We start from the raw sequence: 57,671 nt of genomic DNA on the forward strand, positions 1-57,671 counted from the left end.
AACAAAAAGAAGCAAAAAAATCAAGGCGAAAAAAAGCTTCCGCCCACAGGCCCACGCACCCCCCGCTTTTTCGCCGGACCCGCGCACCTGCGTGCTTATGTAAGACAATCAAGAAAAGGTCTGATAGTTGATATGTTTCCCTATCCGCCAATTTATAGTGGCGTGCGTGGGGTTGACAAAAAAGCGGGGTGCGGGAAGGTTTCGCGTGTGGAAGCATTTTTTTGTCTTGATTTTTTTGTTACTTTTTGTATCAAGACAAAAGTAAGAGGACTGGATAGCACCAGCAACACGTCACAATACAAGTGTAAAAGTGAACAAGTTGTCAACTAGTAACTTTCATTCATTATATTAGCTAAACGCCAAATCTAAATCCATTTCACTCCGTTCCTATGCAACACCTTTTGAAAAGAACACTACTCCAAATCACCCTTACTAGCCTCGTGATAACTCCTTCGCTGGCGCAGCAACAACCGCCACTCCTTGGTTTCGGCGCCGAGGCGGCAAAGAAGGAGCTGGATCTCGAAGCGGCATTTGACAAACAACTACAAGCCAACAACCTGCGCGACTGGATGAAGCGCATGACGGCCTTTCCGCACCAGCTGGGTTCGCCGTACGGCCTCAATAACGCGCTTTTCCTGCGCGACAAGCTCGCTTCGTGGGGTTTCGACGCACGTCTCGATACCGTGCATGTGCTTTTCCCGACGCCCAAAGTGCGGATACTGGAACTGACCGAGCCCGCCAAATTCAAAGCATCGTTAACCGAAAAACCATTGAAGGAGGATGCCACGTCGGCACAAACGAAGGATGTGCTGCCGCCTTACCACGCATTTTCGGCCAATGGCGACGTGACGGCCGAGCTGGTTTTTGTGAATTATGGCGTGCCCGACGATTATGAGGAGCTGGCGAAGTTGGGTGTGGATGTGAAAGGGAAAATTGTGATCGCGAAATATGGCGGTTCGTGGCGGGGCATCAAGCCGAAGGTGGCTTACGAGCACGGCGCGATCGGATGCATTATTTATTCCGATCCGAAGGAGGACGGCTATTTCCAGGGCGACGTATATCCCAAAGGGGCATTTAAAAACGAGTCGGGTGTGCAGCGCGGGTCGGTGGTGGATTTGCCGCTGGCGCCGGGCGACCCGCTGACGAACGGGTTTGTGGCCGACGCGACGCACAAGCGGCTGTCGGTAGAGGAAGCCCCGGCGATGATGAAGATTCCGGTGTTGCCGATTTCGTATGGCGACGCATTGCCGCTGCTTAAAGCATTAGGCGGCCAGATCGCGCCTGCGACGTGGCGGGGCGCATTGCCGATCACCTACCACGTAGGCCCCGGCCCGGCGAAAGTACATTTGAAGCTCGAATTCAACTTTGATATCGTGCCTTGTTATAATGTGATCGCGACGCTGAAAGGCAGCGAGTTTCCCGACCAATGGGTGATCCGCGGCAATCACCACGACGCCTGGGTGTTCGGTGCGGCCGACCCGGTGAGCGGAGCCGTGGCAGAACTCGAAGAAGCGCGCGCATTGGGCGAGCTCGTCAAAACCGGCTGGAAACCGAAACGTACGATCGTCTACTGCTGGTGGGACGGCGAAGAGCCCGGCCTGCTCGGCTCGACCGAATGGGTGGAGAAATACCAATCCATTTTGAAGGAAAAGGCCGTTGTGTACCTCAATTCCGACGGAAACGGTCGCGGGTACCTGAGCGCGGGCGGCTCGCACACGCTCGAAAAATTCATCAACCAGGTAGGCCGTGATGTGACCGACCCTGAAAAAGGCACGAGCGTGATCGACCGCCTGCGCTCGCGCACGATCCTGAACGGCTCTCCAACCGCCAAACAAGAAGCCCGCTCCCGCGCCGACCTGCGCATTGGCGCGCTGGGTTCCGGTTCTGACTATACGCCGTTCATCCAGCACCTGGGCATCGCTTCCCTCAACGTAGGCTACGGCGGCGAAGATGCCGGCGGCGACTACCACTCCATTTTCGACTCCTACGACCATTACACCCGCTTCAAGGACGGCGACTTTGCCTATGGCGTAGCCCTCGCCAAAACCCTCGGTCGCTCCGTCCTCCGTTTCGCCAACGCCGACGTGCTGCCCTTCGATTTCACCAACTTCGCCAACACCGTGCAGGTTTACACTTCGGAAGTAAAAAAGGAACTCGAAGCCGCCCGTACCAAAGCTGAGGAACACAACAAACTCCTCGCCGAAGGCCGCTTCGAAGCTGCTGCTGATCCAAAAGATCCGTTTGTGAAGCCTGCTCTTCAATCCGTGGCACCGTATTTGAATTTCGCGCCGCTGGATAATGCCTTGGTGGCACTGGAAAACAGCGCCAAAGCATTTGCTTCCGCTTCCTCAAAACTCTCGGGTCTGCCTGCGGATAAGTTGAAGGAGTTGAACGAGATTTTATATAAAACCGAAAGGAAGCTGATCCATGCCGATGGCTTGCCGCGCCGGCCTTGGTACCGGCATCAGATTTACGCGCCGGGATTTTATACGGGGTATGGGGTGAGGACTTTGCCGATGATTAGGGAGGCGATTGAGCAGAAGAATTGGAAGGAGGCTGAGGAGGGGATTTTGAGGGTGAGTGGGGTTTTGGAGGGGTTTGTTGGGGAGGTGGAGAAGGCGAGTGGGGTGGGGAGGTGAGGGAAATAACGTAGCTGTTGGGGCTTCTATCAGGCATGGAGTGCTAGGCAAAAAATGAAATGCACGGCCGTGAGAATTGTGGTGATTGGCGAATCTGAATGTCAAGAGTCTCGGGTGCAATTCTCTAATCAGGCTTTTGCTTTTCAATAATATTGTAGTAATAACTGAATGGTTTTCCATAGATACTAGGAACCCGATCGTTTTCTGGATCAGTGACAAGTGCAAGCAATATCTCGTCTTTCCACTGAAGGTATTTTCCTGAGAGCTCTAAAGTAGAATTTGGTTGTGTAAGTTGCGCTTTTACTATCTGAGTGAATTCGAATTTTTTATTAAGTATGCCGGATTTAACTAGCTCAATTCGGATCTGTTCTGAGTCTATCTTAGATAATCCAGAGATTTTTGTAAAGAAGCCTTTCCCGATTTTTGTTTTTTGAGAATCTAGAATCAGTGGGCTTTTTTTGAGGGCTTTTAGCAAGCGGCTAAATTGTTTTGCTTTGTATTTGTCTAACGATTTGAGCTGTGCACGCGAGTGCTTGTTGTTGTTGAGTTTTTGAAATCCATTCACCCAGCAGAGTTCATTGGCTATGTTTCGATGATTGCGCATGTTTACTCGACCAACAGACATGCCATTGAGCCGATTAATGACAGACTCCCGAATGGTATTATCCGACCTTCGGCGGCCATTTTTAATAGATTTTATTGTGAGATCGACAAGATCTTTTTGCTTTTTCTTTTCTTTTCTTAAAGATTTTGATCGGACTCTAAGGTCTCCATCGAACGATATTTCATAGCCTACAAAACCAAACCATTCCACTGAGTTTTTGCTAGTCTTTGACCACTTATATGCTGCCTTCGATTTTATATCTTCTCCCCAGAAGTGATCTTTTTGTTTGCTGTCAACCTGGGACTGTGCATGCGGAATAAGTTTAAGGTTTTCGAGTGATGTTTCATAGATTTTTGCATATTCTGCACACTTTGTCGGTGATGGATGTAAGATTACCATATCGTCGCAATATCTCGTGTACAACAGTCTACGATCTCCCATATTTGCTAATTTGTGGTCGACATCATTTAAAACAAGATTTGCTATTAGTCCAGATAGCGCTCCGCCCTGTGGAATTCCAATTCTATTACTACCTATTCTTTTATAAAAATTCGCTTTTTCAATCTCCTCTTTTACCCACGTGAACTCACCACCAGGTATCTTATGTTTTAGCCAATATGCAGCGTTGGATTTTTTGTTTAGTGGTAGTATGGTGTGAACGAATGAATAACAATCTAGGTAGTTTTGAAAAATTCTCTTAGCCCTTGGGTCGATCTGAATTAAGCTCTCTTTTTCAATTTTATTACTCAAATTTTTGAAAGACTCTTTTATTATTTTATGACTTACTGAATCAAAAAATTTGCTGATATCGCATTCGCTGATATATAGCCTTTTGCCCTTGTATTTTCTTTTGTATGCAAGTATTTCTTCGATTGAGTCATGGTGAGTAAATACTTTATTTTTACCATTTACACTTTGAGTTGCTCTAAATGCAAAGGATTTTCCGTAAAAACTTTTGTCAAATATTCGAGTTAAATATTTATTTACTAAGCTTATAATGATCCGATCCTTTAATGAAAATAATGAAATTGGGCGACATTTATTTTTGTCCGGTCTCTTGTCGCCTTTTAGTTTCGGAATTATTTTGGGGGTGGCTATCTGATATTTTGGATCGTTCAACGCTTCTTTAATTTCATCTATGAACTTGTTGAGCTCCAATAGGAATGCCTCATTCGAATGATGACGTTCATAATACCGTATTGTTGCAAGCAAACATTCAACGTTGTGATCTATTGAATTGAGCCTTTGAGTGCTTTTATATCGTTTCCTGGCGGGAAGTGTTCGCCATTGTCTTCGGCGAGGTAAAATGTTTTTCAATAAGACCGTGTCTCCATCAGATATCTGATTTTTTTTGGGGTTATTCAGGTGATAATTTGTTTTGTTGTCACATGAAATTACATGAGTAAGGTGCTCCTTACTCCTTCGCTTGGCTTCCTTAGACCTAATTCTGCAGATTATTGAAAGAATATTTTGTCTATCAAATATTGAGTCGAGCATATAGAACTAACCGCAGAGTTCCCGAAGGTTATACCATGAATACTGACAAAAGAGTCTTACTGTTCAAGCCATTAGGAGTTTCCCCGATCAGACAGGTGACAATACGCCCATGCGATTCAAAGACCACATCACGTTTAGGTACTCTCGCGGTTAGTTCTATTTGCAACAAATCCTTGATTTTTAGCCAGATGTATGATAGTCACGAAGTTGATCAAATTCCTTGAATTCTGATAACAATCTGAAAGCAGGTTTTCGCATTGAATCGGATCGAATTTAGTAACGTCATTCTTGCTTAATGCTTTGAAGTATCTGATGCCGACATCATACGTAAAAGAGTTTGCAATTGCGAAACCCACTCTAAGCCAGTCATCATAATGAAAAGTGATAGACTTTGAATTTTTACTTAGATAGGAAATAATATTTTGTATCATTTTTTTGTGCTGAGATCTATTTTTCCCGGACGCATTATATAAATTTGATGCAGCAAACTTGACGGGCCTTTTCACAACAATCAGTGGTTTTGTCAGTACATCCTTGGAAGTTGGAATAGAGGTCGGATCGATATCGAAGACTTGGAATACTTCTTTGGCATTGAAGTCCGGATCATAAGAAATGAAGCATAACCTCGTGAAGTCGCTTCCACTTTTATCGAGCTCAATCTGGTATTTTTCAAAGAAGTAGTTCGAAACCTTGGCAAAGGCGTATTTGTGAACGATGTCCACTGTGGAATGATCAATGCGGCCTTCATAGTTTGTCCTTACCAACGCTTTGATACCGTTTTGAGATGGAGACTTCCAATGGCATACTATGTATGGGTCATTTTGTAGTGCCAGTTGAGTCCGACTCAGTTGATAGGTATCAAGTTTATCTATATCTAATACAATAAGCTGATTATAAGATAGGAAGCCGATTTTGGATCTCACATTAGAAAATGTGGCTGCAAATGCTGCAACTGGTAGCGATTTCTTCTTTACCGAATAAAGTTCTGTATCACCATTGGAATACAACTTACTTAGTTCCCTTGTGTATGCGAGATGTTTTAAGCTCTTAATCTCTTCAAATATGTTTCCTAATGGAATTTCGCTGAGTTCAGCCCAGAAATTTTTTTGATACATAATTCTGGTACTCAATATTTCGCCAATTTGCATATTTCCCTGCGGTGATACCGTTAAAGCTCTTTTATATTTAAACTAATAGATTCAACTCATGGTAAACTATGACTTAGTATTTGACCAATCGACTTGTTGGTAGAAGTGAGCAGACTCCTGTCGCCTGGGTAGTGATAAGAGAGATCGAGCGTGTGCAGATCAATTCTATTCTTCGTCTCAGGGTGCTCGATCAACCAATGCTCCGCTAGATGTAGGTTCGACGGGAAAACTCGTGTGATTAGGAATGCAGATACCTGTCTAAATGAAGGCCCGTTGGAGGTTTTAAGAATACCATCCAGTTCAGTTGAAAATGAGGCATCTATATAATAACCAGTTTCCATCAGCTGTCGACGGAGGCCAAACAGCGTTTTGTGAATTTCATTGGTGCGGGGATCTCGAATGCCTATCATATTGATACAAACAATGTAAGGTTTGTCCAACTGTCCATATTTAGAACCCTTATCTCTTATCGCTCCTGTTAACGCTTCCTCACAACCACCGACGAAGCTGCCTCCTAAATAATTTAAAATAGGATGACCGTCTGTAATGACTCCGGCGTGTGCTCTCAGGGATATCTTCACATCGTCATCGCTATACGAAAAGCATTCCTCTCCATCTTCGTCGTAGTCGTTGTAAGGTGGTTGTTGCCGGAAATTGCATTCATCTAGCCATTCCTGGATCCTATTTCTAAGTTTTGAAAGCTTGGCTTGTTTATCGCTTTTAAATACTATGTCTTCGATTTCAATAAGATAGGTTACGCTCGTTAATTTTTGCAGCTCGTCGTATATTGCACCAAGCTTATTCTCCAATGTGCGTTCATCATTACTCTTATCAGTTGCAACTTTGGCTTCCAAATAGACTTCCAAATCACCTCTCGTTGCCAGAAAATCCGGATTTTTCGTTGAATTGGGAACTGGCGGGTGCGGAGTCAATTCGAACCCTTGTTGATAAAAGAGCTCATGAATGAATAGTTCGAAAAAAGCGGAATCAAATTGGGATCGAAAGTCGCGTTTTAGTTGCTGCTTGCCTATTTCTGGGTATCTTGAAAACCAGTCGTTCATCATTTTGCGAATTGCAACAAATTCTGGCCTAGCGGTGATGTCATAAAAGTCGTACGATTTCTCTAAATGCTTGGAGTAGCGATACTCTTTTCGCACTTTGTCTTCGAATAGTTTCTCCATTGCTTAGTGCCGACTGATTACAAGTGATTGCCCGGATTGGAAATTTGCGAATATTTCACGAAAGTTGCAATTAAATGCCGCAACTAGGGAGAACACTAAAAATTCTAGAAGAAAGGAAAACTTCGCGATGACTAAGAGCTAGTAGTACTCACCAACAACTCACGAATATCCACCTTCAACCAAACCGAAATCTCATAAAGCGTCTCCAAAGTGGGCTGTATCTCATTTCGGCACCAACGCGAGACGGTGGTTTCGGTCTTGCCCAAATGCTGGGCCAGCTCTTTGCCGGACTTGTCCTTTTCGACCAGCACTAACTTGATTCGATTTAAGCGCAATTTTGACACGAGATGCTCATTTATAGCGATTTCGTGTAAATAAAATACAAAATTTCCACACCAATAAAAGTACTCTTAAAGTTGATAAATAGTAATTTTATGTTGATTTACTTTGTAAATATTACTATATATCATATTATTGTGTGTAAAAATTCAAGCTATGGCACACAGAAAAAAATCTTTGAATTCCTCCGAGCGACGCCTGAAAGTTTACGGCAAATACCTCCCACGAGCATGGCACGGATACGTCTTCACGCCCGAAATCCGCCTCTGTGGGAAATGGCTGGAAGCAGCGGGCTTCGAATGCGGCGATGAAGTGACGGTAAAATGCTTGGGCAACAAATTGGAGATTACGCTCAATCCGGTAGATGAGCCAGAGCCAGTACCGGTCCAGAAACGGCGATATGCCAAAAAGCAGGTATTTGGCCAGGAATAACAATTTAAGACTTTGGTTTTGACAGCATTCTGATCTTGAATTGCTCGGGATCAAAGTCATGGACCCAACCACTCTGCTCGCCTTCAACTAATGCGTGCCTCAGAGCGGTCAGTTTATCCTCTTTTTCAAGTAGCCGCAGTCCGGCTTGTATAACTTCGCTGGCAGAAGCATAACGCCCGGTTTTAAGCTGCTTTTGAATGAAGCTTTCGAAGTGCTGGTCAAGGGAGATAAATGTCTTTGCCGCCATAATGAATTTTCAGATTTGTTGAGGAAGCAAAATACGAACACACCAATAAAAAATCCCTCCGACTACTCGAAGGGATTCCAAACAATTACCAAAACGAATATCACTTCACCGTATACCAATCCCTAACCCTTACCTCAATCTTCCCATCCTTCTCATTCACCAGCTTCTTAAACGCCTCGGTATCACTAAACCCATTCTGCCCGCGGTAGTGATAAGGATAAACGACCTTCGGCTTGAATGCCAGCACGGTCGCAGCAGCCTCGTTAATATCCATCGTGTAAGGCAAATTCATGCAAACAAATGCGACATCGATGTTTTTCAATGCCTTGATCTCCGGAATGCCGGAGGTGTCGCCGCTGAGGAAGACCGATTTGTCGCCGAGTTTGAGGACGTAGCCATTGCCGCGGCCTTTGGTGTGGCGCGAGTCGGCACTTTCGGGGAGGTTGTACATCGGGATGGCGGTGATGCTGATGCCGAGTTTTTCGGTGGTGGCGCCGTTGGCGAGGACGGTGGTTTTGGCTTTCAACGCGTCGGACATTTTATCGGCGACGGCTTGCGGGGCCACGATGACGGTGCCGGTCAGGTCGAGGGCGTCGAGGGAGGCCGGGTCGAAGTGGTCGCCGTGGATGTCGGTGATTACAATTAGATCGGGTTTGGCGATGCCGACGAAGGTTTTGGGGGCCTGGTAAGGATCGGCGTAGATGGTTTTGCCGTTCCAGGTGAGGGCCAGCGTGGCGTGGTTGAGCGGCTGGATTTTGAGCGGACCTTTGGAGGTCGGGATTTCATCGGGTTTGGGAAGCTGGGCGAAGCAGAGCGAGGCCGCGAACAGGAGCAAAAAGGTGAAAGTCGTTTTCATGATTTGTTGGTTTTATACAAATCAAATTTAGGCTTTGCTGGCCCCCGAGCAAGTTTTCGGACGATTTTTCATGGCTTTTTAATCGCGAAGTGAAAGTTCTGTTTAGCTTGCGACAGGATGGGTTATCGCTGGCTATCATGATGTATTTCGGTAAAGTAGCGCTCCGAGTGGCGCAATTTATACTTAGTTCCATTTTAATACTCGCTACGTGCGCGGGCGATGTGCTCGCGCAGGAGTTCGTAGTAGCGCCATTCAATTTCAATATCCAAATTGGCTCTTACGTGCCCGCGAGTACGAATGTGAAGGCGCTGGCGCGCACGAAGCAGGAAATCGCGCCGCAGACGTTCATGCCCAAGGCCGATCCGAACCTGTCGATGCTCTTCCCGCAGCCGGGCGGTATTCTGCTTTTTAAATCGAAGGATATGAAAGACGCGGCAAATGTGGCCGGCAAGCTCATTAGCCCGTCGCTGGCGGTGATCGATACTATCTTTCATAATCAGGTTTATAGACATAAAGTCAATGGCGTCGACCAATATTCCTTTGACATGTGCTATTCGCTGCGCATTGACGGCAAGCGGCATTACACCGATTTCCGGCCACACACCTTTCACTATCGCTACCCATTAGTGTATCACAAACAGCTATTCATGATAGCTTCGCAAGAAATGGGTTATGAAATGTATTCCGATAAAGGCTATCCCGAGCATTTCCGAGTTGCCGTTTTCGATATGCAAAACGGCGGGATTCAAACGCATTTCGCAAGCGAAGAACTACCATTTCATTATGGTCTCGAATTTTTAGATGACAGCGATCACGTTTTCAAATCCGAGTACCGGGCCGAGAACCAGAGTTTTTATATCGAAATCAAAGGTTTGAATGAAACCTATAAAGGTGTTTGGGACGGAAAGGAGTTGAAGCATTTGGATTAAACATGGCAACCATCCGTTTAATAACCGTGATTCATGCGCCTATCAAAGATTGCTTTGACGCAGCGCGGAGCGTTGGTGCGCATTTGTCATCTGCGGCTGGTACGAATGAAAGAGTTGTTGCAGGCCGAATGACCGGGTTGTTCGAAGCAGGCGACATTGTTACCTGGGAGGCGGAACACCTGGGAATCAGGCAGCGCCTTACGGTGGAAATCGGGCGATTGATCGAACCGACGTTTTTCGAGGACAAAATGCTAAAAGGTGCTTTCAAAAGTATGCGGCACGAACATCATTTTGCTGATGAAAACGGAATCACAGTCATGACGGACATATTTCAGTATGAAGTGCCATTGGGTATTTTAGGTATCCTTTTTGACAAGTTGTACTTGGAGTACTACATGCGAAAGTTCTTGCAGAAGAGGAACTTGCATTTGAAACAAATGCTTGAAAAAGTTTAGTCTTTCTCAGTAAGTCACTTTTTTAGTGCATTCAGGCTATCTTCGCGACCATTTTCAATTCCAAATCATTCCAATGAAGCATTTTTTCCGCATCGCCTTCCTATTTCTGATTCCGATACTGGCAACAGCCCAGCAAACGGAGGAGCAACAAGTCAAGAAAACATTTGACGACTATAAATCAGCGATCCTGAATGACAAAGGCGAGGAGGCTGTGGAACAGGTTGATACGAAGACGATTAATTATTACGGCGATATTCTCGAAAAGGTGAAAACGGCTGATTCGCTGACAGTCGATAGGCTTTCTCTGATGGACAAACTGATGGTGTTGATCATTCGTCATCGCATTTCGAAAGACGAAATCCTGACTACCAATGGCAAGCAATTACTGGTAACGGCCATTAAGATGGGTATGGTAGGGAAGAGTTCGGTGATGAATAACGAGGTGGGCGTCGTGAAAGTCAATGGTAATTTCGCTACGGGCGAACTCCTGGTGCGAGGGCAGAAGACGCCATTATCGTTCGAATTCAACAAAGAAAACGGTACCTGGAAGCTGGATCTTACGGCGGTGTTTCCGGCGGGTGAAGCGGCGTTTCGCCAGATGGCAAAACAAAGCGGCGAGCCCGAAAACGAATATTTGTTGTCGTTGGTCGAACTTACGTCGGGTAAGGAGCCCGGGCCGGAGGTTTGGGTGCCTACTAAGCGATGAGGTCGCAGCCTGGGCTGACCTGCCGGAGACGCTGTAAAACCAAATGTCACGCCGGGCGCAAGGGGCGGCCGGGCGGTCGAAGGCAGTCCGTACCGCACCATCGTGCTTGCGCTTCGACTGTGCTCAGCGTGACATGAAACTTGCCTTACCCTTTTTTAATACCTCTTACACAATAGGCGCTTCTTCCTCGCGTACGGGCGGCTGCGCGGGTACGCCTGCGAGTCGCTGCAACACGTGCGACACCACGGGCCTGCTGCTGAACAGGTAAGCGTGGTGATTCATGAGGTAATGCCTTTCCCAGAATGTTTTACCTAATTGAATGCCGCTGTAATCGCCTTCGCGGGCTTTTGCCATGGCGGAGTCGTCGTTGTTGAGGAAACCGTAAAAGAGCGGGTCTACTTGCGGACCAGTGTCCTGCTTGATGATATCCAGCACATTATAGAAATTGAAACCGTCTTCGAGTTTCAGGTTCGGTTCGTTTTTGAAGATTTCGTTGCCGTAACTGCCCAGGTTACGGAAGTCCGCGGTAAGGCCTTCGGCGTCGGGGCGGGGATCGAAAGTGGCGGTATTTGCATTGAGGTTAAACTGTTTGGAACTCACATACAGCAGGTAATCGCTCGGGTCGTAGTAAATATGGACGTGCTTGCCCAACTGTTTCAACGGCGTGTAATTGTAATGAAAATGCGGGCCTTTGAATTTTCTGCGCATATTTCGCAGCTGTACACCTCCCTGCTGCACGGCGAGGTGCGTTACGTCGGGGGCCATGAGGAATATGTTTTCGAAAATGCGGGTCGGAATGCTGTGGCCTTCGCCGGGGTTGATCATGCCATTCAGCAGCTGGTGCCCGAATGAATGCACGACCAGGTTGAGCGTTTTGCCTGCTTCTTGCAGCTTCCGGGAAAGGACTTCGAAGTACTCAAACAAACCATTGCGTGTGAACTGCTCGCCGTAGCCGATGGAGCGGTCGTCGGCCTTTTTGCGCCATCCGTACGATGGCCAGCCGAAGTAAAGCACATTGGCCACGCTGTTTTCAGGGTGGGCCAGGTAGCTTTGCGCGAACTGAGGCACAAGTTCCAGTTTGAGGCCCGGTTCCCAGTCGAATCCATGGATGTAAACAAAACATGCTTGCGCGACTCCGGCAACCGGCTCACAGCCTGCGTCACACCGGTAGCCCATACTTCGGGGAAGAGCTCCGTTACCCTGAAATCGCGGTCGGGTGAGGGTGGGAGGTTTGCGAAAAACAGTTTGTCGGGCGCATCCGCCATATCGATCACCGGAATCCCCGCTTTTTGCTGCCGGTAGCAGATGAAAAAATGCGATCGATCAAGCGCCGACAAGCCCGAATAGGCATCCAGTTCTACTTTATTCCCGATGACTTTGGTGCCGTCGCTGGTGATGTACCACAATGCGCGGCGGTCGTATTCGGCGTTGGTAACAGTCACTTTGGAGCCCCGCGTGAAAAGAGGCCGTGGGCCGTTCGGGCCGGGGCGCTGCGATTGCTGGTCGAGGTTGTCGTTGATAATGCCTTCCATAGAGGTGGTGGTTTTAAGGCTCGAGGTACTTCTACAAGTTAGCGAGTATCAATGATCTACTCAATCGTTTGTTATTTACCGGTAGGTGGGATGGAAAACGCGTTGTTAAGCCCCGGATTGGCACGTTTGGCATGGTTTTGGCATATTCTAGGGCATAACCATCCAAACACCAAAGATGAAAGCTGTTATTTCGATGTTATTGGCTGCCTCAATGCTGGCGGCTTGTAACACGCAGTCAGACAAGCAGGAAGCACTCTTGAAATCCCAACAAAAAACCATCGATTCAATGCGTGTGGCCATGGAAAAACAGGCCATTATAGATTCAATGAATGCCCTGCAGACCCAGCGCCAGGAAGCGGAAAAGTGGGAAGATCTTGAGAAAAATGAGGCAACAAACCACACTCAGGCCGTTGCGAGCGCTCCGGCACAAGCACCGGTAGCACCGGCTCCTGCTAAAAAGAAATGGAGCCATACTGCCAAAGGCGCGTTGGTAGGAGCAGGCACCGGCGCCATTACCGGCGCGATCGTGAACAAGAAACGTGTGGAAGGCGCATTGATTGGTACGGTGATTGGCGCGGGCGTAGGTGCGGGTACAGGCGCAATCGTCGACCATACCGTGAAAAAACGTCAGGGACAATAATCACATACCCGCTATATAAATTCGGATTGCCGGTCGTGAGGCCGGCAATTTTTTTGTGCCTGCTCATTTCACAGGTTGGGGGACGAGCATGGGTGCATTACCTTCTCTCGGCAACCGGTATACGTCGCCATTGGCATTGGAAAAGTAAATGAACGACTCCGACGGTTTTCGGCCGTGGCCGTCAGCCCAGATCGCATAAAAACCGTCTTGCACATGCACAGGCTTGCGTACGTAGGAGTGGTTCATCGGGCTGTTTCGGGTGAGCCGTCTTTCGAGGGCCCATTGCTTGCCGCCGTCGTCGCTTCGCCACATAGCTACTTCTCCGCCCGGATTATAGGCCTGCGGACCGTCGATACTGGGCCCGACCACCCGCCAGCTGTTTTTGGAAATATGGTAAATGGAGCCCATATCGTAATTGTTGTCCGAGGTCGTGACAATATGGTGTTCCCAACCCTTGTTTCCGGGCCGGTACAACGTCCACTTGCGCGGGCCATTGGCGGGGCCTGCTTCGAAGCCTTTGCTGGCAATGACCAGGATCGCGGGTTTGTTTTGCTGATCGAAAGTAATGTCGAGCAGATAGCAGTTCCGTTTTTCACTGGCGTAGTCATGTACGGTGGCAAGGTTCTGCGGGCTGGTTAATGGCAATTGCGCTGTTTCGCCTTCAATATTCTGCCAGGTTTTCCCGAAATCCGAGGTTTCGAGGTAATGCAAGTTGGTACGGTAGTTAAGCCCTTTGCCCTTGGGATGGTAGTCAAATGCCACGCCGATTTTTCCATTCCGTTCGGCGCTGATCTGGTAATGCCCTTCTTCAATGTGTGCCAGTACTTTCCACTCATTCCAATGCGCGCCATCGGCAGTAGTGTTGTACCCAATCACCCGTTGGCCGGCCTTGTTGTATTTGGTAAAAAGTGCTATAAACCCCTGGCCTTTGATGTGGTAAACCTGAAAATAGGAGAAGTTGCTAAACGGCTGCACCTTGCCATCGACTATTTCCGTTGCATTCACCCGTTCGAAATCGGCGATGTCAAAAGGCTTTTTGCTTTTGTGAATATAAGAAGGGCGCGAGATGCCATGAGAGGTTGAAAAAATCCATATGTAACCGCCGCTGTCGATGGAAATCACAGGGTTATCGTGTGCATCGGTGGTTTTTTTGTCGAGAATAGTCAGCGGGTTGGCTACTTTGCCGGTTCTGTGATCGAAGTAGGAGACGTTGTGCAGCAATGTGGAATTGGCGCTGTCGGTGCCTCCGAAACAGAAAAACGTTTTATCGACCTGCCTCGCGTAAATGGCAAACGGCCGGTGATTGGCCGGGTAAACCGCCAGCCCGCCGCTGTATTTGTAAACATATTCGTCGTTCGAAGGCTGGTTCATGTACCAGATTCCCCGAAAGCCATTGGCCTTTTTCATCACGATTTCCGCCTCGGCAAACTGGCCGTCGGTGTTTTGGGCGAAGGTAGCGGTGGTCGCGGTAATGAAAGTCAGAAAGGTCAGAAAGGTCAGGAAGGTCAGGTATTGTTTCAGAATCGGGCCGGATTTTGCTTTCATGGGGGTAGGCGGTGTAACTGGTGATCACATAGTTACTAAAACCGGTAATGGCGGTTTTGCTACTGATAACCGCGGGCCGAATAAGTGCTGCCTTTCTCTGTTTTACCTTGTAAATCTAACACTAAGTGTTATAATTACAAGGTAAAATGCTTGTTAAGTAGATGCGGAATTGCTAACTTTACCTTGTAAATCTAACATCAAGTGTTATAATTGCAAGGATGATACCACGGATAGCAAAGGAAGAAATCGACGAATTACTGGCTGACTTTCCGGCGGTAGGCGTATTGGGGCCGCGCCAGATTGGCAAGACAACGCTTGCCGAGCTTGTAGCTGAGTCGCTGGATCCGAAACCGATTTACCTCGACCTTGAAAATCCACTCGATCTGGCCAAATTGAATGAGCCGGAAGCTTATTTCGAGGCACATAAAGGGAATCTCATTATCCTTGACGAAGTTCACCGCGTCCCCGAACTTTTCCCCGTGTTGCGAGGCGTTATCGACCGGCGCAGGAGGGAAGGTTTGCGGACGGGACAGTTCCTGATTTTGGGATCTGCTTCACTCGATCTTTTAAGACAATCGTCCGAAACGCTGGCCGGGAGAATAGCCTACCGGGAACTCTCCGGATTTGTTATCAATGAAATTGAAGAAACGAGCCCGATTGCGCAGGATAAATTGTGGCTACGCGGCGGTTTTCCGGATAGTTTTCTTTCTAAAAACGACCTGAACAGCTTCCGATGGCGGCTTAACTTTATCAATACCTATCTGGAACGTGATATTCCGCAATTCGGGCCCCGCATTCCGACGGTCTTGTTACGCAGGCTCTGGACGATGCTGGCGCATCATCAAGGCGGGCCATTGAATACGGCCCAGTTGAGTTCAAGTCTGGATATTGCGCTGCCTACGGTAAAGCGCTACGTGGAGTTGCTCGAAGATCTCTTCCTGATCCGTACATTGCGGCCGTGGTCGGGAAATGTGGGGAAGCGGCTCGTGAAAACGCCCAAGGTGTACATCCGCGACAGCGGCCTTACGCACGCGCTGCTCAATCTCGCCACGTATGACGACCTGCTGGGCCATCCGGTTTCGGGCAACAGCTGGGAGGGGTTTGTGATCGAAAACCTGATGGCTGCGTTGCCTTTGGGCATGACACCCTGGTACTACCGCACCGCGGCGGGCGCGGAGATTGACCTGGTGCTGGAAAGAGGGCCGAAGGAACGCTATGCGATCGAAATCAAAAGATCACTTGCCCCCTCGCTTTCGAAAGGTTTTTACCTGGGTTGTGAAGATATTGGGGCGGAAAAACGGTTTTTGGTTTATCCGGGCAAGGAGAGGTTTCCGATGGCCAAAGACGTCACCGCTATTCCGTTATCGGAAATGGTTACTGAATTGCTGAATTTAAAGATATAATGCCTTATGGCCTGGAATCCGGAAGTTTACAATCAATTCAAATCGGAGCGCTCAGCGCCGTTTTTCGACTTGCTGGCACTGCTGAAAGTACGGCCGGGTTTGGAAGTGATCGATCTGGGGTGCGGCACGGGTGAGTTGACCGCCCAAATGGCTGACACTCTACCCGAATCCCGCGTTTTAGGAGTCGATTCATCGGAAGAAATGCTAGGTGACTCGCGGAAAGCGGATGGCAGCACTTTGAATTTCGAGTGTATTACCATTGAGAACCAGCTTGAAAAAGACCAGCGATGGGATATTGTATTTTCCAACGCAGCCCTGCAATGGGTACCGGACCACGAGGCGCTGTTTCCTAAGATCATTTCCAAAATAAAGCCCGGAGGGCAACTATTGGTACAAATGCCGGCCCAACACCACAACCTGACCAATCGTTTGCTCAACGAACTAGGCACACGGGAACCTTATGCGACGGTTTATGCCGGCTGGAACCGGTTATCGCCTGTGCTGGAACCCGGTCGCTATGCTGAAATCCTTTTCGAAAACGGCAGCAAATCCATGCAGGTTTTCGAAAAGATCTATCCGCTGATTTTGAAAGATGTAGACGCGCTGCTGACCTGGGTTTCCGGCACGGCGCTGATTCCCTACCTCGAACGCTTGCCGGAACATTTGAAAAACAGTTTCCGGGAAGATTTCCGCATATTATTGCACCAACATTTTCCGAAAACGCCTGTTTTTTATCCATTTAAGCGGATATTATTAGAAGCGCAGTTTTAAATCGGACAATAGGATAAGTGGCATTCTTTTTTTGTAAATTTAAGATATGGCTACGCTGCTGATTGACATATTGGATCCCAAAGCCGCAGCGCTCCTGAAAGATCTGGAAGAAGTGGAAATGATTTCCATTCAAAATCCAGTCGAAAGTGGTTTTGCTTCTGTTTTGAAAAAGCTTCGTTCCAATTCTGACTCAACTCCGACGCTTGAAGAAATTACAGCAGAAGTTGAATCAGAAAGGAAGAAGCGGTATGCCGGATAAATCTCAAAGGATTACACGAAGTCGCCAAATTTGTAAATGTTACAACCAAAGTCAACATTTGCCGCGACCCGAAAGACAACTTTCTACTTGCATTGGCCCTTGATTCCAATGCCGATTTCCTAATTACCGGCGATGCCGATTCACTGGTGATAGAACAAATTGGCAAGACCCGCATTATAACGTTGACGGACTTTCTAGGATGCATTAATTGAGGAGCCGAATATGACCGGCTCCTCAATTACTACCCCTGATACGCCCCCGCAAACCGCTTCGCGAAGTCTTCCAGTTTGAAAGTGCCCTTAATTTCTCCACGGTTTTTCCAATAATCTTCCTGCATTCTGCCGCTTTGCAGCGCCTGGCCCATGTCGCGGTAGAGGCCGGCGAAGCTTTCGTTCAGGCCGGCCTGGAGCATACCGTTGTAGGCGTCTTCGTCGGTGAAGGTGACCCACGGCGTTCCTTCCTTGCCGACGGCTGTGCCCAGTATTGCGGCGATTTCGGACGGGTGGCGCTCGTCGCTTGAAATGTAGGTGATCGTTTGCGCTTCTGTAAATGGCGCGAGAAGCTGCTCTGTGGCCACTTTGGCGATATCGTCGGTGTCGGTAAGCACAAGTTTCTCTTCGGTGCCGCCGAAGTTGCTGCCCGCAATGCCTGCGTTTCTGATCAGGCCGATTTGCGCGTACAGGTTATTGAAGAAATAGGATGGGCGAAGGATTTTCACCTTCAAACCCGGAATTTGCGCCAATTTTTCTTCCAGATAACCTAATGCATCGATCGGTCCTGCGCCTTTACGCAGGTGCGCACCTATGCTGCTCAGGAGCACAATACGCGTGACGCCGGCCGATTGAATGGCTTGCAAATATTTATCTGCCACTTCCAGCTGGAACGCTGCGTAATCGGCCAGGGAGAAATCTGACGGTATCATGAGGTAAGCTATGTCGCCACCTTTGAATGCAGATGCGAGGAAGGCTGCGTCCTGCACCGAACCAATCGCCGCTTCGGCTCCGAGGCTTTCGATCTGCTCTTTTTTATTTGCATTGCTGCTGATTACAACCACCTGATGGCCAGCTTTAACGAGGTTTTGCGTTACGGGAAGGCTAATGTTGCCTAGTGATCCTGTGATGATGTATTTCATGTCTTTTGGAATTGTTTTTTGATGGGACAAAACTATATTTGTACTTACTTTTTGACAAGTACTTACCCGAGAGTATGTATGACTAGAATTAAGGAAAATTCGACTTACAATGCGAACCGCGAGATTGTAATGCAGGAATGCCCGGTTACGTATGTGATGAATAAGATCGGCGGGCACTGGAAGCCGATCATTCTGTATCATCTACTGGCTGGGAGCAAGCGTTACAGCGAGATAAAGAAGGCAATGCCGCATATTACCGAAAAGATGCTCATCCAGCATTTGAAGCAGCTGGAAAGCGACCGTTTGCTTATCCGGGAAGCCAAGCCAGTGGTGCCGCCCTACGTCACCTACACGCTTACCGACGGTGGCAGAGAGCTGGAACCAGTGATTAACGCCATGGCGGAATGGGCGTACAGGGATATGAAGCGGAATAACCAGCCAGTAGCAGAAGAAGTGGCGGCATAAGTGTCCGGCAAAGTTTTTGGGTATTCCGAACTACCTGTTGACACACGGTTGTCACCAGCTCCATTATCTTGCAGCGAAAACAGACCAGTTATGAAAGTCCATACCACCAACTACGAAAACACACTTATCGAGGTTGCCGACGATTGCCCTGCCACCGGTGGCGAAATACCGCCGATGAAGGGGGACGCCAAAACGGTGGCCGGTATCCAGTACGAAATGATCAGCAAAAATCCCTACAAATTCACGTCAGACGATGTTTTATTTAAGGTTTTTGCTGAGCGGAAGGATCTCACAGAAAGCGAACTGGAAGAGGCTCGGAAACAGTTCTTTTCGAAAGGGCAGGCCTGTATGCGTTGCTCGCCTTTGACCAAACGCTATGGCTGGGGCGTTCATAACAACGAGGAAGGGAAGATTGCATTGGTTGCATGCGATAGTCCCGAGTATAAAAAGCTGAAAGAAAGCGGTCTGAAAACGGTGAAGGCAATGCGGTCGAGCCGGTAGTATGTAGAGGGGAGACCCAAGGGCATCTACACCGTTTTTATCGGCAATGCAGCTCCGCGGAGAAGTCTTCTGAATGGGTGATCATATTGTTTTTTAAAAACCTGTCGGTTATTCCCCTTACACTGATTTTCAATGCATTGTTCCTGCTTTGGGTTACCGGTCGTGTTTCCGACCGCGGGAATGCCTGAGCAATTGTTTATATCTACACCAAAAATGAAAAAATTAGGCCTTGTAGGCGGTATGAGCTGGGTCTCGACTGTCGACTATTACCGCTTTATCAATGAAGGCGTAAATGCAAAGTTGGGAAGGCTCAACTATGCCGAATGCATTATTTACTCGGTTAATTTCAGTGCTTTTGTAAGCAACAACACTGCCGGTAAATGGGACGATACGTTTCACATCTTGCTTAATGCCTGTCGGAATCTTCAAAAAGCGGGAGCCGAGGCCATTGTACTTTGTGCGAATACGGCGCACGCCGTTGCCGATCGGCTGGAAACTGAAATTGATCTGCCGATCATCCATATCGTCACCGCGACAGCCACAGCCATCAAGGAAGCCGGGCTTCGGAAAGTAGGTCTGCTTGGTACGAAGTTCACGATGGAAATGGATTTTTACAAAGACAAACTGGCGAGCCTGGGCATAGAGCCAATCGTGCCGGCGACGCAGGAGAACAGGGATTTTATTCAGGATACGCTGCGTGACGAGTTGGGAAAGGGCATTATCCGGGAAGAAACAAAGCAGCGCTACCTTGCAATTATCGACGAACTGATTCGTCAGGGGGCGGAAGGGATCATCCTTGGCTGTACGGAAATTCCGATGATACTGGGTCAGGAGGACGTGTCGGTGCCGGTTTTCGACACTACCCGCATCCATTCCGACGCCGCTGTCGCATTTGCATTGAAGGAGTGAGTCTCCCGACCCGGTAGCGGTACAACCCGACATTCAAAAACAGTAAAGCGGGCTGCCATGTTATAGAGCAGCCCGCTTTTGCATGCATAGCATTACTATTTGTCAGACAACGGCACCAGTTTCGCCTTCAAATCGGGCTCCTTCATATCCTTGTCCAGCGGGAACATCGGACGCTTGATGCGCTTGTACGGCAACCGCTCCAGGTCCTGATCTACTCCACCTGGTGTAAGGGCGAGAATCCAGTCGGCGCGCATATTGTACAGCTCCGGTTCAAGGTATCCTATTTTCACGACCACGATGTCCGATTTGCGCGGGTTCAGGCCGAGACGGGTAAAATCAGCTTCCTTGTGGTAAGGCTTGCGTTTCTTGGTGACGATCACACGCACGCTGCCCACTTTCACGACCACCTCGGTTTCGGCATTGATGTCCCCGTGATGGATCGCTTCCACGGTACCCACCAGGTGTATCGGAGGTGCGAAACGCGCATCCACTTTCGCGCCCGCATATGCGTCGATTTTGCCTCCTACACCGGATTTTACCGCCGCTTCAACCAGTTCCGGGCCTGGAATTGAGGCGTAAATCAGCGACGGACCGTTTTCGTTCCTGAATTCAGGACGTTTGAGGATTTCGGTGATCGTCCAGGTAACGTCGCCTGCACCGCCGGCGGTAGGGTTATCCCCGGAATCGCTGATAAAAAACGGATGTTTATCACTGGCGAGTGCTTTGTTCAATGCGCCTTTCAGATCGTCGGTGGGTGCCACGAATGCAAACTCCTTACGCACATCCCAGAAACTTTTTGCCAGCATTTCAGCACTTTCGGTTACTTTGGCTTTGTCGTCGCCGGTAACCATCACCACCGCGTGGTTACGAGGCTCGTCCGCCCAGGCATAGCCCACCCACATGGCCGCGTCGATAACGCCCGGCTGTACCGAAGCAGGTGCGACCTTCGCATACAGCGATTTCCCCGGCTCGATGCGGGTACTTGTTTTTTCTCCTGGAAGCAGGATCGGCACCGGGATCCAGGCCTTGTATGCCGGTTTGCCTTTGCCGCTTTCGAGGCGCGAGAGCAAGTTCGCGACGGCCCGCCGTTTGGATTCCATTGCATCCTCGTGGGGTGCCATCCGGTAGCAGGTAATGAGATCGGTATGCTGTGCGAGGCGCCACGATACATTACCGTGCAGGTCCATACAGGTCGAAATGAGTACTTTTTTACCAATCACCTCGCGGATACGCGTGATGAGGTCGCCTTCGGGATCATCCAGTCCTTCGACGCTCATTGCGCCGTGAATATCGAAATACAGTCCTTCGTACGGGCCATTTTTCTTCAAAAGTTCCAGCGTTTGCTTCACCAATGATTCATAGGCGGCTCTCGTTACCATGCCGCCCGGCAATGATTTCCCTACCAATGCAGGCAGCCACTCGGCACGTTTCCGCAAGCTGGAATCCGGCGCCATAAAGGGGTATGAGGTAAAAATCTGCTCACCATATTTGGCTTTGAATGCAGGTTCTTCGGTACGCGCCGGCGAGAAGGTGCTCGACTCAATACCGAGCCCCGCAATGGCGATCCGGGGTAACGCTTTGGATTTTTTTTCTCCGTCGGCAAAGCAGCAAGTTTGTGCTCCTGCGAGGAGGAAAGAAAAGATCAGGGAAAATGTAATTTTCATATATTTTGTTTTAACAAACGGGCTCGGGGCCTCTATTTTGTTTAAACATACTGAAAATCGGCGAAATGAAATGGGGTGGAGTGATTATTTGCGAGCCGGTTTTACATGGCCATACCCGCTCATTCCATGAAACCAGTTTGCACCCTGACCTACCAGCCACAGGTAGTAATCGGAAGGAAGTTCAGGCTCGATTCCCACAAACTTGCCCTCCGCATTCAACGGCGTATCGCCTTCTTTCCGTGTTTTGAAAATGGCAGTGCCTTCGTCCACTTCATCAAACATAGCGACGTAGAGCGCCTCGGCGCCGGACATTTTCGCGCCGGCGATTTGCTGCCAGAGGAACTCGCCCTTATTGCGGGGGATCTGGTCGTAAAGCGAATGATCGTTTTTCAGGTTACCCCAACTAAACCCCGGGAAGACCAGCGGGGCATAGTCGATTTTGTTCGTTTTGCACCAGGTAATGTCGGCGGGGAGATTAGGCCCGGCTACGCTCAGGTAGGTGGAGGCATTGTAACGGCCAACTGCCCAGGGCATGATAATATCAGCTTGCTTAATGACCGTGTGCAGCAATGGCGAGTTTTCGGTATCGCGGCCGAGCTCGCGCCAGTAATAGGGTACTCCAAGCAGAATGGATGCCTTTTTGGCAGGACCTTTTACCTTATCCATCAACTTCTGAATGTCGGCAATGGTGTATTTGCGGCCGTCGTTGAAACCAACGCCCCAAATGGCGAGCAGCGGGCGGCCGTTGTGCCTCAGATAGGTGGGGTTTTCCTGCCCGTCGAACAGTTTGAACTGCTGTTGCAGCTCTTCCCAATCTTTCACGATGAAATCCATATCCGCCGACGTGGAGCCGCTGAGGTCGTACATGACACTGATTGCCCGGCCATATTTTTTGGAAGCTTTCAATGCATTGGCCAGTACTTTGTTGAAATGCCGTTTACCGCTTTCTCCTTTTACCTCCGAAACGAACCTCTGCATATATACGCCGTCGATCCCGTGCTCTTTCATCCATTTGAAATGCAGGTCCACGCTTTCCTCGTCATAAGGGCTGTACACTTTGGCCGTTTCACCGTTGGCGTATTTGAATGCGGTGTTATAGGTTTTGGAATATTCCGTTACATCGGGCCAGAAATCAATGGAAGCGAAGCCGGGCTCAAACTTGCCGGCTTTCTGGTAATGGTGCCAGCCACGGCCGGCCCCGTCGCCTTCGGCTGTAAACCAGCCCTGGTAACCCGCCATGACCAGCCCTTTGTAGCTTTTGAACAACGAATGCGACTCATCGTATTTAACTTCTTCAACCGGCTTGGGATCATCGGTTCTGGGATTCTCATCGCCGCCTTTGCAGCTCAGTGAGACGATGGAAAGGTAACACAGGAGTTTGAATAAGTTCATAAATGTACTTCGGCTGTCGGCTTTCGGCCTTCGGCTTTTTTTATTTAATATTGATATGTATGTTGAAAGAGCCTATCGCGGGTTTAATACCACTTCGGCTTTCGGCAGTCGGCTGTTACCAGTGAAGTATTTTTAGTTAATAAATAACATTAAACACGGGTGATCGCAACATGGTAAGGCTAAAAGCCGACTGCCGACAGCCGAAGTAATAAAATCACAATGCAACCCTCACCGCTTTCGCATAATTAAACTTCGACTCCGGTGCATCGATAATGCCGCCGGCGCGGAAGAAGTACTGGTTGCCGGTTTTCAGGACGTTACTGTTCGAAGGTAAGTCGATTTCCAACTGGTAAATTTTGTTAGGATCAATCGCCCCGTTGATCTCCTGCTCCGCGAGCGCCACGCGCATAGGCTCGCCGACGGATGGTTCCGGGTGCGCGTACAAGCCGATTTTCCTGACATTGTTCATTACAGTTTGCTGCAATTTGAATCGGGCAACAACCTTCGTTCCCACTTTTTCAATGCTGGTTTCCTTCACGCGAATGTAAGGCTGTACCTTGAAATCCAGCTTCGTTTCGCCTTTGACGGTCACTTCCTGGGCAGCCATCGGTACGAAATTTCCGCGTACGGGCGTGATCGTGTACGTGTTCGCAAAAATGAGGTTATTGCGGTATGTGCCGTCGTTTTTGACGATCATCGTTTGTTTGGTATTCGAAGCATAACCGTGCTCGATGTACTCGATGGTACTGCCGCGGATAATGTCCTGCTCGACAGGCTCATTGGTTTCGGCATCCAGAAAAGTACCGTACAATTGTGAATCGGGAGCAGGGTAGTTGTCGACACTGCAAGCCGCTGCACCGAAAAGCAGCAGCAGGGCGGGGATGTAGGGGAGTATTTGTTTCATTGTTAATCGTTTTGCTTTAAGCTATATGCTGTAAGCTTTAAGCTTTTGCGCTTTCGAGAAGAGCATAGAGTCTACGGCTTACAGCAATTTAATACTGCGGGCTTTATGCTGTAAGCTATACGCTATAAGATTCTTACCTAGAAAGCATAGAGCCTATGGCTTACAGCTTATAGCCCTCTTAATATTGCGGGTTCTGCACCAAACCATTCGCCCCGATGCCGGGGATGGAGCGGTAATACTGGCGGTAATCGAACGTGGCCGGGTTGCTGCGGGGCACATTGACGCGCACGAAAATGTACTTCGCAGGTGTCACGCGGAGGTCGAGGATCGGGAGCAATGCGTGGCGCATGGTGTTGTTGAACACTGTATGGTACTCCCGACGGCGGATCAAATCCCAGAAACGCTTGTTCTCGAATGCCAGCTCGACCCGTCTTTCGCGGATCACATTGTTAATCGTCAGCGGAATTTCGGTCTTGTGCCCGGCCCGGCGGCGAATGTCGTTCAACGCTTTGGCACCCTTCACTTTGTCGCCCGTACCGCTTTCGGCAATAGCTTCGGCGTAATTCAGCAGGATTTCGGCATAACGGAAATCAGCGAAGTCGGTCACGCATTGGTTCCAGCCCGGCGCGATGTTCAAGCCTTCATTCAAAAACTTCTTGAAACTCACGCCGGTACGGGTGTTATTACCGCCCCAGGTATCGAAGCCCGAATACTTTGTCCGGTCCGACGCACCATAGGTATAGTAAGTCGTGCCGCCGTGCGTGAACGGGTCGCCACCCATGATCTGAGCTGAACCGTCGGGCTTGATGAAACCGGCCTGGATCACGATCTTCTGGCCTTTCCAGCTGGTGCCCGGCAGGATCATCGTCGCCCACATACGCGCATCCTTTCCTTTAAAGATATCGTTTTCAGTATCAAACCTTTTGTATTGTTTGGCCGCATTGAAACCGGTATAATCGGTCAGGTCGTTGGTCGCTGCGGAGGTCGCGAGCGGTGCACTTTCGCCCGGCTTGTCATAGCTTTCGTACACGTCCATCAGTTCCAGTGTCGGGTTCATGCGGCCCGGGTGCGGCCAGCCGTTGGCCGTTTGGTTGGGCTGGTACCAGATTCCGTAGTTATGGCCGGTGCCGGAGCCTGGTCTTGCATAACCTTTGATGAAAATCACCTCTTCGGGTGCATTGTTCGGGTCTTCGAAAAGCAGGCGGTAGTTGTTGGCAGCCTCTTCGGGGGTTGCCGGCGAGGGCTTGTACAAATTGAATTTGCCTGAATTAATAATCACTTCCGACGCATCGATGGCCGCTTTGTAGAATTCGGCTGCGGCCGCTTTATCCAATCCCACGAGTTTCTGATCCACGGCGGTTCCGGAGATCGGGGCGCGGTCGGCGTACTTGGCCAATGAAGCTGCGTGTAATGCTGCGCGGGATTTCAGCGCATAGGCTACCCATTTGGTCGCGCGTCTTTCACCGCCGGGCCACGAGTCGCCGAGGTTGCCTGCGGCCGTCTCGCATTCTTTTAACACGAAATCCCAGGTCTCTTTTTCCGTGCTGCGGGGTACTTTCAGGGCTTCTACGTTTCCTTCATACTTCTGCACCGAGGTAATGAGAGGCACGCCCCCATAGCGCTTCGCCAATGCGAAATAGGCATAGGCGCGGATGAAAGCACTTTCACCGATCAGTGCCTTACGCTCGTCATCGGAAATATCGAGGGTAGGGATGATGTCGATCAGGATATTCACATCGCGGATCAGCTTGTAGCCCTGGTCCCACCACTGGAAATCATCGTTCCCGATAAAATCGCCGAATTCGGTATGCACGGCCTCGTCGGTCGACATCGCCGGGGCGAAACCGCCGTTATTCGGGTCGCCGGTGTTCCAATTGAAGCCCTGGCGGAAGAAGGTAAAATCCTCAATCGGCAGCTGGTAGTACAGGTTCGCCATATAGAGCTTCACGCCTTCGGGATTGGAGAACAGGTTTTCGCCCTGCAACTTATCGAGCGGCTGTTTGTCGAGCACGTCGCCGCAGCTCATCGCCACGAGCACCAGCAACAGCGTTAGGGTCTTTTTTAAATAGCTCATTATCAATTAATATTAAAATTTGACATTGATCCCGAAGTTGTAGCTTCTCGTCACCGGATAGGTAAGCCCCGCGCCGAACAATCCTTCCACTTTCTCCGGATCGAAAGGCTTCACGAACGAGTCGGCCCAGGTAAAGATGTTGTGTGCATTACCATACACGCGGACATCGTTGATACCGATCTTTTTCAACCACGGCAAATTGAATGTGTAGCCGAGCTGCGCGCTCTTGAAACGCAGGTAGGAAGCATCTTTCCGCCACGCGCCGCTTTCGGCGTACATCGCGCCAACATTGTAATTAAAACGGGAGGCAGGCCATTCGCCGGGGATCCACTGGCCGTCGGGCGATTGGTGCCATCGGTCATAAAAATACTCCGGCGTATTGCCGCGGAACGCGAACACTTCGGCATATACCTCGCGGAAGCGCACGCTGTATTTGCCCGAGCCCTGAAACAATGCCGTGAAATCGAAACCCTTCCAGGAGGCATTTAAAGTCACACCGTAGTACATTTTAGGGTCGCCGCCGAAGAACAACGGAATAGCGTCGTTGCCATCGATTACCCCGTTACCATCCACGTCCTTGTATTTGAAATCGCCGGGCAGCTCGCGGGTGTTGCCGAGGTCGCCATTCTGGATCGGTGCGTAAATGACCTCATCTTTGCTCTGGAACTGGCCTTCGAGCTGGTAGGCCCATACCACGTCGTTCCACCGGTTGGTAGCTCCGCCACGCCATTTGTCCATGCTGCTCAGGAACTCGCCGCGCTCCACATAGCGGTTCTGTGTGCGGGCAAAGTTGAAGTTACCCGAAATGCCGTATTTGAAATCGCGGATCTGGCCATTGTAAGCAGCCGAGAACTCGATTCCGCGCACACGGTCGCTGTTCAGGTTTTCTTCCGGTAAGGTTCCTCCGAATGTGTTGGGCAGCGAAACGTTCCTGCGCGCGAGCAAGCCCTTGCGGTCGCGCTGGTAAATGTCGAAGGTGAGATCTATTTTGTTATCCCAAAGGCCCACGTCGATACCCACGTCCTGGATATTGGACTTAAACCAGGTCAGCTTCTCGTTTACGATCGCCGGAGACGCCGCGCCGGTGGTGTAGTTGCCATTAGTAAATTCATACCCGCCACCACCGGTGAGGGAGAAGCCGGGCACGTACTGGAACGGCGCACCCGCGTCGGCACCCACAAGGCCATACGAGCCTCTCAGTTTCAGCATGGAAATGAAGGGGATCTGTTTCATGAATGCCTCTTCCGACACCCGCCAGCCGGCCGATACTACGGGGAACAAGCCCCAGCGGCGGTCGGGATGGTAGCGGTAGGAGCCGTCATAGCGCGCGGCCACTTCCAGCAAATACTTTTCTTTGAAATCATAATTCAAACGGCCTACATAGGACTGGCTCGCATATTCCGATTCAGAGCCTGAGGTAGTCTGGTTGTTCAGCCCCGCCTGATCGATCTGGTCGTTGGTAAAAAATGCATATTCACGGCCAAGCCCGGCCCAACGGTTATGCGATTCCTGCTGCTCATACACGAGCGTAGCGCCCAGGTTATGGTTTTTCGCGATCACGGTGTTGTAAAACAGCTGTCCCTGGAAGGTAATGCGGTTGTTATCCGTGAAATTGTTGCCAATGCGCGATGGATTGCGCTGTGCGTGCGCGGTGTATTTGTCGGTTGCCGCGTCGTAGGTGTACAGGTTGTAAGCCTTCGAAACCGATTTGGCACGGTAGTTATTGCTGTCGTAAGCTACCAAACCTTTGATGCGCAGTCCGGGAACGAACGGTACGGTGTAGGTCAATGCAAATGTCGACTGAAAGAACTTGTTCACTTCCTGGGAGTAGCCGGTGAGGCTTCTGTCAGCCAATGCAACAGGGTTATAACCGCCGCTGAGCAATGCAGGATATTTCGGATTGTCGTTGGCGTACGGGCGCTCCGTCGGCAACGCAATGCGGGTACCTTTGTAAATGTTAAAGAAATTATCGCCAGGCTGCTCCCGTTTATCGAATAATCCCGAGAGGATCAGGTCGGCTTTCAGGTTTTTGGTTAAATCAATACCTACGTTGGAGCGGAAGGTATATTTCTGGTAACCCATATCGCCGCTTTTGAGCAAACCATTTTCCTTCTGGTAACCAAAACTGGTGAAGTAGTTTACCACGCCCTCGCCGCCGGATGCCGAAATAAAGTGCTGCTGCTGGCTCGCCGATTTGTTCAGCGTTTCCTTGTACCAGTCGGTGCCCTGGTAACCCGGCGCGCCGCTGCGGAATTTCTCGATTTCTTCGGGAGAAAACACGGGATTTTCGCCCAGGTTCTTCGCCGCGTCGTTCCGCATTTCAGCCCATTGCAATGCATTGGTCATTTTGGGCACATCGGTAGGGCTCTGGCGCCCATATACCATGTTGTAGCTGAACTGCGGCTTGCCCTGCTTGCCTTTTTTTGTAGTGACGATCACCACGCCGTTTCCGGCACGGATACCGAAGATCGCTGCCGAAGCATCTTTCAGCACTGAAATGCTCTCGATGTCGTCCGGATTGATCTTCTGGAACTCATATCCGCCGTCACGCGCCACCCCGTCGACCACATACAACGGCTCGCCAAAGCCCCGTATATTGATATTCGTGCTGAATGAGCCCGGTTCACCGGAATTCTGGCGGATCTGCACACCGGCCACCTTTCCCTGCAGGCTTTGTGCCAGACTGGTGTGGGTAGTAGTTTTGATCTGCTCCGAAACGATGTTCGAGATAGCGCCGGTCAGCGTCTGTTTTCGCTGCGTGCCGTAACCCACTACCACTACTTCCTGTAACTCATCAGTACTGAGTTCGAGCTGTACATCAAAGCGTGTGCGGCTGCCGACGGAGATTTCCTGTCTTTTGTAACCCAAGAAACTCACGATAATTACTGCACCCGATTTGGGCACGGAGAGCGAAAATTTTCCATTGGTATCAGTGGTAGTACCTTTTGTAGTGCCTTGCAGCACGATGCTCGCACCGGGAATGGCACTGTTCTTCTCGTCTTTCACTTCGCCGCTGATGAGCGTTTCGTCTGCGGCGGATTGCGCCCATGCGCCCGCTTGCACGAGCAGCATGAAGCATATCGCAGCGCATACATGCCGGAGTAACGTCCGGATGCGGCGCCCGCACAAAGGTTTTGATAGAAGTTGTTTGTTCATACCGTAGGGTTAAGTTCCTGTTCGTTTAAATGTATTCGTTGTGTTCGTTCGGTGGCACGGCCCTCGTCGGGGCTGCCGGAAGGTTGATTTAGCGCATAGTTTTTCAATCCCCTGCACGATGGGTACAGGGCTCGTTTAGGATTAGATTTTGAATGAAAAGGATGATAAAGCGGTCGGCCGAACCGCGGGGTCAAAGTAATCCGGAGTTGATTAAGAAATGGTTAATAAAGCATTAATAGGGCGCTTAATCCACTTGATTTTTACATTATCCCGGTAAAATATTGGGGAATTTTGGGGTAGGGCAATAAAAAACGCCTCACGTGGGTGCGAGGCGTTCGGGCTTGATTGGAATGAACTACGGTTTGGCTTCGATTTTTTGATGATGTTCATCATAGCAATGGCTCCAGTGCCCGTGTTGCCACCGACTGCCGTGCGATGCGGCACGGAATGCAAAGACATTCATCATAATGAATGCGAAAATGATCGCGATGGCAGCTATCCGTGCGGCGATGGTAAGGCCGCGGCGTTGAGAAAACGGTCCGTAAATGTATCCGATGATGAACACCATGCAGGCCACAAACAGGATACGAGCGAAAATCAATAATCCGAAAAACATGATTCCTGAAAATTTAAGTGAAACAAGGATGAAGTGTAATCGCTATTTAAGCAGCGCCTCGCTTTCAGCTTTGCCCCAGTGCGGCATGACGCTGAATGCGGATGCGGGCAGTTTCTGAATGGCTTTTCCGGCGAGCGCTTTGGCCAGGTCTTTGTCGCCGCCCCAGAGTTTGGGGGTGTAGTACTTGGTCCAGGCTTCGAGGTAAATGGCACGCGGGTTGGCGGCGTCCAGCTTCTGCGCTTTCTTTAAAAACTGGTCGGAGAGCGGCCCGAACTGCCTGCCCATTGTCATGGGGCTGATGAAAACCTTGGTGCGGTAAATCATCGCCTGGACTACGTAGATTTCAGAGAGCGCCTTACTATCGCCGTTCGCAAGCGATTCGCTTTTCTTGATCTGCGCTTCGCCGCGCACGCTGTAAGCCTCGATTTTCTCGCCGTCGTCTTGCAGAAGAAAGCCGACTTTGGCATTACAAAAAGCGGCGTAATAGTAGGGCAGCCATTCGGTTTTCTGCGCATTTCCTAGCTGGACGAATGTTTTTTCCAGAGCCTGAAAGTCGGCAACCGATTTGGCCTGATCGAGTTTTTTGACAGACGCTTCCAATTGAGCGGTGTAGTCTCCGTTTTGTGCAAATGTGAATGCAACGGAACAAATGAGCAGGATGGTGGTGATGAGCGTTTTCATAGTTTTGAATGATTGAATGATTGAATGACTGAATGATTGAATGATTGAATGAGCCGCCGTGGAACGGGAAATGAGTGAATTCTGAATGGGTGAATGAATAAGTTTGTGAGTTTGGACTTTGAACTTTAAACTCCTGAACTCGAAACTCAATGACTCTGGTCGAGGAGGTCTTCGGTGCGGTCGATGCCCAGGCTCATGAACACGCCCACGAAATAGAAGCGTGTGGCCGGAAGCGTAACGGGGGTTTTGAAATTGCCGTTGTAAGCGTAGTTGTAGCCGAATATCTGTTTTGTGCCGAGGACATTGTTGGCGCCGAATGCGAAGCCGGAATAGTCCCTGAACTTCGATTTTTTGAAAAAGGACATCATTTTCGACACGTGCAGGTTCAGCACATTGTAGGGCCGGGCGGTACCCGAATCGTAAATGCGGGTACCGGCATCGCCGCCGGCGCGGATGTCGTAGTAAGGCCGTCCGGCCGCATAGGAGTACGAAACGTTGACATTGGTACTGATTCCCTGGAAAAAGCGTTTGACGGCGATCGTGAAAGTATGCGGGCTCGTGAACGACGGCCGGATGCTTTCGGGATAGTCCAGGTAGTCGCGTTTTGTGTCGAGGTAGGTGTAAGTCAGCCAGTAATCCAGGTTGCGGACGGTCTTTTTGTCACGCCAGAATACTTCCAATCCTTTCGCATAGCCATCACCGCCGAGGGTAATGTCCGGGGATGTTCGCACCAGGTTCCTGTACTTTTTGTAGTAAACCTCCGTCCTGAAAAGCCGGTTATTAGCCTTTTTGGAATAATTCAGCACGTAATGTTCAGAGCGTGAAAAACCGAGGCGTTCGTTTTGGAACAGATACCTGTTTTCAGGCTTTTGATAAAAAATACCATACGCCAGGTTCAGCTGACTGCCGGTTGCCAGCCGATACCCCAGGCTTGCGCGCGGCGCTATAACTGCCTTGTGGAGAAGGCTCGAATACTCACCCCGTAACCCCGGTCGGAATGCCAGATGCTCGCCCAAATGAATATCGCCTTCCATAAAAACCGCCGACAGCTGATCGCGGAGCGTTGCCGGGGCGCTGTTGTAATGCTGCACGTCATGGAAATAGAATGTCTCGCCGCCGAACCGGAATGCCTGGTTGCGCTCGAAGCTGTGCGTGAGCACGGCGCGGCCCTGAGCGAAATGCGAGCGGAGGGTTATGTCGTTGTTTTTCATAGAAAATGGGACATAGGGCGGCGTTATGGGCTCATTACTTCCGCCGAGCAGCCGGTTTTGAAGGGAGTTCTTGTCGAATGTGTAGGCAATACCCGCTTCGAGACGCCAGTCGGTTCCGAGGTCGGTCCGGTAGCTGACAGTTCCGTAGATATTCGGGTTTTTCAAGCGGAAGTCGGAGCGGAGCGACGAGCTGTCGGTATCCGGGTTGCGCATGCCTATATGGCTTTCGGCAAAGGCGACGTACCCTTTCACCATACCTGTCTTGCCGGTTTTGAAGCGGATGTTCGCATTGGCGCTGGTATATTCCGGGCCATGGTAGTAATCCGGGCGTTGCGGCACGACCTTGTTGTACAACCCCTGGTTGCTGTAAGCCAGCCCGCCGCCGTAACTGCTCCGGCCCGATTTCGACAAATGCTGAAAACCAGCTCCGAGGTTTGAGGGAAATACGCTGAAATTGGCCGAGCTTTTTTCGGGCAGATCGATGCTTTCCAGGATCAATGCACTGCTCATGGCCTGGCCATACAATGCAGAGTAACCGCCAGTGTTGAACAATACACCTTTGAACAGGAACAGATTAATGCGGGCCGGCTGCATAATCCCCGGTACGGAAGCATAGTTCGGGTTTTTCATCCATGTACCGTCTACGAACATCCGGGTTTCGTCGCTGGTACCTCCCCGTACAAACAGCCCCTCGCGCTCGCCTACCTGCTGCGCGCCCGGAAGCGACCGCAGCGCGTTAGAGATATCGCCGCCATTTCCCGCCACGGTGTAGGCGTCGATGGGCGTCAGGGAAGCTCCTTTGGCCTTGTCGCTGGCTTCGAAGCTCCCTGCGCTCACGGTTACGGCTTCGAGGGTGTTGGCGGCATCCTCGAGGGTAATGGAGAGCGTGATGGTGCTATCGACAACAATCAGCGTTTGCTGCTGCGTTTTGAAACCAAGCGAGGAGACGATGAGCGTCTGTTTGCCTAGTCGGGTGGTCACGAAGTCGAACTTGCCGAGCGAATCGGCCACGGTACCTGCTTGGGAACCTTTTAAGCGTATGTGTGCTCCGGGAACGGCTTCGCCCAATGGCCCCATTACTTCGCCGTTAATGCGGGTCTGTGCCCCGGCGGCCAGCGCGCAAAGCAGGCTGCTCGTCATCAGGATGAGTTTGGTTGTGAATGCATTGGAAATCATGGCTTTGTTTGTTTTTTTGACCAAAGCTATGATACCCGTCAATGCATTTCAGGGAGAGTAGACCAAGCGGTTAATGTCCGCGACGAAACCGTTAAATCCCGCGACGATCAATCGGGCGTAATGTTCAGTATTTTGCGGAGATGTTCTTTATAATGCTCGCTGACCGGAATCTCGGCAGCGCCGATCAGCACGAAATCACGCCTGACAGCCGTGATTTTTTGTGCGGCAATGAGGTAAGACTTGTGGGTACGGATAAATGCCGGTTCCGGGAGTTTTTCTTCCAACGCCTTGAATGTCATGCGGGTAATGACCGGCTTGTCGGCAGATGAAAGAAAGATCTTGACATAATCCTTCAAGCCTTCAACCCACGCCACATCGGCGGCCACTATTTTAACCAATGAATATTCGACATTCACAAAGAAATCGGGCAGTGCAGCGGGCGACGGGGCGACGGGTGTTTGGTGTTTTAATTCAAACAGTTCGTAGGCCCGGTTACAGGCTTTCAGAAAGCGTTCCATACTCACGGGTTTGAGTAGATAATCGACCACATTCAGTTCGAAACCTTCCAAAGCGTATTGATCGTAAGCTGTCACCAGGATCACCAGCGGCGGATCGGGGAGGCTTTTCAAAAATTGCAGACCGTTGAGGCGGGGCATCTGAATATCCAGAAAAAGCAGATCGATCCGCTCGTTTTGTAATATTTCGATAGCCTCCATGGCATTGCGCGCAGTTTTTGCGAGCGTCAGATAGGGTACTTGCCGGATATTATCGACAAGGAGGTCGAGTACGAGTTTTTCATCATCAACGGCCAGGCATCGCATCATCTTAAATCCAGGTTCAGAGTGACTGTGAAAATTTGATTGGTGTCGTTGATAGCGAGGACGTGTTTGTCGGGGTAAATCAGTTTCAAACGCGTGCGTACATTTTCGAGGCCAATGCCCGAATTATCGTCTTTCGTTTCCTCAGGGTAAGCGTCGTACGGATTGACGACGGTTAGCGTTAAACGCCCGTCAATGGCTTTCAAACGGATCAGTACGTAAGGCTCGTCTAGCAGGGAAGCGCCATGTTTGAATGCATTTTCCACGAACGGGATCATGATCATCGGCTCCACCGATAAGCGACCAGCGTCCGCGTCCATTTGAATGTCCAGTTCAATGCGCATGCCATCCGAAAAGCGCAGTTTTTGCAGTCCAATATAGCTTTTGAGATAATCTGCTTCCTGCTGCAATGTCACTTGTTTCGCCTGCGTGTCGTACGTCATGTAGCGCATGAGGTCAGCCAGACGGAGGAGCGCACCTTCGAGCTGGTCGGACCGTTGTCTTGCGAGTGCTACCATGTTTGTCAGCACATTAAAAAGAAAATGCGGATTGACCTGCGACCGCAGCAGTTTCAGCTCGGCCGCTACCTGCTGCGCCTCATACTCCTTTCGCGCCCGTTCCTGACGAATGCCATCACTTACCCGCCGGTAAATAAGGCTTACGGCGAACACGAGCACCGACGGGCCAAATATCAATCCGGCAGCGCTCCGAAGTGCAACTTCCGGAAAGAGGTGCACCACAACTTGGTATTTAAGGGCAAAGGAAGCTGCGATTACTGCGATCGCGCAGGGAATGTACAACCACCAGCGCCAGCCACCGGCCAGTTTAGGATAGAGGTAAAATGCATTGAAATAGAAAATCCCGGCATGGATCAGGCCTGCCAGCACGAAAAACGCAGCCGGCAGGCCACCGATCTTGTATCCTTCATTGGCTGAGGACACCAAGTAGGGCAGAAGCAGAATGGTCACCCATATACCGACATGGATGGTAATCTCCCGTTTTTGCTGCGTTTTCAAGGATGTCATGGAAGTGTAAAAATCCAAATTTATAGGAATCGCATGCTAATCAAAAGAAACGGGCAGTGATATAAAAAAATCAGGCGAAGAGAAACTCCCCGCCTGATACTGTTAATCTAAACAACACATTAATAACGCATTGGTGTCGTAATTATCGGTTGATAAGCACTTTCCGGTTAATAACCTCACCGTTCTTGTGCGTGATCGTCAGAATGTACATGCCTACCGGCAGGCTCTTCACATCAATAGTCTTCGAAACGGTTTTGCCCGATTTGTAAACCGAAAGTCCCGTCAGGCTATGCATTTCTACCGCCTTCACCTGGTTCCAATCCGTGCTTTTCAGGTTCAGAATGTCGGAAACCGGGTTCGGATAGAATTCCGAGTTCAGCGACGGCGCATCATAGCCAATTTTGATGATCTTGCTATATGCGAATGTCTTATCGCTATCGATCATTTTCAAGCGGTAGAAGTTATCGCCAGATGCCGGTTTTTTGTCAACAAACGTGTAGTTCACCACCGAATAGCTCTCGCCCTGCGATTTTTGGGTACCAATAGTCGCCCAGTTTTTGCCGTCGGCACTGCGTTGAACATCGAAGCGGTCGCTGCGCGTTTCTTCGGCAGTGTTCCATTTCAATGCAATGGTGTTTTCAACTCTCGCGCCGCTGAAATCGATCAATGTTACCGGGAGCGAGCAGTCTTTGTAAGCCGAGAGCGTGTCCGAGCAACCGTTGAGGGTAGCTACGATGGTCGCCGTTTCCTTGCTTGGAACATTGATAACGGTGTTTCCGCTGACAGTTCCTTTGTCGGTAGTGATCACTGCCCCCGGGGTAGCGGTGAAGAAAACGGTATAGGTTTGAGGATCTGCAGCGAACTGGCATTGATATTCTGCACCGGTCAGTGCGATGGTTGGTTTCTCGTTGACATTCACCGTTGCAGTTTGTCCGGAGATCGGCGTCGTCGCGCCGCCTGCGCCGGCCACATTGGTTAATGTGTATACAAATGTCCCGGTCGAGCTTGTCGGCACGTCGACAGTCGCTGTTGTATTCACACCGGTAGTCGACACTTGCAGGTCGCCACCACCATTGATTTTGTAGGTAAATGTAAACGGAGCGACACCATTCACGGCCGTAAACGTAATCTTAGGCGCGGTTTCGTTCTGGCAAGCGGTGGTGCTGCCGGAGATCGTTGCCGTGAGGTTGTTCGATACGGTTACAGTGGCTGTTTGAGCCGAAGGCGGTGTCAATGTACAGTTCTGAGCATCGGTCACCGTCACCAGTTCATAGGTAAATGTGCCCACGGCAGCAGTCGACTGGCTTACAGTTGCGCTGGTTTGCACACCGGCTGTGCTCACCGTCTGGTTGGTTCCATTATTGACCTTGTAAGTGAACGTGTAGGGCAAAGTACCGCCGGTAGCACTGAAAGTAACGTTTGGCGCCGGTGCACCCTGGTTCACGGTAGTAGTTCCCGCAATGCTTGAACCGGTGATCTGGTTCACGGTCAGTACCGCCGCGTTGGAAGTGCTGCTGTTACAAGGGTTGGTGATGATACAACGGTATTCCGAAAGATTATCGCCAGCAGGAACGTTGCTCAATGTCAGTGTCGGATCATCGGCGGTCGGGTTTGTTCCGGTTGTAATGTCCGTGAATGAGCCGCCGAACGGTTTTTTCTGCCATTGATAAGTTACACCTGTCTGCGAAGTAGCTACGGTGAAAGAAGTGCCGGAGCCTGCACAGATCGTCGCCGCGTCAGGCTGGTCGGTGATCGGCGGTGCTGGGGTAGGGGTTACCGTCACTTTGAACGAACAGGTAGGAGCCGTTCCGATGCCGTTCGAAGCCGTTACGAGCACGGTTGTCTCGCCGGCTGGGAATGCGTATGGGAATGTGATCGGGTTGCCGCCTACCGTGTAAGTAATGGTAGGAGCAGGGCATCCGTCTGCGGTGGCTGTAAATGTCTGGCTGGACGTACAAGTTCCTGCATCGGGTGAGAAAGTCTGGTCACCTGGGCAGAAAGTGATTACCGGTACCGAAACAACGGGGGTAACCGTCGGATTGTTGGGCCCTGCTGCGTTCGGATCGTCTGTCAGAACGTTGGCAAAATTGCTGCCGCTCACCGTACCTTGTGTCGAAACCTCGCAATCGGAAACCGGGATGTCGTTATTGATTGTCACCCGGAACTTGATGGTGGTGCTTTTGCTGGCCGGGATTACGAAACCACTGCCGGTTCCATTGACGGTCACTGTTTCACCCGACTGCACAGCTTCCGTTCTGGCGGTATTTGGCACCGATACGGGTCCGGAAATGGCTTCTTTCACCGGTTCGGCGGATGGAGTAACCTGTACAGCTTTCGCTGTCTCAGGCTGGGCAGGGCTTGTCATTGCCGCGATGGTTTCGGCGGTCGGCTCTTCGATAACACCTTCACGCAACGCGCTAACGTTCGGTGTCGCGCATGTTTGGCCGAATAAATACGGGTTGCCCGATCCGCTCTGCGTGGTACTTCCGACAGGAGTGTTTCCTCCGTTAGCCCATACGTCCGCAATATTGGTTCCGTTACCCTGTACCACCAGCGTGGTCGTTGCGGTACCGGATCTGGTGCGATATGCGATAATGGATGCCGGCTTTGTGACGGCGTTGTTAGTCACGTTCGTACAAAGCTTGGAATTATTACCGGCAGCACCGGTTGTGGCCATATCCATACCAAAGTAAATATCCCCTGCTCCCGAGTCGGTTACTGTAATGTTGTTGCTGGCGACATTCATATTGCTCTGGGCAGCAGTACTTGAAGTGGTGGTAACGGCGATACCCGGAGCGTCAACTGACGTGAGGGTGTTGTTCTGGATGAGGAAAGTACCTCTTGCAGAAGTTCCTTCGGCCGAGTGTACAATGGCCGAAACACCCGACGAACCAGCCTTGTTCAACACAGTATTGCCAATGACATTTCCTTCGAGGTAGCCCGCTGCGAATGCAAACAGGTTGATACCGATGCCACCATTGAAGTTACCGGTATTGTTGGTCACATTGAATTTGAGCGTAGCGGTTCCTGCCGCCGCCAGGTCGAACATCCTTCCGACCCCGTTGCCTACATCGACCTGGGAATCTTTGATGTCTGCCTGCATAACGGCATTCTCATTAGCGCCGACATAAACGCCTACGGTTGGATTCCGCAGGAACTTGCTGCTGTTATGAACTTTCAGTTTCATATTGGAAGTCCCGTAGCCAAAGAACTGAAGCCCGGAATTATTCGAGTCCTGAAAGGTCGAGTTATCGACTGTCAGCAAGGTCATATTGGTATTGGTATTGCTGAAATACGCCGCGCGTCCCCCTGGGTCGGTAAAGGTTGAATTCACAATGGTGTTCGTACCACCGGTGTTGATCGCGTAGATACAACCTTCCTCGCTGGTTTGTCCTGAAGAACCGACCGAGCCGTTGGTAAAATTGAAGTTGCTGGAACCCCGCAGGTTGATACCTTCCTGGGCGACGGTACCGTTGATCACGATGCGATCCATGGTTAGTCCGTTGACATTCAGCGCGTGTACCGCTGCATTAGCCGCTGAATTGTCCTGGTTGGTAGGTGTTGTTCCGTCGGTGGTATTCGCATTGGTCAGGTTCATATTTTTCAGCGTGATATTGGTTGCATTCAGCAACTCGATACCGCGGGCAGAAATGTTCTGGATCGTACCGCCCGATCCCGCCGTTGTGCCACTACCGGTCACTTGCAAGGAGCCCGTTGTCGTGGAAAGGGAAATACCCTTGCTTCCGCCATTGGCGTTGACGGCGTTCAGCGTTACATTCAATACAATGCCCCCACCGGTGCCGGCAATATTGAGGGCAGGTACCGTCGAGGCGGTGAGCGTACCGCTGGCAATATTTAAGCTACCGGTGCTCCCCGAAATTGCAATCGGGCTTGGGCTCGCCGATACCGTGGAAGAAACCTGACCGAAGTCCAGGACAAGTGTTTTGCTGGAAAGATTAAGGGCCGAACCATTACCTGTCAGATTGATCTCGCTGGCTGTCAGCGTTCCTGCACCCGATCCGGCGATTTTTGCCCCGGCGCTGTTACCGATATTCAAGCCCCGGATGGTGGCGGCGCCATTCGCAGTTAGTACGTCTCCAGATGCACTTCCAAGTGTAGGTCTCGTGCCTCCGGTTGCCGGGAGCTGGTTGGCACCGCTGGGTGCCGTAAATCCGGTCAGTGAAAGTAATGTAGGTGTAGCGCCCTGTCCGAAAATGCTTTGTGTGTTACGCAGGGTGATATTGCCGGAGTAGGTAGAACCGTTGCTGTAAACAAAGATTGCATGCCCGTCTTTGGCATGGCCGGCCCCGCCATCGTTAATGGCCTGAAATTGTGCCAAAGTCTGGAACGGACTGGCGAGCGTGCCGTTTCCACCCGGGGCGGCCGCACCATTGATGAACCATATAGCCTGGTTGGCGCCATTTCCTACCGAGATCGTAACGGTGGCAGTGGAAGTCATGCCGGAGCCATTCTGGATTTCGTAAGTGAAAGTATCGTTCCCGGTGTAACCCGCCGCGGGTTGATAGGTAAATGCGCCTGTCGCGGCCGTAATAACTGCAGTACCGCCGTTGGCAGTAGTAACATTCGTAGTGCTGTTCAGGCTGATTGGGGTGCCGGCGGGACTGATGTCGTTGGCAAACAGACCACTACCGGCAGGGATATCGATATTGACATTGCCGATCGTATTGTAGCTATCATTTTGGGCGATCGGGCTGGCTTTCACCGAGCCGGCCACGAGTGTAGTGTTCGCGTCGATCGTTTCAGTAAAAACCGTTCCATTGGCGGGATCGGGGCCGCCGTTGGTGATTACAATGGTGTATTCCAGCTCGTCACCTGCACTGGCGCCCGACGGCCCCGTATTGTTGGTGATCGCATAAGTGTTGGTAGCAGTGATGCTCGGCGCTAAAAATGCCGCCGTGCCTGCGCGCTTGCGCGCACGCGTATAGGGGATGCGTTCCTTTGTTCTGGAAGCGTTCTGTTTCTCCTTTTTGGCCACCCATTCTTCACGGGGAAGACGGGAGTCATCGGAAATTTTGCTGACGATCTCAGCACCTGACGCCAGTAGAGCCACCCCCGCCAGGTATAGGTAGACATTTCTCATGGTTTCAGTTTGAAGTAAAATGTTCGAGTCATAGGATGAATTGGTAAAAATGAAAGAATCCGGGACCGGCCCGGCTTAAGAGAAGACTGCTTCGTAGCGCATTCCGCCCGGATCGTGCGCGATTGGGACCAGGAAGACATCCATATATTTGCCGTCGGGATATTCGACCCGGTAAATACCTTGCGCTATGGCGCGGTTTTCACCGGTGGTTTGAAATTCGACCGAAAAGGCACCCCGTTCGAGTGGACTGTAAGTATTCAGTTCCAGCACTTTCAAAATGGTAGACGGCAGCGAAAAGTCTTTTGCAAAATGGATGACTACCGTTTTCCCTATGTGATGTGTGAAATCTGCTGCGGCCACTTGGCTTAAATCGTATGCTTCCATTCCATTAAATGATAAACTCCATTGGTTTCACTGACTGTCTTAAATCCAAGGCGGGTATACAGATTTCTGGCAGGATTGAAGGTTTCTACATGGATGCTGAGCGGTCGCTCCAATTCAGCGGCGCGGCCCATTAAATCCCTGAATATCCCCTGGCCTAATCCGCGGTTGCGGTATTTCGGCAGAATGCTGATGTCAATGATCCGCATACCCTTGCCCTGGAAGTTTTCGTGGAGGTAAAGCCTCCCGATGATTTTGTTTTGAGATTCTATTACCCAAAAATCAGCCCCTGTATAGTTTTTTTGATAGTATTCGTGCTGAGCGTTGAACTGGCCGGCAATGAATTCTTTCTTCATGGTGTCGGTCCAATGCGGCACCCGTTCCAGTTCTTTTTCCCGCGTGGTCGCATAGATTTCCAGCAGGTAGGGCAGGTCTTTTTGGTTAATCGGCCTGAGTGAAAGGGTGGTATTACTAAGCTCGAATTTCATAGGTTGTCAAAAAAACAGTACTCACAGGCATTGGGTTAGCCGCGCGCAGGGAATACCCCCTGCAATGCAATACAGAAATAGCATGTCAGATACGGCATCATGTTATTGTGTGGCTGATCCCCGCCTGCGGGCTGTATCTGGTTTGCATTCATTGTCGTATTGGTTGCCCCGGTCGCATAGACCTTTCCTTGTGTGGATGCCGCCAGAGAGTAACTGGTCGGCGTTTTCAGGTCGGCAGGTTCCGGTACGGCCCTGATCTGGTGGCTATGCGACGGAATTTCCGAGGTAAGCAAGCTCACCGTTTCCGAGCCGCCCGTCTCGCCAAGGTCGTGAAGCGAGAGACCGGGGCCTTGTCCCGGATGCATGGGTGCGCGACCTTGCAAGTCAGGCAGCGCAAAGTTGGATTTGCCGTTTCCTCCATAGGTTGTTCCCAGAAGCGAAAACAATGCGGTGTTTTGGGAAAGGGGCAGCAGCTGCCCGTCGCACCATGCCCAGCCGCGGGGCGCGAAGTTGAATGGGAATATTCTTATTTCTGCTACAAAAGGATCCATGACAGTTGAATGAGATTTGACGTTCGTATTTCGTTGATCTGGGATTTCTAGGTTGGAGACGGAAATATCCCAAACAGTGAAATGATGAAATCGACACAGAGGTAAGGCTGGAAATTGGTATGGGGCTGGCTTCCGCCGTTGCCGGATACGCTGCTGGCCGCCATCGCTACGGCTGGCGGGTCGTTGAAAAATACGTTCGTCGTCGTTGAAACGGCTAGTATTCCGTTGGCTGGGCTGGGCAAGTCCGCCAGGTTGGTCGAAGCTATAAAGGCGTGCGAGTGCGCTGGAATTTGCTGTACCGTGAGCGTGATTTCTTCCGCTCCGCCGGTTTCGGCCAGGATAAAACCGTTGCCCTGGTGAATGGGGAGACGACCCCGGAGGTCGGGAAGTGCAAAGGTACTTTGTCCGTCGCCGCCGTAAGTAGTGCCGATCAAATTAAACAGGGTTTCATATTCAGAGATGGGGAGCAGTTGTCCTTCACAAAACATCCACCCGACAGGGGCAAAGTTTCCTGCAAACATTCTGACTTCTCCTACGTAAGGTTGTGCCATTTACAATAAGTTTTTTAGGGTTATGAATAGGATACAGTCGGCCGGCGATTAGGTTGCGCTAGGAAATATTCCCTGCAATGCGATACAAAAGCTCAGCGTCAGAAATGGTTGCATGTTCAAATGCGCCTGGCTTCCTCCCACGTTACCGACCGTGGCCGCGTTGAGCGTAGTCAGATTGCTGATGGTGCTCGTGTAAATGGTATTGGGCTGCGTGTTGGAGAAATAAGTGCTCGTCGGATTGTTGGTGTTTACAATGGACGTGTTGTCTATGGCGGAAACATTGTGGTTGTGCGAAGGCAACTCGCTTATATTCAACGTGTGCGCCTGTTCACCACCGCGTTCGCCCAGCGTGTGTCCGCTGCCGACGTGGATGGGGGTTCTGCCCCGGAAGTCCGGCAATGCGAAGTTCACCCGGCCATCGCCTCCAAATGTCGTTCCAAGGAGAGAGAACAATCCCTGGTTCTGATTGATAGGTAGTAGCTGTCCGTTGGCAAGCGCCCAGCCCTTGGGAGCAAAGACAAAGCTCATGATTCGGATCTCTGAAAGAAACGGTTCTGCCATAGAAGAAATAGGTTAGATTGATAGATGGAATTACATTGACGTATTGCGTGCTCTGGGGCACGAATGTCCATGAAGTGTACGACGTCTGTTTCGGGTATCGCCGGCCTTCCGAAACAATGCCGGACGACCACTTGCTCACCCGATCACGAGGTTGTTGACAAAAAACGGGCTGAAAATGCCGGGGATGTAGAAGTTTTTCTCATAGAAGGGGGCGCTGGGGTTAGATCTTGTACAATTAGTACATCAATATTAATCATTTATACCTATTTCGATGAAACAAATTACTTTTCGGTCATAAATATTCTACGAGTATTTTTAGATAAAGTAGAACTTTTGATTAAGTATTTGGTTCATAATGAGCATTTTATAATTATTAACCGGCGTTAAAATTTATTTTCCGGTGGTATTTTTAGAAGAATTTCTTTAAACAACCCGCGATAATCTCCTTATTGTATGAAACCCATCAGGCTCATTATCAGGATAATCCTCTGCTGCACCCTCGCTGGAGCACAAGCACAACACTATACGGTAAGCGAAAACAAACGGTTTTTACTCAAAGAAGGTAAGCATTTTTTCTGGCTTGGCGATACCGCCTGGGAGCTTTTTCACCGCCTCGACCGCTCCGAGGCCGATTATTACCTTCAAAAGCGTGCAGAACAGGGTTTTACGGTTATTCAGGCCGTAGCGTTGGCAGAATTCGACGGCCTGGATGAGCCTAATCCGTATGGCGAAAAGCCACTGCTCAACCACGATCCGACGAAGCCGAATGAGAACTACTTCAAGCATGTCGATTACATTATCGACAAAGCGGCGGCATACGGGTTGACGATCGCTTTCCTGCCCACCTGGGGCGACAAGGTTTTCAAGAATACCTGGGGGAAAGGGCCTGAAATCTTCAATGAAAATAACGCAAAAGCCTATGGAAAATGGCTTGGTAGCCGCTACAAGGACCGATCAAATGTAATATGGGTGCTCGGCGGCGACCGGCAGCCCCGCAAAGACAGCCGTGACGTAGAAATATGGCGGGCCATGGCGGCCGGGATTGCAGAGGGCGTGGGCGGGCACGGCAAGGCGCTGATGACCTACCATCCGCAACCGAACAAGGAGGGGGCAGGTGAGTGGTTCCACGATGATGAATGGTTCGATTTCAATATGTTCCAGACGGGCCATTGCCGCGATTCGCCGGTTTACGATAACATTCAGCGGTCGTACAACCGCACGCCCGTGAAGCCGGTTATCGATGCAGAGCCTATTTACGAAGATCATCCGGTATGTTTCAATGCGAAGGAAAACGGCACGTCGAGTGCGTATGATGTCCGCAAATCAGCCTACCTGGATTTGTTTGCGGGCGCATTCGGACATACCTATGGTTGCCACGATATATGGCAGATGTACTCTCCCAATCGCGAAGCGGTGAACGGTCCGCATATTTTCTGGCAGCAGGCCCTGGACCTGCCCGGCGCGTTGGAAATGAAGTATGTACGGAAATTGATGGAATCCCGCCCGATCACCGACCGTGTCCCCGACCAGTCCATTATAATTGAAAATGCATTACCGGCGCCCGAGCGTGTACAAGCGACTCGCGGAAGAGATTACCTCTTTGTATATACGGCCTCCGGAAGACCCTTCTCCGTAAACCCTGGCAAAATATCCGGCACGAGCCTCGAAGCATTCTGGTACGATCCGCGGAACGGCAAGGTGCGGGACGCGGGCAAGTTCGATAACAAGTCGGTCAACAGATTCATCCCGCCTACATCCGGCTACGGGCATGATTGGGTGCTGGTGATAGACGATGCTGCCCGGGGGTACAAGAAGCCCTGACGGCATTTCGCCCGATTGTGAATGATCGGATTGGAGTAATTCCGGGTAAAATTTTACTTAATAAAGAAATTCGATCATTCAAAGCATTCATTTTGTACACTGGCTGACCGATGGAGCAGGACCTCGAACGTTGGAAGAAATTCAAAAACGGCGATGCCGCCGTTTTTGAGGAGATGATCCGGGGCGAGTTCCGTGCGCTGTTCGAATATGGTTCCCGGTTTATCCATGACCGTGACACGCTGAACGATTGTATTCATGATCTTTTTGCCTCACTCTGGGACCGCCGCCGCTTCCTCACCGATACCGACAGAATCCGGCCTTATTTGCTGAAAAGCCTTCGTAACCGGCTGCTGAAAGAGATCGAGCGTACGCATGGACTTACCCCGTTTGAAAGTTGGCATGAAGGCCAGGAAGCTGAGGAAGACATCGAAAGCCGGCTGATCTCGACCGAAACTGACGAACGCCGAAAGCAACAGATCGGAACGGTATTGTATTCGCTGACACCCCGCCAGCGTGAAATCATCCACCTTAAATTCTTCGAAGGCCTGTCACATGAGCAGATCGCGGCGGTGCTCGATATTTCCCGGCCTGCTGTGGCGAACCTGCTCTCGCAAGCGTTACGGCTCTTCCGCGACAAGTGGCACACCATTCTGCCTTCATTTTTTCTGATTTTATGTGCCTGAATATCAAAGAATTGATTCTTTGTCGAAAGATTTTTTATTTTTTTCGATGATGATTCCCGCATTTGCCGATTATCCTCCCTGTAAACACACCTAATGGTGTTTTGTTATGAAATATTATAAAGATTACGATCTGGAAGACTTCCTGCAAGACGATAGTTTCCGTCGGTGGGTTGTTGGCGAAGCCGATGCGACCGAAGGGCTTTGGGAAGAGATCGTACGCCTCTATCCCGATAAAAAAGTGATTATGCAGCAAGCCCGGGAACTGATCACGACCTGGCGCGAGCATGCAGCCATTGTAACCGACCAGCAGCTGGAAGACCAGGTGCAGCGGATCCTGCATACGACGCAGGCAGGCGCCGAAGAGCCGATGCAACGCGTGCTATGGCGGAAATGGCTTTCCGTGGCTGCGGTGGCAACGTTGGTATTGGGCCTGGGCGGAGCTTTTTGGTGGAAAAACGGCCAAACAATGAATGGTTCCGTCCGCCGGACTGCCTATGCGCCGGAGTCGTCGAAGGCCTTGCGGGAGGTGATCAATACGACGGGCAAGGCAATGCGCGTGGGGCTGCCGGATGGCAGTAAGGTAAGCCTCGCACCTGCGGGCAGGATCAGTTATGCGGCAGATTTCATCTATGACAAGAAGCGGGAGGTATTCTTGTCCGGGGAGGCGTTTTTCGATGTAAGGAAGGATCCGCAGAACCCGTTTTTTGTGTATGCCAACGGTTTGGTAACCAGGGTGCTGGGAACCAGTTTTCTGGTTAAAGCCACCGACACAAATGTGGAAGTACTCGTAAGAAGCGGAAGAGTGTCGGTTTTGCCTTTGAAGGACATTGAAAATCCCACCGAGCGCAACACGGAACTGCTTCTCACGCCCAACCAGCAGGCGATATTTTCGGTGAAGGATAATGTGGTTTCCAAATCCATCACCAATATGCCGCTCGAACTCATCAAGCCTGACCCGGGAGCGGGATTTGTGTTTGAGAATCAGCCGGTGAGCAAGGTATTCTCTGCATTGGAGACGGTGTATGGTATCCCGATCGTGTACGACGCCGCGGTGATGGAGAACTGTTCGCTGCGCGTGGAGCTGAGCAACGAGCCCTTCTTCACCAAACTCGATATCATCACCCAGACCCTCGGAGCGGCCTACCGCGTCAGCGACGGCCAGGTCGTCATTTCGAGTGAAGGTTGCAGATAACAAAATAGTTTTTACCTGCCTATTCATCCTAAACCCTTAACATATGATTAAACTCCGATTGTAGAAAGCAAAAAAGCCGGGAACGGGTCCAGCGTTTCCGGCTCTGAAAATTCCCCAGATTTTAAGCGAAACTTAAATCTCCCAAAACGGGAGAGAGGAAGGTCTTTGTCGTTTGTGAACACCCAAAAACCATCGTAAAAGTATGAAAAAAAATAGTTTACCATTTAAATATTTGGTAGCTGCGATGAAAGTTACATGCATACCATTTCTGGTGTCCCTCTTCTTTCAAAGCCTGGCCCTTGCCAACGACGGCGTCGCCCAGGAAATCCTGAACCGGGAGGTCACGCTTCAAGTCAGGCAGCAAGACCTTAAACAGGTGCTGACGACGCTTGAAAAGAATGCCAAAGTCAGGTTTTCATACATCCCCTCCCTGATATCGAACCAGAAAGTAACCGTGGAGGCTTCAAACCAGAAGCTCAGCAAGGTGTTGAAGGAGCTGTTGGGGCCATTACAAATCCATTACTCCGTATCGGGCAACTACATTATCCTGATCCGCAAACCCGACGAGTCGTTTTCCGACGCTCCGAAGCTGCTCGAACCGGTACCGCTGCCGTACCTGCACCGGGCGGACATCAGCGTGAAAGGCAAGGTTACCGGCTCCGATAACAAGGAAGGCCTGCCGGGCGTGAGCGTGGTCGTGAAGGGCACGCAGCAAGGCGCTATTACCGGCGGCGACGGGAGCTTCGAATTGGTCGTGCCCGACGAGAAGGCAGTGCTGGTATTTAGCTTCGTGGGTTATGTGTCCCAGGAAATCCCGGTTGTAAACCGCTCGGTGATCAATGTCGCGCTCGATCCGGACATCAAGGCGCTGAGCGAAGTAGTCGTGACGGGCTATACGACGCAGTCGCGCAGGGATATTACCGGGTCGGTGAGCGTGATCGATGCCGAAAAGCTGCTTTCTGTACCTGCCACCAACCTCGCGCAGCAGTTGCAGGGGCGCGCCGCAGGCGTGACCGTGGGCACGGATAATACGCCGGGCGGGGGCGTGGCCGTGCGTGTGCGCGGGTATGGAACGCTCGGGAACAATGATCCGCTTTACATTATCGACGGAGTACCTACGAAAGGGAACCTCAATACGATCAATCAGAATGATATTGAGTCGATACAGATATTAAAGGATGCATCGTCGGCCTCGATCTACGGCTCGCGCGCGGCGAACGGCGTGGTGATTATCACTACCAAAAGGGGCAAATCCGGTGTGCCGAAACTTACATTCGACGCCTATTTCGGGGTGCAGAAGTTGGCCAAAACAATGGATTTGCTCAACACACAGGAATATGGCGAATACCTCTGGCAGAGCAAGAAGAATGCCAACGTGGTGAACCCTAATACGGGTAACCCGGAGCATTCGCAATATGGCAATGGCCCCACGCCGGTAATTCCGGATTACATTATTCCCGATGGCGCTGCGGAAGGCGATCCGCGGGTAAACCCAGCCAATTACAGTTACGACCGATATACCGACCCTCAGTTTGGCAAAACCAAATTCTCTATTACCAAGGCTAACAAGAAAGGTACCGACTGGATGCGCGAGGTTTTCGACGATGCACCCATTCAGAATTACCAGCTCGGTGTTTCGGGTGGGTCCGAGGTGAGCCGGTATTCGTTTTCAGCCAATTATTTTAACCAAACGGGCATTTTGCTTTACAATGGCTATAAACGCTATTCCGTCCGGGCGAATACCGAGTTTACCATTAAAAAGAAGCTCCGGATAGGAGAGAATTTGCAGGTTGCCTACGGACGTCGCCAGGGCAATTACGGTAATAACAGCGAAACGAGCCAGGTTTCGAATACCTACCGCGCACAGCCGATTATCCCGGTGTACGACATTGGCGGCAATTTCGCAGGTACCCTGGGCAGCAACCTCGGAAATGCGAACAACCCCGTAGGCCAGCTCGTGCGTAACAAGGACAATGGTTATAAAGACCTCCGGTTGTTTGGCAATGCGTATGCAGAGTTCGATATTTTGAAAAACCTGACGGCTAAAACGAGTTTCGGGCTCGACCTGACGGCTTCTGCCGGTAAGTATTACACGCCTGTTGAGATCGAGCTCGCCCACGGAACTAACGTGAACAGCCTGAGCGAAAACCGGGGATACGGCTATTCCTGGACCTGGACCAACACCCTTACTTATGATAAAACATTCGGCGAGATGCACCATTTGAATGCATTCGTCGGCCTGGAATCCATTGATTCCTTCGGCGATTTTGTGAATGCCTATCGCCAGGGCTTTTTTTCCAATAATATCGATCTGCGGTACATCGATGCCGGTAATCCTGCCACAGCTACCAATAGCGGTTATGCGTCTTCGTCGTGGTCGTTGTTCTCGTATTTCGGCCGTGTGGATTACGCATTCGACGACAAATACCTGCTCCAGGCCACTTTACGACGCGATGCCTCCTCGCGCTTCCAGGCAGCATCGCGCTATGCTACATTTCCGGCTGCGAGCGTGGGCTGGCGTTTATCGAAGGAAGGCTTCATGTCGGGTGTCGATTTTGTAAGTGATTTGAAGGTCCGCGCAGGTTGGGGGCAGACGGGTAATCAGGAAATCGGGGATTTTAATGCGTATTCCACCTATCAGAGCAATCCGAATAGCAGTGGGTATGGCCTTGGCAGCAGTCCGATCGGTTATATGCAGGGATTTGACCTCGGCCGTTTCGGTAATCCTAATGCCAAATGGGAGACGACCACGACGGTCAATGTGGGCATAGACGCCAATTTGTTCAAAGGTAAGTTTGACATGAGCCTCGACGTTTTCGACCGGCAGACGAAGGATTTGTTGTATACCAAAGCCTACGATCCTCGTCTCGGCGATGCCGCCATTCCCGCTCAAAACATAGCTTCCATGCAAAACAGGGGAGTAGACCTCGCCCTGAGCTATCAGGACCATGCCCTGGACGGACAGCTTACTTATAGTATTGGGGTCAATTTCTCGACTTACCGTAACAAAATCATTGCCCTGGATCCCCAAAATCCGGACGATTTCCTGCCTGGGTTCTCGCTGCGTACCCCGGCGGTGACGCGCTCCATTGCCGGCCGGCCGATCTCGTCGTTCTATGGTTACATTATAGATGGTATCATGCAGAATGAGGAAGAAGTACAAAATCACGCCAGGTTCCCCGGCTACTACGATTCGAATATTTACATCGACGGCAAGCGCACTCAAGGCGTGGGTAAATTCAAGTACCGCGATGTGAACGGCGATGGCGTGATCAATGCGCAGGACCAGACTTACATCGGTAATCCACACCCGGATTTTACCTACGGCCTTAATGTGAATGTGGGCTACAAAGGCTTTGACCTCGCCATTTTCGCCCAGGGCGTGCAGGGGAACGACATTTTCAACCACGTGCGCTACTGGACCGACTTCGAGGTTTTCCAGGGCAACCGGTCTAAGAGAATGCTCTACGACTCATGGCGGCCCGATAATCCGAATGCCAAACTGCCCATTCTCGACGCGAACGACGCCCAGAGCGGCGAGCCTTCGACCTATTTCGTGGAGAACGGTTCTTACCTGCGCTTCAAGAATATCCAACTCGGTTACACTTTGCCGAAATCGGTTTTGTCCAAAATCGGCGCAGACCATCTGCGGGTTTACATTCAGGGACAAAACCTGCTGACTTTCACAAAGTATACTGGTCTGGATCCTGAAATCAACCTCCGCAACTTTAACAGCGGTTCCGATCGTCAGATCGGCGTGGACGAAGGGGTTTATCCGACGCCCAAAGCATTCATCGTAGGTATCAGTCTCGGTTTTTAAAATCAATCCCATGAAAAAGATATTCATACCGTTGCTATTGCTCCTCGCAACCTCCTGCGGCGACGATTTTCTCGAAAAGAGGCCTCAGGGACAGTATAGTCCTGATATTATCCTTACCACCTCGGGTATCGAGGGGGCGCTCGTGGGCGCCTATGCGCTGCTCGACGGCATCGGTACCAGCGGGGTTACCTCATGGCACGGTGCGGTTTCGAACTGGATTTTCGGCAGCGTCGTTTCCGATGACGCTTACAAAGGCTCCGACGCCGGTGATCAGCCGGAGCAAACTTTTCTCGAACGCTACGTATGGCTTTCGACCAATACCCACATTTACGGAAAATGGAGGACATTGTACGACGGCATTGCACGGACGAACGACGTTTTGAGATCGCTGCCCAAGGTACAGGGCCTGTCCGATCAGCGGAAAACGCAGATTATGGCCGAAGCCCGTTTCCTGCGGGGGCACTACCATTTCGAAGCCAAGAAAATGTGGGGCAACATTTCCTACCTCGATGAGCAAACCTGGGATCCCGAAAGCCCGGAAAGCGTGCTGCTGCCCAATACCGAAGATGCCTGGCCGAAGATCGAAGCGGATTTTAAATTCGCGGCTGAAAACCTGCCGGTGTCGCAAACCGATCCCGGCCGTCCGACCAAAAATGCGGCGTATGCTTACCTCGGCAAATGCCATATGTTTCAGGGTTTTCCGAAAGGTCAGCCGAATGTGCAGCATCTTACGGCGGCAAAGGAAGCATTGTTGCAAGTGGTTAACAGTGGGAAGTACAAGCTGATGGAGCGTTTTCATGACAATTTCGCGGCCGAGACCCGGAATAATGCCGAATCGGTGTTCGAGGTGCAATACACAGTGACGGCAGCCGACGGCTCGGGCGGGAATGCAGGCGATGAGCTTACCTATATGTACCCGAATGGCCCAGGCGGCTGCTGCGGCTTTTTCCAGGCATCCCAAAACCTGGTGAATGCCTACAAAACCGACGAAAAAGGTTTGCCGATGATCAAGACGTTCAATGATGAGAATGTCAAGAATGATGAAGGGCTGCTTTCTTCGGCGCCGTTTGAGCCCTACACCGGCCGCCTCGATTCCCGCGTGGACTGGACGCTCGGTCGTCGGGGCATTCCCTACATCGATTGGGGCGTGCATCCGGGCCGGTTCTGGATCCGTGACCAGTCGTATGCGGGGCCTTATTCTTCCAAAAAGCAGATCGTAAGCAAGGCCGAGTCCGGCAAAACCGGCAATCCGCGGCTTAGTACCAACAATTACCGGCTCATCCGCTATGATCACGTGCTCCTTTGGCTGGCAGAATGCGAAGTGGAGTTGGGTAACCTCGAAAAAGCACGCGAATACGTGAACATGATTCGCAAACGTGCCGCCAATCCGGATGGTTTCGTGAAGACGGAGGCTGGTAAAGCTGCTGCCAACTACGTGGTAGGGCTGTACAATGACCCGTGGAAAGATGCCGCCGCCGCACGCGACGCGGTGCGGTTTGAAACCCGCCTCGAATTCGCGATGGAAGGGCATCGTTTCTTCGACCTCGTCCGCTGGGGAGTGGCCGTGCAGGTGCTGAACACTTATCTGGAAAAAGAAAAGAATCTTCGCACCTATCTCAGCGGCGCCAAATTCGAAGAACGGCACCAATACTATCCAATTCCCCAGCAAGCCATTGTATATAGCACCAAAAATGGCAAAGCCACATTAACACAAAATCCTGGCTACTAGTACACTAAAATCCTCTGCCGTCGACTTAAGTCGACGGCAATTGAAGGGAAATGATTAAATTAGGATTAAGAGAATGGAGAATTGGATTGCTGGATGCTTTGTTAATTGTTCTCTGTTGTAAGCTGCCGCTGGTAATAATATTTTTTGATGATGTTGAATTCCTGGTTTAAATATTGTTTGTTGGTCCCCGCAGCCGGATACTTTTTAATGTCTTGTGACAAAAAGGTCGATCTGCCCGACGACGTGGCCGCTGAAATGAATACCCTGGTGGCGCCTGTCGACTATACTTACGACGTAAAGCCCATCCTGTCGGACCGCTGTTTTGCCTGTCACGGACCCGATGCCAATCACCAGAAGGCCAATTTGCGCCTCGATGTGGCCGAAGTGGCCTACAAAAAGGAAGCGGAGAGCGGTTTGAAAGCCATTAAACCCGGCAAGCCTGGCAGCAGCGAGCTCGTGCACCGAATCTTGTCGACCGACCCTGAGATGGTTATGCCCACGCCCGAGTCACATTTATCGCTTACTGCCCGCGAAAAAGCTATTCTCATCCGCTGGGTGGAAGAAGGCGCCGAGTACAAGCCGCATTGGGCATTTACCAAAGTGGAAAAACCCGCATTGCCCAAGGTGAAAAATGAAGCGTGGGTACGCAACGACATCGACCGGTTTATCCTTAAAAAGCTGGAAGACAAGAATATGAAGCCGTCGCCGGAAGCGAGCAAAACTACATTGTTGCGCCGCGTTTCGCTCGATCTGACCGGCCTGCCACCGACACCTGAGGAGGTTACCGCATTTTTGAACGATAAATCGCCGAACGCTTACGAAAAAGTAGTCGACCGGCTGCTGGCCTCTCCGCATTATGGCGAACACATGGCAGTACCCTGGCTCGACGCCGCGCGCTATGCGGATACGCATGGGTATCAGGACGACGGCCTGCGCACTGCATGGCCGTTCCGGGATTGGGTGATCAACTCCTTTAACAAGAACCAGCCCTACGACCAGTTCGTAACATGGCAGTTGGCAGGCGATATGCTGCCGAATCCGACCCGCGATATGATGGTTGCTACGGCGTTCAACCGTATGCACCAGCAGAGCCAGGAAGGCGGTATTATCCCTGAAGAGTACCGCACGGCCTACGTTTCCGACCGTGTGGATACGTTTGGCAAGACATTCCTGGGGTTGACCGTGGAATGCGCGCGCTGCCATGACCATAAGTACGACCCGATCAGCCATAAGGATTACTATTCATTGTATGCGTTTTTTAACAACAATGATGAAAACGGCCAGATCCCTTACAATGGTGAGGCGAGCCCGGCTATCACGCTGCCGACGCCCGAGGCCGACGCCAAATTGAAATTCATCCACGAGAATCTTGCCAAGGAGCGCTCGACGATGGCCGCCAATGTGGCTGTTTACGAACGCGCTTTCCAGCAATGGCTCGCCGCCGCCCGCAAGGCGCCCGAGAGGGCATTACTTCCCGAAAAAACAGATTTGATAGGCCATTTTACATTCGACGAACCGACGGGCAAGGAGTTTGCCAACCTGGCAAATCCGAAGCACAAGGCCAATGCAGAAGGCGACGACAGCCTCTCCAACGTGGCTTCCCGTGACGGCCGCATGGGTAAGGCCCGGTATATTTTCGGGGAAAACGCGGTGAGTTTTGGCGACAAGTTTGCATTCTTTGAACGCAACCAGCCATTCAGCATCAGTATCTGGCTTAATCTGCACGACCCCGCGGTGAGCGGTTCGCTGCTGCATAAATCCAACGGGGTAATGAATGGCTATCGCGGCTGGAATGTGTTCCGGGAGAAAGACGGTCGGATCCGGCTGACGATCAGCCATGTGTGGCCGGAGAATGCAATTGAAATACAGACGGTGGATAAATTCCCGATGAACAAATGGACGCAGCTGGGCTTTACCTATGATGGTTTGAGCAAAGCGGCAGGCCTGAAACTGTTCGTCAACGGTCAGCCCGTGCAGGTTACCGTGCATAATGACCATTTGACGGAGAGTATTTTGTACGGCAAAAACAAAACGAACTGGTATGTCGACAAGCTGAATATCGGCCGGTTGTCGGATCAGCGGACGAAGAATTTCGAGATCGACGAATTCCGGATTTATACCAGAGCCATCAGCGCGCTGGAAATGCAGGGTTTGTTTACATTGAAAAATGAGCTGCTGACGGCATTGAAAACCCCGCCGGCGCAACTAAAACCGGCACAGCTTGCTTCTTTAAGAGATTATTACCTGACTAATATTGACGCCGGATACAAAAAGCAACTGGCGGCGAGCCGCGCATTGATCGGCGAGGAAACGGAGATTATGGACAAGCAGATTGATGTGATGGTGATGAAAGAGCGAAAATATCCGCGCAAGACCTTCATTCTCAATCGCGGCGCGTACGACGCACCGGGCAAGCCGGTCACCATGGATACGCCGGACGCATTCTTTAAAATACCGAAAGACTATCCGCGAAACCGCCTCGGTTTGGCCAAATGGCTGCTCGATAAGGACCATCCGCTGTTCACCCGGGTAACTGTTAACAGGTTCTGGATGATGTATTTTGGAAAAGGGATCGTGATTTCCAGCGACGATTATGGAAACCAGGGCGAGCTGCCGACTCATCCCGAGCTCCTCGATTACCTGGCAGCGCGCTTCCGTGAATCAGGCTGGAATGTGAAGGCAATGCAAAAGCTGATCGTCACTTCGGCTACTTACCGCCAGTCTTCCAAAATCGAACCTGCTATGAAAGACGTCGATCCGGATAACCGGCTTTACGCGCGTGGCCCGAGCTACCGCATGAGCGCGGAACAGATCCGTGATAATGCGTTGGCATCGAGCGGGTTGCTTACACGCAGGGTAGGGGGCAAGAGCGCATATCCGTACCAGCCGGCGGGCCTTTGGGAAGCGCTGGCGACGCGTAACGAGGTCACTTACAAACAACAGCATGGTGATTCGCTTTACCGGAGAAGCCTTTATACGATCTGGAAACGCAGCTCGCCACCACCAATGATGCTTAACTTCGATGCGGCTGAAAGGCATTTTTGTATAACCAAGCGGCAGAAAACCAGTACGCCGTTGCAGGCATTGGTGGTCATGAACGACCCGCAATTCGTGGAGGCATCGCGTGTGCTGGCGCAGCAAATGCTGAAAAACGGCAAATCCATCGACGAACAGATCGATTATGCATTCACCGCGCTGACGAGCCGCCTGCCCGACACGAAAGAGAAAATGGTGCTGAAAGAGCTGTACGACGAGGAATTGAAGGATTTTAGCCAGAATCCTAAACGGATGAAGTCGATCCTGGCCGTGGGTGAATACCCGCTTGATAAAACCCTGAATCCCGCGCAGCTTGCAGCAGGAACCATTGTAGCGAGCACGGTAATGAATTTTGATGAATTTTTGATCAAGCGATAACCAGCAAAGCAATGAGCTTTTACAGAGAACTTGAAAACCATGTCCATGAACAATTGAGCAGGCGTAATTTTCTATCGAAAACGAGTCTGGGACTGGGTGCGGCAGCGATGGCATCGCTTTTGAATGCAGACAATTCGTTGGCTAAAAAGGTAGGAGAAAAGGGAGCCGAAGCTGCCGGGCTGCCGATCGGGCACCCGCATTTCCCGCCGAAAGCCAAGCGTGTTATTTACTTGTTCCAAAGCGGCGCGCCCTCGCAGCTCGAACTGTTCGACTACAAGCCTAAACTGGAAGAAATGTGGGGAAAGGATCTCCCCGAATCAGTGCGGAAGGGGCAACGCCTGACGGGTATGACAGCCGGACAGAGCAGTTTTCCGCTGGCCGCTTCGAAATACAAATTCCAGCGGTATGGGGATAACGATATGATGATCAGTGAACTGATGCCCTACACCTCGGGCATTGTGAACGATGTTACGTTCATCCGCTCGATGTTTACCGAGGCCATTAATCACGACCCGGCCGTCACGTTTTTCCAAACAGGCAGCCAACAGGGCGGCAGACCTTCATGGGGATCGTGGGTGAGCTACGGGCTGGGCTCCGATAACCAGAATATGCCTTCGTTCGTGGTGCTGCTTTCCAAAGGCCGCAGCGGCGACCAGCCATTGTATGCCAAGCTATGGAGTAATGGTTTTTTGCCGTCCATTCATCAGGGCGTGGTGTTCCGTTCCGGCCCGGACCCTGTTTTTTACCTCAATAATCCGGAGGGAATTGACCGTACCAGTCGCAGGCGCATGCTGAATTCGCTCGCGAAACTGCAACAAGGACAGTTCGAAAAATTGCTTGACCCGGAGATCAACTACCGGATGGCGCAGTATGAGATGGCCTACCGCATGCAAACGGCCGTGCCCGAAACCATGGATATTTCCAAAGAGCCGGATTATATTTTCGATATGTATGGTGAAGACTCCCGCAAGCCCGGTACGTTCGCGGCTAACTGCGTGTTGGCTCGGAAGCTGATCGAAAAGGATGTGAAATTCGTGCAGCTGTATCACCAGGGCTGGGACCAGCACGGTAACCTTCCGAATGACATCAAGATCATGGCCAAAAGCGTAGACCAGGCTTCGGCCGCATTGATCAACGATTTGAAACAACGCGGCTTGCTGGATGAGACCCTCGTGGTCTGGGGCGGCGAATTTGGCCGCGGTGCTTATTCACAAGGCAAACTGACCCGCGACAACTACGGCCGCGATCACCACCCGCGCAGCTTTTCAATATGGATGGCCGGCGCAGGTGTGAAAAAAGGATTCGTGTACGGTGAAACCGACGATTTTGGTTATAACATTATCAAAGATCCCGTGCACGTGCATGATTTCCAGGCAACTGTCATGCATTTGATGGGCATCGATCACGAGCAGCTGATATTCAAGCATCAGGGTCGGCGGTACCGTCTTACCGACGTCCACGGTAAAGTGGTAAAGCCGCTTTTGGCTTAGTGAATGACATACAACAACAAGAAAGGACGTCCACGAAGACGTCCTTTTTTTGTTGTGTATCAATTGAAAAGCCAGCGAAATATCGCTTTCACAGCCGAGCCGACGTACCAGATCGAAAACAGCCAGAACATAGCGCCCATTCCGGCAAATACATATACAAAAAGGTAATTGCCTTTTAAGTGCACATTATCGGGGTCTTTCGGGTCGTAGTATAATGTCACTTCTTCTCCAATCTGGTATTCGGGCGGGTTGCGGCCTTCCGAGCTGTGAAAAACGTGCGGAGTGCCGTCCCTTTTGATGTATCGGATCGATGGTGCCAGGGGATATTCACGTGGTTTTAAACGGTGCAGGTCGATCACGATGCCTTTGGCTTCAATGCCGTTCTCAATCAGGTTGCGGCTATTGCGGTAGATTGAAAACGATATCACGGCAAACACCGCGCCGATTGTAAAGAAGAGCAGAACGAACAGTTCAAAGCCTGGTACCCCTTTGCTGGTAGTTTCCATGGTTCCGAAATGTTAGAGCCAGCGATAGATCTCCTGCAAACTGCCCTCGAATTCCCGTGGCGGCTTGTTCATTGAATTTGCAAACGGGTAGCTGCCTCGTACGGCCTTGCCGGTGCCGGCTTTGAGATCGAGGACCAGATCACAATATTCGCGGCCCGGGTACAAGCGCGTTTTGAGTTCGACGGTGTTATCGTCGATCCACTTGGCTTCGTCGCAGCTCCAGGTAGAGGGCATATCGAATATCATCTGGTTGGTAGCAACCTTTATAATGGCAGGTTCGGTGATCCAATGGCTCATGCGTACTTCGTAGGCGCCGAAGCGGACAGTGTAGGTATTTTGCGGAGAAGGGACTTCGTCGACCATTTGCTTTAATATTAAGACTTGAATTTGATGTAAAGACTCACGCCGATCATGCCGAGGAAAAGGAAGATAACCCCGAAAATCACCAGCATCATCCATAATGTACCTACGCCCGA

General features: G+C 50.8%; 49 protein-coding genes (1 of these 49 running past the window's edge). 21 read left to right on the forward strand and 28 right to left on the reverse strand.

Annotation, left to right across the window (positions count from 1 at the left end; translation table 11 throughout):
• Both ACQ4MZ_RS19895 and ACQ4MZ_RS19900 read left to right on the forward strand, forming a co-directional pair.
• A partial coding sequence (locus ACQ4MZ_RS19895) for a hypothetical protein (RefSeq protein WP_430847722.1) occupies positions 1–330 on the forward strand: 330 nt, incomplete at its 5' end.
• Positions 331–401: 71 nt separating this feature from the next.
• Positions 402–2,639: a M28 family metallopeptidase gene (locus ACQ4MZ_RS19900; protein ID WP_430847724.1), complete on the forward strand. Its 2,238-nt coding sequence runs from the start codon at positions 402–404 to the stop codon at positions 2,637–2,639.
• 124 nt (positions 2,640–2,763) lie between these two features.
• Here ACQ4MZ_RS19900 and ACQ4MZ_RS19905 read toward each other — a convergent pair whose 3' ends face one another.
• From ACQ4MZ_RS19905 to ACQ4MZ_RS19920, 4 genes are all read right to left on the reverse strand, one after another.
• A complete protein-coding gene (locus ACQ4MZ_RS19905; protein ID WP_430847726.1) occupies positions 2,764–4,401 on the reverse strand; it encodes a reverse transcriptase/maturase family protein in 1,638 nt (545 codons plus the stop codon).
• A 473-nt stretch (positions 4,402–4,874) separates the two neighbouring features.
• On the reverse strand, positions 4,875–5,888 hold the full coding sequence (locus tag ACQ4MZ_RS19910) for a BT4734/BF3469 family protein (protein ID WP_430847728.1): 1,014 nt from the start codon (positions 5,886–5,888) through the stop codon (positions 4,875–4,877).
• A 56-nt stretch (positions 5,889–5,944) separates the two neighbouring features.
• Entirely contained in the window at positions 5,945–7,069 is a 1,125-nt protein-coding gene (locus ACQ4MZ_RS19915; protein WP_430847730.1) for a hypothetical protein, read from the reverse strand.
• Between the two features lie 131 nt (positions 7,070–7,200).
• Complete coding sequence (locus tag ACQ4MZ_RS19920; RefSeq protein ID WP_430847732.1) at positions 7,201–7,413, reverse strand: helix-turn-helix transcriptional regulator; 213 nt, start codon at positions 7,411–7,413, stop codon at positions 7,201–7,203.
• A gap of 151 nt (positions 7,414–7,564) precedes the next feature.
• On the opposite strand from ACQ4MZ_RS19920, the gene ACQ4MZ_RS19925 reads away from it, so the two are divergent.
• Entirely contained in the window at positions 7,565–7,840 is a 276-nt protein-coding gene (locus tag ACQ4MZ_RS19925; protein WP_430847734.1) for a SymE family type I addiction module toxin, read from the forward strand.
• 4 nt (positions 7,841–7,844) lie between these two features.
• Here ACQ4MZ_RS19925 and ACQ4MZ_RS19930 read toward each other — a convergent pair whose 3' ends face one another.
• Positions 7,845–8,087 carry a type II toxin-antitoxin system ParD family antitoxin gene (locus ACQ4MZ_RS19930; protein ID WP_430847736.1) on the reverse strand — a complete coding sequence of 81 codons (243 nt, stop codon included), beginning with the start codon at positions 8,085–8,087 and terminating at the stop codon, positions 7,845–7,847.
• A gap of 100 nt (positions 8,088–8,187) precedes the next feature.
• Complete coding sequence (locus tag ACQ4MZ_RS19935) at positions 8,188–8,943, reverse strand: MBL fold metallo-hydrolase (protein WP_430847738.1); 756 nt, start codon at positions 8,941–8,943, stop codon at positions 8,188–8,190.
• A gap of 89 nt (positions 8,944–9,032) precedes the next feature.
• On the opposite strand from ACQ4MZ_RS19935, the gene ACQ4MZ_RS19940 reads away from it, so the two are divergent.
• The 3 genes from ACQ4MZ_RS19940 (at position 9,033) to ACQ4MZ_RS19950 (ending at position 11,033) form a co-directional block, all read left to right on the forward strand.
• The gene (locus ACQ4MZ_RS19940; protein ID WP_430847740.1) at positions 9,033–9,872 is read left to right on the forward strand and encodes a hypothetical protein; all 840 of its coding nucleotides are present in this window, start codon (positions 9,033–9,035) and stop codon (positions 9,870–9,872) included.
• Between the two features lie 2 nt (positions 9,873–9,874).
• Entirely contained in the window at positions 9,875–10,327 is a 453-nt protein-coding gene (locus tag ACQ4MZ_RS19945) for an SRPBCC family protein (RefSeq protein WP_430847742.1), read from the forward strand.
• 73 nt (positions 10,328–10,400) lie between these two features.
• The gene (locus tag ACQ4MZ_RS19950) at positions 10,401–11,033 is read left to right on the forward strand and encodes a hypothetical protein (protein ID WP_430847744.1); all 633 of its coding nucleotides are present in this window, start codon (positions 10,401–10,403) and stop codon (positions 11,031–11,033) included.
• Between the two features lie 165 nt (positions 11,034–11,198).
• On the opposite strand, the gene ACQ4MZ_RS19955 is transcribed toward ACQ4MZ_RS19950, so the two are convergent.
• Positions 11,199–12,209, reverse strand: a complete 1,011-nt coding sequence (locus ACQ4MZ_RS19955; RefSeq protein ID WP_430847746.1) for an alpha/beta hydrolase — start codon at positions 12,207–12,209, stop codon at positions 11,199–11,201.
• A 531-nt stretch (positions 12,210–12,740) separates the two neighbouring features.
• Here ACQ4MZ_RS19955 and ACQ4MZ_RS19960 point away from each other — a divergent pair.
• Positions 12,741–13,205, forward strand: coding sequence for a glycine zipper family protein (locus ACQ4MZ_RS19960; RefSeq protein ID WP_430847748.1), 465 nt, complete (start codon positions 12,741–12,743; stop codon positions 13,203–13,205).
• Between the two features lie 63 nt (positions 13,206–13,268).
• Here ACQ4MZ_RS19960 and ACQ4MZ_RS19965 read toward each other — a convergent pair whose 3' ends face one another.
• Complete coding sequence (locus tag ACQ4MZ_RS19965; protein WP_430847750.1) at positions 13,269–14,750, reverse strand: BNR-4 repeat-containing protein; 1,482 nt, start codon at positions 14,748–14,750, stop codon at positions 13,269–13,271.
• 218 nt (positions 14,751–14,968) lie between these two features.
• On the opposite strand from ACQ4MZ_RS19965, the gene ACQ4MZ_RS19970 reads away from it, so the two are divergent.
• The 4 genes from ACQ4MZ_RS19970 to ACQ4MZ_RS19985 are packed head-to-tail and all read left to right on the forward strand — an operon-like array spanning position 14,969 to position 17,395.
• Positions 14,969–16,153: an ATP-binding protein gene (locus tag ACQ4MZ_RS19970; RefSeq protein WP_430847752.1), complete on the forward strand. Its 1,185-nt coding sequence runs from the start codon at positions 14,969–14,971 to the stop codon at positions 16,151–16,153.
• A gap of 6 nt (positions 16,154–16,159) precedes the next feature.
• Positions 16,160–16,924: a methyltransferase domain-containing protein gene (locus ACQ4MZ_RS19975; protein WP_430847754.1), complete on the forward strand. Its 765-nt coding sequence runs from the start codon at positions 16,160–16,162 to the stop codon at positions 16,922–16,924.
• A 46-nt stretch (positions 16,925–16,970) separates the two neighbouring features.
• On the forward strand, positions 16,971–17,183 hold the full coding sequence (locus ACQ4MZ_RS19980) for a hypothetical protein (RefSeq protein ID WP_430847756.1): 213 nt from the start codon (positions 16,971–16,973) through the stop codon (positions 17,181–17,183).
• Positions 17,184–17,239: 56 nt separating this feature from the next.
• A complete protein-coding gene (locus ACQ4MZ_RS19985; RefSeq protein WP_430848588.1) occupies positions 17,240–17,395 on the forward strand; it encodes a putative toxin-antitoxin system toxin component, PIN family in 156 nt (51 codons plus the stop codon).
• A gap of 29 nt (positions 17,396–17,424) precedes the next feature.
• Here the strand turns inward: ACQ4MZ_RS19985 and ACQ4MZ_RS19990 are convergent, their stop codons facing one another.
• The gene (locus ACQ4MZ_RS19990; protein ID WP_430847758.1) at positions 17,425–18,315 is read right to left on the reverse strand and encodes an SDR family oxidoreductase; all 891 of its coding nucleotides are present in this window, start codon (positions 18,313–18,315) and stop codon (positions 17,425–17,427) included.
• A 78-nt stretch (positions 18,316–18,393) separates the two neighbouring features.
• On the opposite strand from ACQ4MZ_RS19990, the gene ACQ4MZ_RS19995 reads away from it, so the two are divergent.
• The 3 genes from ACQ4MZ_RS19995 (at position 18,394) to ACQ4MZ_RS20005 (ending at position 20,190) form a co-directional block, all read left to right on the forward strand.
• Positions 18,394–18,780 (forward strand): winged helix-turn-helix transcriptional regulator, encoded by a 387-nt coding sequence (locus ACQ4MZ_RS19995; RefSeq protein ID WP_430847760.1) that lies wholly within the window; start codon positions 18,394–18,396, stop codon positions 18,778–18,780.
• Positions 18,781–18,870: 90 nt separating this feature from the next.
• Complete coding sequence (locus ACQ4MZ_RS20000; RefSeq protein WP_430847762.1) at positions 18,871–19,281, forward strand: DUF6157 family protein; 411 nt, start codon at positions 18,871–18,873, stop codon at positions 19,279–19,281.
• A gap of 213 nt (positions 19,282–19,494) precedes the next feature.
• Entirely contained in the window at positions 19,495–20,190 is a 696-nt protein-coding gene (locus ACQ4MZ_RS20005) for an aspartate/glutamate racemase family protein (protein WP_430847764.1), read from the forward strand.
• Between the two features lie 95 nt (positions 20,191–20,285).
• Here ACQ4MZ_RS20005 and ACQ4MZ_RS20010 read toward each other — a convergent pair whose 3' ends face one another.
• The 16 genes from ACQ4MZ_RS20010 to ACQ4MZ_RS20085 all read right to left on the reverse strand — a co-directional run bounded on the left by ACQ4MZ_RS20010 (position 20,286) and on the right by ACQ4MZ_RS20085 (position 42,540).
• Positions 20,286–21,854, reverse strand: coding sequence for a M81 family metallopeptidase (locus tag ACQ4MZ_RS20010; protein ID WP_430847766.1), 1,569 nt, complete (start codon positions 21,852–21,854; stop codon positions 20,286–20,288).
• A gap of 84 nt (positions 21,855–21,938) precedes the next feature.
• The gene (locus ACQ4MZ_RS20015; protein WP_430847768.1) at positions 21,939–23,246 is read right to left on the reverse strand and encodes a glycoside hydrolase family 71/99-like protein; all 1,308 of its coding nucleotides are present in this window, start codon (positions 23,244–23,246) and stop codon (positions 21,939–21,941) included.
• Between the two features lie 214 nt (positions 23,247–23,460).
• On the reverse strand, positions 23,461–24,150 hold the full coding sequence (locus ACQ4MZ_RS20020) for a DUF3823 domain-containing protein (protein ID WP_430847770.1): 690 nt from the start codon (positions 24,148–24,150) through the stop codon (positions 23,461–23,463).
• Between the two features lie 178 nt (positions 24,151–24,328).
• The gene (locus ACQ4MZ_RS20025; RefSeq protein WP_430847772.1) at positions 24,329–26,224 is read right to left on the reverse strand and encodes a RagB/SusD family nutrient uptake outer membrane protein; all 1,896 of its coding nucleotides are present in this window, start codon (positions 26,222–26,224) and stop codon (positions 24,329–24,331) included.
• Between the two features lie 12 nt (positions 26,225–26,236).
• The gene (locus ACQ4MZ_RS20030; RefSeq protein WP_430847774.1) at positions 26,237–29,380 is read right to left on the reverse strand and encodes a SusC/RagA family TonB-linked outer membrane protein; all 3,144 of its coding nucleotides are present in this window, start codon (positions 29,378–29,380) and stop codon (positions 26,237–26,239) included.
• Between the two features lie 355 nt (positions 29,381–29,735).
• The gene (locus ACQ4MZ_RS20035) at positions 29,736–29,996 is read right to left on the reverse strand and encodes a hypothetical protein (protein WP_430847776.1); all 261 of its coding nucleotides are present in this window, start codon (positions 29,994–29,996) and stop codon (positions 29,736–29,738) included.
• Positions 29,997–30,038: 42 nt separating this feature from the next.
• On the reverse strand, positions 30,039–30,677 hold the full coding sequence (locus ACQ4MZ_RS20040) for a hypothetical protein (RefSeq protein WP_430847778.1): 639 nt from the start codon (positions 30,675–30,677) through the stop codon (positions 30,039–30,041).
• A gap of 146 nt (positions 30,678–30,823) precedes the next feature.
• A complete protein-coding gene (locus ACQ4MZ_RS20045) occupies positions 30,824–33,064 on the reverse strand; it encodes a TonB-dependent receptor (protein WP_430847780.1) in 2,241 nt (746 codons plus the stop codon).
• A 107-nt stretch (positions 33,065–33,171) separates the two neighbouring features.
• Entirely contained in the window at positions 33,172–33,888 is a 717-nt protein-coding gene (locus ACQ4MZ_RS20050; protein ID WP_430847782.1) for a LytR/AlgR family response regulator transcription factor, read from the reverse strand.
• Positions 33,885–34,907, reverse strand: a complete 1,023-nt coding sequence (locus ACQ4MZ_RS20055; RefSeq protein WP_430847784.1) for a sensor histidine kinase — start codon at positions 34,905–34,907, stop codon at positions 33,885–33,887. The genes ACQ4MZ_RS20050 and ACQ4MZ_RS20055 overlap by 4 nt, the downstream gene beginning before the upstream one ends.
• Positions 34,908–35,049: 142 nt before the next feature.
• Positions 35,050–40,008: an Ig-like domain-containing protein gene (locus ACQ4MZ_RS20060; RefSeq protein ID WP_430847786.1), complete on the reverse strand. Its 4,959-nt coding sequence runs from the start codon at positions 40,006–40,008 to the stop codon at positions 35,050–35,052.
• A gap of 75 nt (positions 40,009–40,083) precedes the next feature.
• On the reverse strand, positions 40,084–40,392 hold the full coding sequence (locus tag ACQ4MZ_RS20065) for a DUF6916 family protein (protein WP_430847788.1): 309 nt from the start codon (positions 40,390–40,392) through the stop codon (positions 40,084–40,086).
• On the reverse strand, positions 40,374–40,877 hold the full coding sequence (locus tag ACQ4MZ_RS20070; protein ID WP_430847790.1) for a GNAT family N-acetyltransferase: 504 nt from the start codon (positions 40,875–40,877) through the stop codon (positions 40,374–40,376). The genes ACQ4MZ_RS20065 and ACQ4MZ_RS20070 overlap by 19 nt, the downstream gene beginning before the upstream one ends.
• 35 nt (positions 40,878–40,912) lie before the next feature.
• The gene (locus tag ACQ4MZ_RS20075; RefSeq protein ID WP_430847792.1) at positions 40,913–41,428 is read right to left on the reverse strand and encodes a phage tail protein; all 516 of its coding nucleotides are present in this window, start codon (positions 41,426–41,428) and stop codon (positions 40,913–40,915) included.
• Positions 41,429–41,475: 47 nt separating this feature from the next.
• On the reverse strand, positions 41,476–41,979 hold the full coding sequence (locus tag ACQ4MZ_RS20080) for a phage tail protein (RefSeq protein WP_430847794.1): 504 nt from the start codon (positions 41,977–41,979) through the stop codon (positions 41,476–41,478).
• Between the two features lie 48 nt (positions 41,980–42,027).
• Positions 42,028–42,540: a phage tail protein gene (locus ACQ4MZ_RS20085; RefSeq protein WP_430847796.1), complete on the reverse strand. Its 513-nt coding sequence runs from the start codon at positions 42,538–42,540 to the stop codon at positions 42,028–42,030.
• 453 nt (positions 42,541–42,993) lie between these two features.
• Here ACQ4MZ_RS20085 and ACQ4MZ_RS20090 point away from each other — a divergent pair, with 453 nt between their 5' ends.
• The 7 genes from ACQ4MZ_RS20090 (at position 42,994) to ACQ4MZ_RS20120 (ending at position 56,689) form a co-directional block, all read left to right on the forward strand.
• Complete coding sequence (locus tag ACQ4MZ_RS20090) at positions 42,994–44,361, forward strand: glycoside hydrolase family 140 protein (protein ID WP_430847798.1); 1,368 nt, start codon at positions 42,994–42,996, stop codon at positions 44,359–44,361.
• 110 nt (positions 44,362–44,471) lie between these two features.
• Positions 44,472–45,044: an RNA polymerase sigma factor gene (locus tag ACQ4MZ_RS20095; protein ID WP_430847800.1), complete on the forward strand. Its 573-nt coding sequence runs from the start codon at positions 44,472–44,474 to the stop codon at positions 45,042–45,044.
• Positions 45,045–45,150: 106 nt separating this feature from the next.
• Positions 45,151–46,236 (forward strand): FecR family protein, encoded by a 1,086-nt coding sequence (locus tag ACQ4MZ_RS20100; RefSeq protein ID WP_430847802.1) that lies wholly within the window; start codon positions 45,151–45,153, stop codon positions 46,234–46,236.
• 244 nt (positions 46,237–46,480) lie between these two features.
• Positions 46,481–50,056 (forward strand): TonB-dependent receptor, encoded by a 3,576-nt coding sequence (locus ACQ4MZ_RS20105; protein ID WP_430847804.1) that lies wholly within the window; start codon positions 46,481–46,483, stop codon positions 50,054–50,056.
• Positions 50,057–50,066: 10 nt separating this feature from the next.
• Entirely contained in the window at positions 50,067–51,785 is a 1,719-nt protein-coding gene (locus ACQ4MZ_RS20110; RefSeq protein ID WP_430847806.1) for a RagB/SusD family nutrient uptake outer membrane protein, read from the forward strand.
• A gap of 207 nt (positions 51,786–51,992) precedes the next feature.
• On the forward strand, positions 51,993–55,199 hold the full coding sequence (locus ACQ4MZ_RS20115) for a DUF1553 domain-containing protein (RefSeq protein WP_430847808.1): 3,207 nt from the start codon (positions 51,993–51,995) through the stop codon (positions 55,197–55,199).
• Between the two features lie 11 nt (positions 55,200–55,210).
• Positions 55,211–56,689: a DUF1501 domain-containing protein gene (locus ACQ4MZ_RS20120; protein ID WP_430847810.1), complete on the forward strand. Its 1,479-nt coding sequence runs from the start codon at positions 55,211–55,213 to the stop codon at positions 56,687–56,689.
• A 59-nt stretch (positions 56,690–56,748) separates the two neighbouring features.
• Here ACQ4MZ_RS20120 and ACQ4MZ_RS20125 read toward each other — a convergent pair whose 3' ends face one another.
• The 3 genes in view from ACQ4MZ_RS20125 to ACQ4MZ_RS20135 are tightly spaced (at most 12 nt apart) and all read right to left on the reverse strand, a layout consistent with a single transcriptional unit that may run on beyond the window.
• On the reverse strand, positions 56,749–57,195 hold the full coding sequence (locus ACQ4MZ_RS20125; RefSeq protein WP_430847812.1) for a DUF3592 domain-containing protein: 447 nt from the start codon (positions 57,193–57,195) through the stop codon (positions 56,749–56,751).
• A 12-nt stretch (positions 57,196–57,207) separates the two neighbouring features.
• Complete coding sequence (locus tag ACQ4MZ_RS20130; protein WP_430847814.1) at positions 57,208–57,558, reverse strand: hypothetical protein; 351 nt, start codon at positions 57,556–57,558, stop codon at positions 57,208–57,210.
• 11 nt (positions 57,559–57,569) lie between these two features.
• A protein-coding gene (locus ACQ4MZ_RS20135) for a hypothetical protein (RefSeq protein WP_430847816.1) crosses the window boundary here: on the reverse strand, positions 57,570–57,671 show its 3' portion. Its footprint extends 303 nt past the window's final position; 102 of the gene's 405 nt are visible here — the last part of the coding sequence; its start codon lies beyond the right edge, outside the window; it ends in the stop codon at positions 57,570–57,572.

The sequence above is a fragment of the Dyadobacter sp. BHUBP1 genome (assembly GCF_050587785.1).
Classification (GTDB): domain Bacteria; phylum Bacteroidota; class Bacteroidia; order Cytophagales; family Spirosomataceae; genus Dyadobacter.

Excerpts from the sequence above, each read along its gene's own strand:
- ACQ4MZ_RS19910 (WP_430847728.1), bottom strand. The coding sequence starts at position 5,888 with ATGCAAATTGGCGAAATATTGAGTACCAGAATTATGTATCAAAAAAAT.
- ACQ4MZ_RS19915 (WP_430847730.1), bottom strand. The coding sequence starts at position 7,069 with ATGGAGAAACTATTCGAAGACAAAGTGCGAAAAGAGTATCGCTACTCC.
- ACQ4MZ_RS19925 (WP_430847734.1), top strand. The coding sequence starts at position 7,565 with ATGGCACACAGAAAAAAATCTTTGAATTCCTCCGAGCGACGCCTGAAA.
- ACQ4MZ_RS19930 (WP_430847736.1), bottom strand. The coding sequence starts at position 8,087 with ATGGCGGCAAAGACATTTATCTCCCTTGACCAGCACTTCGAAAGCTTC.
- ACQ4MZ_RS19935 (WP_430847738.1), bottom strand. The coding sequence starts at position 8,943 with ATGAAAACGACTTTCACCTTTTTGCTCCTGTTCGCGGCCTCGCTCTGC.
- ACQ4MZ_RS19945 (WP_430847742.1), top strand. The coding sequence starts at position 9,875 with ATGGCAACCATCCGTTTAATAACCGTGATTCATGCGCCTATCAAAGAT.
- ACQ4MZ_RS19950 (WP_430847744.1), top strand. The coding sequence starts at position 10,401 with ATGAAGCATTTTTTCCGCATCGCCTTCCTATTTCTGATTCCGATACTG.
- ACQ4MZ_RS19955 (WP_430847746.1), bottom strand. The coding sequence starts at position 12,209 with ATGGGCTACCGGTGTGACGCAGGCTGTGAGCCGGTTGCCGGAGTCGCG.
- ACQ4MZ_RS19960 (WP_430847748.1), top strand. The coding sequence starts at position 12,741 with ATGAAAGCTGTTATTTCGATGTTATTGGCTGCCTCAATGCTGGCGGCT.
- ACQ4MZ_RS19965 (WP_430847750.1), bottom strand. The coding sequence starts at position 14,750 with ATGAAAGCAAAATCCGGCCCGATTCTGAAACAATACCTGACCTTCCTG.
- ACQ4MZ_RS19970 (WP_430847752.1), top strand. The coding sequence starts at position 14,969 with ATGATACCACGGATAGCAAAGGAAGAAATCGACGAATTACTGGCTGAC.
- ACQ4MZ_RS19975 (WP_430847754.1), top strand. The coding sequence starts at position 16,160 with ATGGCCTGGAATCCGGAAGTTTACAATCAATTCAAATCGGAGCGCTCA.
- ACQ4MZ_RS19980 (WP_430847756.1), top strand. The coding sequence starts at position 16,971 with ATGGCTACGCTGCTGATTGACATATTGGATCCCAAAGCCGCAGCGCTC.
- ACQ4MZ_RS19990 (WP_430847758.1), bottom strand. The coding sequence starts at position 18,315 with ATGAAATACATCATCACAGGATCACTAGGCAACATTAGCCTTCCCGTA.
- ACQ4MZ_RS19995 (WP_430847760.1), top strand. The coding sequence starts at position 18,394 with ATGACTAGAATTAAGGAAAATTCGACTTACAATGCGAACCGCGAGATT.
- ACQ4MZ_RS20000 (WP_430847762.1), top strand. The coding sequence starts at position 18,871 with ATGAAAGTCCATACCACCAACTACGAAAACACACTTATCGAGGTTGCC.
- ACQ4MZ_RS20005 (WP_430847764.1), top strand. The coding sequence starts at position 19,495 with ATGAAAAAATTAGGCCTTGTAGGCGGTATGAGCTGGGTCTCGACTGTC.
- ACQ4MZ_RS20010 (WP_430847766.1), bottom strand. The coding sequence starts at position 21,854 with ATGAAAATTACATTTTCCCTGATCTTTTCTTTCCTCCTCGCAGGAGCA.
- ACQ4MZ_RS20015 (WP_430847768.1), bottom strand. The coding sequence starts at position 23,246 with ATGAACTTATTCAAACTCCTGTGTTACCTTTCCATCGTCTCACTGAGC.
- ACQ4MZ_RS20020 (WP_430847770.1), bottom strand. The coding sequence starts at position 24,150 with ATGAAACAAATACTCCCCTACATCCCCGCCCTGCTGCTGCTTTTCGGT.
- ACQ4MZ_RS20025 (WP_430847772.1), bottom strand. The coding sequence starts at position 26,224 with ATGAGCTATTTAAAAAAGACCCTAACGCTGTTGCTGGTGCTCGTGGCG.
- ACQ4MZ_RS20030 (WP_430847774.1), bottom strand. The coding sequence starts at position 29,380 with ATGAACAAACAACTTCTATCAAAACCTTTGTGCGGGCGCCGCATCCGG.
- ACQ4MZ_RS20035 (WP_430847776.1), bottom strand. The coding sequence starts at position 29,996 with ATGTTTTTCGGATTATTGATTTTCGCTCGTATCCTGTTTGTGGCCTGC.
- ACQ4MZ_RS20040 (WP_430847778.1), bottom strand. The coding sequence starts at position 30,677 with ATGAAAACGCTCATCACCACCATCCTGCTCATTTGTTCCGTTGCATTC.
- ACQ4MZ_RS20045 (WP_430847780.1), bottom strand. The coding sequence starts at position 33,064 with ATGATTTCCAATGCATTCACAACCAAACTCATCCTGATGACGAGCAGC.
- ACQ4MZ_RS20050 (WP_430847782.1), bottom strand. The coding sequence starts at position 33,888 with ATGATGCGATGCCTGGCCGTTGATGATGAAAAACTCGTACTCGACCTC.
- ACQ4MZ_RS20055 (WP_430847784.1), bottom strand. The coding sequence starts at position 34,907 with ATGACATCCTTGAAAACGCAGCAAAAACGGGAGATTACCATCCATGTC.
- ACQ4MZ_RS20060 (WP_430847786.1), bottom strand. The coding sequence starts at position 40,008 with ATGAGAAATGTCTACCTATACCTGGCGGGGGTGGCTCTACTGGCGTCA.
- ACQ4MZ_RS20065 (WP_430847788.1), bottom strand. The coding sequence starts at position 40,392 with ATGGAAGCATACGATTTAAGCCAAGTGGCCGCAGCAGATTTCACACAT.
- ACQ4MZ_RS20070 (WP_430847790.1), bottom strand. The coding sequence starts at position 40,877 with ATGAAATTCGAGCTTAGTAATACCACCCTTTCACTCAGGCCGATTAAC.
- ACQ4MZ_RS20075 (WP_430847792.1), bottom strand. The coding sequence starts at position 41,428 with ATGGATCCTTTTGTAGCAGAAATAAGAATATTCCCATTCAACTTCGCG.
- ACQ4MZ_RS20080 (WP_430847794.1), bottom strand. The coding sequence starts at position 41,979 with ATGGCACAACCTTACGTAGGAGAAGTCAGAATGTTTGCAGGAAACTTT.
- ACQ4MZ_RS20085 (WP_430847796.1), bottom strand. The coding sequence starts at position 42,540 with ATGGCAGAACCGTTTCTTTCAGAGATCCGAATCATGAGCTTTGTCTTT.
- ACQ4MZ_RS20090 (WP_430847798.1), top strand. The coding sequence starts at position 42,994 with ATGAAACCCATCAGGCTCATTATCAGGATAATCCTCTGCTGCACCCTC.
- ACQ4MZ_RS20095 (WP_430847800.1), top strand. The coding sequence starts at position 44,472 with ATGGAGCAGGACCTCGAACGTTGGAAGAAATTCAAAAACGGCGATGCC.
- ACQ4MZ_RS20100 (WP_430847802.1), top strand. The coding sequence starts at position 45,151 with ATGAAATATTATAAAGATTACGATCTGGAAGACTTCCTGCAAGACGAT.
- ACQ4MZ_RS20105 (WP_430847804.1), top strand. The coding sequence starts at position 46,481 with ATGAAAGTTACATGCATACCATTTCTGGTGTCCCTCTTCTTTCAAAGC.
- ACQ4MZ_RS20110 (WP_430847806.1), top strand. The coding sequence starts at position 50,067 with ATGAAAAAGATATTCATACCGTTGCTATTGCTCCTCGCAACCTCCTGC.
- ACQ4MZ_RS20115 (WP_430847808.1), top strand. The coding sequence starts at position 51,993 with ATGTCTTGTGACAAAAAGGTCGATCTGCCCGACGACGTGGCCGCTGAA.
- ACQ4MZ_RS20120 (WP_430847810.1), top strand. The coding sequence starts at position 55,211 with ATGAGCTTTTACAGAGAACTTGAAAACCATGTCCATGAACAATTGAGC.
- ACQ4MZ_RS20125 (WP_430847812.1), bottom strand. The coding sequence starts at position 57,195 with ATGGAAACTACCAGCAAAGGGGTACCAGGCTTTGAACTGTTCGTTCTG.
- ACQ4MZ_RS20130 (WP_430847814.1), bottom strand. The coding sequence starts at position 57,558 with ATGGTCGACGAAGTCCCTTCTCCGCAAAATACCTACACTGTCCGCTTC.